The 50,976-nt window shown below is 38.6% G+C and carries 55 protein-coding genes and 2 tRNA genes; 32 read left to right on the top strand and 25 right to left on the bottom strand.

Annotation, left to right across the window (positions count from 1 at the left end; translation table 11 throughout):
* Positions 1–122: 122 nt before the first annotated feature.
* The gene (locus tag CWD91_RS21640) at positions 123–758 is read right to left on the bottom strand and encodes an MOSC domain-containing protein (protein WP_103443064.1); all 636 of its coding nucleotides are present in this window, start codon (positions 756–758) and stop codon (positions 123–125) included.
* A 66-nt stretch (positions 759–824) separates the two neighbouring features.
* On the bottom strand, positions 825–1,181 hold the full coding sequence (locus tag CWD91_RS21635) for a DUF6249 domain-containing protein (protein WP_103443063.1): 357 nt from the start codon (positions 1,179–1,181) through the stop codon (positions 825–827).
* Positions 1,182–1,243: 62 nt separating this feature from the next.
* On the opposite strand from CWD91_RS21635, the gene CWD91_RS21630 reads away from it, so the two are divergent.
* Complete coding sequence (locus tag CWD91_RS21630; RefSeq protein ID WP_317045627.1) at positions 1,244–1,900, top strand: RNA polymerase sigma factor; 657 nt, start codon at positions 1,244–1,246, stop codon at positions 1,898–1,900.
* Positions 1,890–2,303, top strand: a complete 414-nt coding sequence (locus CWD91_RS21625) for a hypothetical protein (protein WP_103443062.1) — start codon at positions 1,890–1,892, stop codon at positions 2,301–2,303. Before CWD91_RS21630 ends, CWD91_RS21625 begins: the two co-directional genes overlap by 11 nt.
* A gap of 9 nt (positions 2,304–2,312) precedes the next feature.
* On the opposite strand, the gene CWD91_RS21620 is transcribed toward CWD91_RS21625, so the two are convergent.
* Together CWD91_RS21620 and htpG are read right to left on the bottom strand one after the other, a co-directional pair.
* A complete protein-coding gene (locus CWD91_RS21620) occupies positions 2,313–2,672 on the bottom strand; it encodes a DoxX family protein (protein WP_103443061.1) in 360 nt (119 codons plus the stop codon).
* Between the two features lie 72 nt (positions 2,673–2,744).
* On the bottom strand, positions 2,745–4,631 hold the full coding sequence (gene htpG, locus CWD91_RS21615) for a molecular chaperone HtpG (protein ID WP_103443068.1): 1,887 nt from the start codon (positions 4,629–4,631) through the stop codon (positions 2,745–2,747).
* 279 nt (positions 4,632–4,910) lie between these two features.
* Between htpG and CWD91_RS21610 the strand changes: the two genes are divergently transcribed.
* The 12 genes from CWD91_RS21610 to CWD91_RS21555 all read left to right on the top strand — a co-directional run bounded on the left by CWD91_RS21610 (position 4,911) and on the right by CWD91_RS21555 (position 15,027).
* On the top strand, positions 4,911–5,921 hold the full coding sequence (locus CWD91_RS21610) for a 3-oxoacyl-ACP synthase III family protein (RefSeq protein ID WP_103443060.1): 1,011 nt from the start codon (positions 4,911–4,913) through the stop codon (positions 5,919–5,921).
* A 908-nt stretch (positions 5,922–6,829) separates the two neighbouring features.
* Positions 6,830–7,447 carry a recombination mediator RecR gene (recR, locus tag CWD91_RS21605; protein WP_103443059.1) on the top strand — a complete coding sequence of 206 codons (618 nt, stop codon included), beginning with the start codon at positions 6,830–6,832 and terminating at the stop codon, positions 7,445–7,447.
* 98 nt (positions 7,448–7,545) lie between these two features.
* Positions 7,546–8,943, top strand: a complete 1,398-nt coding sequence (locus CWD91_RS21600) for a dihydrolipoamide acetyltransferase family protein (RefSeq protein WP_103443058.1) — start codon at positions 7,546–7,548, stop codon at positions 8,941–8,943.
* 275 nt (positions 8,944–9,218) lie between these two features.
* Positions 9,219–9,995: a 3'-5' exonuclease gene (locus CWD91_RS21595; protein ID WP_103443057.1), complete on the top strand. Its 777-nt coding sequence runs from the start codon at positions 9,219–9,221 to the stop codon at positions 9,993–9,995.
* A 104-nt stretch (positions 9,996–10,099) separates the two neighbouring features.
* Positions 10,100–10,711: a fumarylacetoacetate hydrolase family protein gene (locus CWD91_RS21590; RefSeq protein WP_103443056.1), complete on the top strand. Its 612-nt coding sequence runs from the start codon at positions 10,100–10,102 to the stop codon at positions 10,709–10,711.
* The gene (locus CWD91_RS21585) at positions 10,712–11,050 is read left to right on the top strand and encodes an Hpt domain-containing protein (RefSeq protein ID WP_103443055.1); all 339 of its coding nucleotides are present in this window, start codon (positions 10,712–10,714) and stop codon (positions 11,048–11,050) included.
* Positions 11,050–12,297, top strand: a complete 1,248-nt coding sequence (locus CWD91_RS21580; protein ID WP_103443054.1) for a competence/damage-inducible protein A — start codon at positions 11,050–11,052, stop codon at positions 12,295–12,297. The genes CWD91_RS21585 and CWD91_RS21580 overlap by 1 nt, the downstream gene beginning before the upstream one ends.
* 72 nt (positions 12,298–12,369) lie before the next feature.
* Positions 12,370–12,606, top strand: coding sequence for a 50S ribosomal protein L28 (rpmB, locus tag CWD91_RS21575; protein WP_031444792.1), 237 nt, complete (start codon positions 12,370–12,372; stop codon positions 12,604–12,606).
* Positions 12,607–12,627: 21 nt separating this feature from the next.
* A complete protein-coding gene (rpmG, locus tag CWD91_RS21570; protein ID WP_031444791.1) occupies positions 12,628–12,810 on the top strand; it encodes a 50S ribosomal protein L33 in 183 nt (60 codons plus the stop codon).
* Positions 12,811–12,816: 6 nt separating this feature from the next.
* On the top strand, positions 12,817–12,969 hold the full coding sequence (locus CWD91_RS21565) for a DUF4295 domain-containing protein (RefSeq protein WP_103443053.1): 153 nt from the start codon (positions 12,817–12,819) through the stop codon (positions 12,967–12,969).
* A 91-nt stretch (positions 12,970–13,060) separates the two neighbouring features.
* Positions 13,061–14,023, top strand: a complete 963-nt coding sequence (gene ftsY, locus CWD91_RS21560; protein WP_103443052.1) for a signal recognition particle-docking protein FtsY — start codon at positions 13,061–13,063, stop codon at positions 14,021–14,023.
* On the top strand, positions 14,020–15,027 hold the full coding sequence (locus CWD91_RS21555; protein WP_103443051.1) for an alpha/beta hydrolase: 1,008 nt from the start codon (positions 14,020–14,022) through the stop codon (positions 15,025–15,027). The genes ftsY and CWD91_RS21555 overlap by 4 nt, the downstream gene beginning before the upstream one ends.
* Before the next feature lie 50 nt (positions 15,028–15,077).
* On the opposite strand, the gene CWD91_RS21550 is transcribed toward CWD91_RS21555, so the two are convergent.
* Positions 15,078–16,166, bottom strand: coding sequence for a serine hydrolase domain-containing protein (locus tag CWD91_RS21550; RefSeq protein WP_103443050.1), 1,089 nt, complete (start codon positions 16,164–16,166; stop codon positions 15,078–15,080).
* Positions 16,167–16,285: 119 nt separating this feature from the next.
* On the opposite strand from CWD91_RS21550, the gene rimO reads away from it, so the two are divergent.
* The gene (gene rimO / locus CWD91_RS21545; protein WP_103443049.1) at positions 16,286–17,587 is read left to right on the top strand and encodes a 30S ribosomal protein S12 methylthiotransferase RimO; all 1,302 of its coding nucleotides are present in this window, start codon (positions 16,286–16,288) and stop codon (positions 17,585–17,587) included.
* 165 nt (positions 17,588–17,752) lie between these two features.
* Positions 17,753–18,697: a sugar phosphate isomerase/epimerase family protein gene (locus tag CWD91_RS21540; protein WP_103443048.1), complete on the top strand. Its 945-nt coding sequence runs from the start codon at positions 17,753–17,755 to the stop codon at positions 18,695–18,697.
* Here CWD91_RS21540 and CWD91_RS21535 read toward each other — a convergent pair.
* The 4 genes from CWD91_RS21535 to CWD91_RS21520 all read right to left on the bottom strand — a co-directional run bounded on the left by CWD91_RS21535 (position 18,678) and on the right by CWD91_RS21520 (position 21,583).
* Positions 18,678–19,574 carry a DMT family transporter gene (locus tag CWD91_RS21535; protein WP_103443047.1) on the bottom strand — a complete coding sequence of 299 codons (897 nt, stop codon included), beginning with the start codon at positions 19,572–19,574 and terminating at the stop codon, positions 18,678–18,680. The two genes, CWD91_RS21540 and CWD91_RS21535, sit on opposite strands and share 20 nt — an antisense overlap.
* 76 nt (positions 19,575–19,650) lie before the next feature.
* Positions 19,651–20,166 carry an SRPBCC family protein gene (locus CWD91_RS21530; RefSeq protein ID WP_103443046.1) on the bottom strand — a complete coding sequence of 172 codons (516 nt, stop codon included), beginning with the start codon at positions 20,164–20,166 and terminating at the stop codon, positions 19,651–19,653.
* Complete coding sequence (locus tag CWD91_RS21525; protein ID WP_103443045.1) at positions 20,163–21,311, bottom strand: serine hydrolase; 1,149 nt, start codon at positions 21,309–21,311, stop codon at positions 20,163–20,165. Before CWD91_RS21525 ends, CWD91_RS21530 begins: the two co-directional genes overlap by 4 nt.
* Positions 21,312–21,334: 23 nt before the next feature.
* Positions 21,335–21,583 (bottom strand): hypothetical protein, encoded by a 249-nt coding sequence (locus tag CWD91_RS21520; RefSeq protein WP_103443044.1) that lies wholly within the window; start codon positions 21,581–21,583, stop codon positions 21,335–21,337.
* A 117-nt stretch (positions 21,584–21,700) separates the two neighbouring features.
* Here CWD91_RS21520 and CWD91_RS21515 point away from each other — a divergent pair, with 117 nt between their 5' ends.
* From CWD91_RS21515 to CWD91_RS21490, 6 genes are all read left to right on the top strand, one after another.
* Positions 21,701–22,594 (top strand): peptidylprolyl isomerase, encoded by an 894-nt coding sequence (locus CWD91_RS21515; protein ID WP_103443043.1) that lies wholly within the window; start codon positions 21,701–21,703, stop codon positions 22,592–22,594.
* Positions 22,578–24,029 (top strand): peptidylprolyl isomerase, encoded by a 1,452-nt coding sequence (locus tag CWD91_RS21510; protein ID WP_103443067.1) that lies wholly within the window; start codon positions 22,578–22,580, stop codon positions 24,027–24,029. Before CWD91_RS21515 ends, CWD91_RS21510 begins: the two co-directional genes overlap by 17 nt.
* Before the next feature lie 4 nt (positions 24,030–24,033).
* Positions 24,034–24,987: an AAA family ATPase gene (locus CWD91_RS21505; protein WP_103443042.1), complete on the top strand. Its 954-nt coding sequence runs from the start codon at positions 24,034–24,036 to the stop codon at positions 24,985–24,987.
* Positions 24,988–25,190: 203 nt separating this feature from the next.
* The gene (locus tag CWD91_RS21500) at positions 25,191–27,458 is read left to right on the top strand and encodes an aconitate hydratase (RefSeq protein ID WP_103443041.1); all 2,268 of its coding nucleotides are present in this window, start codon (positions 25,191–25,193) and stop codon (positions 27,456–27,458) included.
* Positions 27,459–27,535: 77 nt separating this feature from the next.
* Positions 27,536–28,096, top strand: coding sequence for a TlpA family protein disulfide reductase (locus CWD91_RS21495; RefSeq protein ID WP_103443040.1), 561 nt, complete (start codon positions 27,536–27,538; stop codon positions 28,094–28,096).
* Between the two features lie 10 nt (positions 28,097–28,106).
* Complete coding sequence (locus CWD91_RS21490) at positions 28,107–28,667, top strand: TlpA family protein disulfide reductase (protein ID WP_103443039.1); 561 nt, start codon at positions 28,107–28,109, stop codon at positions 28,665–28,667.
* Between the two features lie 7 nt (positions 28,668–28,674).
* Here CWD91_RS21490 and CWD91_RS21485 read toward each other — a convergent pair whose 3' ends face one another.
* From CWD91_RS21485 to CWD91_RS21465, 5 genes are all read right to left on the bottom strand, one after another.
* Positions 28,675–29,148: a sterol desaturase family protein gene (locus CWD91_RS21485; RefSeq protein WP_103443038.1), complete on the bottom strand. Its 474-nt coding sequence runs from the start codon at positions 29,146–29,148 to the stop codon at positions 28,675–28,677.
* Position 29,149: 1 nt separating this feature from the next.
* Positions 29,150–29,989 carry a phytoene/squalene synthase family protein gene (locus tag CWD91_RS21480; RefSeq protein WP_103443037.1) on the bottom strand — a complete coding sequence of 280 codons (840 nt, stop codon included), beginning with the start codon at positions 29,987–29,989 and terminating at the stop codon, positions 29,150–29,152.
* A 2-nt stretch (positions 29,990–29,991) separates the two neighbouring features.
* The gene (locus CWD91_RS21475) at positions 29,992–31,455 is read right to left on the bottom strand and encodes a phytoene desaturase family protein (protein ID WP_103443036.1); all 1,464 of its coding nucleotides are present in this window, start codon (positions 31,453–31,455) and stop codon (positions 29,992–29,994) included.
* A 183-nt stretch (positions 31,456–31,638) separates the two neighbouring features.
* Positions 31,639–31,725, bottom strand: a tRNA-Leu gene (locus CWD91_RS21470).
* A gap of 109 nt (positions 31,726–31,834) precedes the next feature.
* Positions 31,835–31,907, bottom strand: a tRNA-Lys gene (locus tag CWD91_RS21465).
* A gap of 136 nt (positions 31,908–32,043) precedes the next feature.
* On the opposite strand from CWD91_RS21465, the gene CWD91_RS21460 reads away from it, so the two are divergent.
* Positions 32,044–32,559, top strand: a complete 516-nt coding sequence (locus CWD91_RS21460) for a shikimate kinase (RefSeq protein WP_103443035.1) — start codon at positions 32,044–32,046, stop codon at positions 32,557–32,559.
* Here the strand turns inward: CWD91_RS21460 and CWD91_RS21455 are convergent.
* Genes CWD91_RS21455 through CWD91_RS21445 form a run of 3 tightly spaced genes read right to left on the bottom strand, consistent with a single transcriptional unit; the run spans position 32,548 to position 34,002 of the window.
* Positions 32,548–33,048 (bottom strand): phosphoribosyltransferase family protein, encoded by a 501-nt coding sequence (locus tag CWD91_RS21455; protein ID WP_103443066.1) that lies wholly within the window; start codon positions 33,046–33,048, stop codon positions 32,548–32,550. The genes CWD91_RS21460 and CWD91_RS21455 overlap by 12 nt on opposite strands.
* Positions 33,049–33,056: 8 nt before the next feature.
* Positions 33,057–33,644 carry a methyltransferase domain-containing protein gene (locus tag CWD91_RS21450; protein ID WP_103443034.1) on the bottom strand — a complete coding sequence of 196 codons (588 nt, stop codon included), beginning with the start codon at positions 33,642–33,644 and terminating at the stop codon, positions 33,057–33,059.
* Positions 33,628–34,002: an RNA-binding S4 domain-containing protein gene (locus tag CWD91_RS21445; protein WP_103443033.1), complete on the bottom strand. Its 375-nt coding sequence runs from the start codon at positions 34,000–34,002 to the stop codon at positions 33,628–33,630. Before CWD91_RS21445 ends, CWD91_RS21450 begins: the two co-directional genes overlap by 17 nt.
* A 79-nt stretch (positions 34,003–34,081) precedes the next feature.
* On the opposite strand from CWD91_RS21445, the gene CWD91_RS21440 reads away from it, so the two are divergent.
* Positions 34,082–34,999 (top strand): FKBP-type peptidyl-prolyl cis-trans isomerase, encoded by a 918-nt coding sequence (locus CWD91_RS21440; protein WP_103443032.1) that lies wholly within the window; start codon positions 34,082–34,084, stop codon positions 34,997–34,999.
* A 76-nt stretch (positions 35,000–35,075) separates the two neighbouring features.
* Here the strand turns inward: CWD91_RS21440 and CWD91_RS21435 are convergent, their stop codons facing one another.
* From CWD91_RS21435 to CWD91_RS21425, 3 genes are all read right to left on the bottom strand, one after another.
* Positions 35,076–35,654, bottom strand: coding sequence for an outer membrane beta-barrel protein (locus CWD91_RS21435; RefSeq protein ID WP_103443065.1), 579 nt, complete (start codon positions 35,652–35,654; stop codon positions 35,076–35,078).
* A gap of 235 nt (positions 35,655–35,889) precedes the next feature.
* Positions 35,890–36,843 (bottom strand): transketolase family protein, encoded by a 954-nt coding sequence (locus CWD91_RS21430; protein ID WP_103443031.1) that lies wholly within the window; start codon positions 36,841–36,843, stop codon positions 35,890–35,892.
* Positions 36,844–36,881: 38 nt separating this feature from the next.
* A complete protein-coding gene (locus tag CWD91_RS21425) occupies positions 36,882–37,727 on the bottom strand; it encodes a transketolase (protein ID WP_103443030.1) in 846 nt (281 codons plus the stop codon).
* Between the two features lie 167 nt (positions 37,728–37,894).
* On the opposite strand from CWD91_RS21425, the gene tgt reads away from it, so the two are divergent.
* The 6 genes from tgt (at position 37,895) to CWD91_RS21395 (ending at position 45,148) form a co-directional block, all read left to right on the top strand.
* Entirely contained in the window at positions 37,895–39,025 is a 1,131-nt protein-coding gene (gene tgt / locus CWD91_RS21420) for a tRNA guanosine(34) transglycosylase Tgt (RefSeq protein ID WP_103443029.1), read from the top strand.
* Positions 39,026–40,108 carry an LptF/LptG family permease gene (locus CWD91_RS21415; RefSeq protein WP_103443028.1) on the top strand — a complete coding sequence of 361 codons (1,083 nt, stop codon included), beginning with the start codon at positions 39,026–39,028 and terminating at the stop codon, positions 40,106–40,108.
* Positions 40,095–41,003: a DMT family transporter gene (locus tag CWD91_RS21410; protein ID WP_103443027.1), complete on the top strand. Its 909-nt coding sequence runs from the start codon at positions 40,095–40,097 to the stop codon at positions 41,001–41,003. The genes CWD91_RS21415 and CWD91_RS21410 overlap by 14 nt, the downstream gene beginning before the upstream one ends.
* A gap of 43 nt (positions 41,004–41,046) precedes the next feature.
* Positions 41,047–42,000: an acetyl-CoA carboxylase carboxyltransferase subunit alpha gene (locus CWD91_RS21405; protein WP_103443026.1), complete on the top strand. Its 954-nt coding sequence runs from the start codon at positions 41,047–41,049 to the stop codon at positions 41,998–42,000.
* A 156-nt stretch (positions 42,001–42,156) separates the two neighbouring features.
* The gene (gene dnaB / locus CWD91_RS21400) at positions 42,157–43,704 is read left to right on the top strand and encodes a replicative DNA helicase (protein WP_103443025.1); all 1,548 of its coding nucleotides are present in this window, start codon (positions 42,157–42,159) and stop codon (positions 43,702–43,704) included.
* Positions 43,705–43,882: 178 nt separating this feature from the next.
* Positions 43,883–45,148 carry an asparagine synthetase B gene (locus CWD91_RS21395; RefSeq protein WP_103443024.1) on the top strand — a complete coding sequence of 422 codons (1,266 nt, stop codon included), beginning with the start codon at positions 43,883–43,885 and terminating at the stop codon, positions 45,146–45,148.
* An 84-nt stretch (positions 45,149–45,232) separates the two neighbouring features.
* Here the strand turns inward: CWD91_RS21395 and CWD91_RS21390 are convergent, their stop codons facing one another.
* On the bottom strand, positions 45,233–46,036 hold the full coding sequence (locus CWD91_RS21390; protein WP_103443023.1) for an HAD family hydrolase: 804 nt from the start codon (positions 46,034–46,036) through the stop codon (positions 45,233–45,235).
* A 118-nt stretch (positions 46,037–46,154) separates the two neighbouring features.
* On the opposite strand from CWD91_RS21390, the gene CWD91_RS21385 reads away from it, so the two are divergent.
* Both CWD91_RS21385 and CWD91_RS21380 read left to right on the top strand, forming a co-directional pair.
* The gene (locus CWD91_RS21385) at positions 46,155–46,577 is read left to right on the top strand and encodes a secondary thiamine-phosphate synthase enzyme YjbQ (protein ID WP_103443022.1); all 423 of its coding nucleotides are present in this window, start codon (positions 46,155–46,157) and stop codon (positions 46,575–46,577) included.
* Positions 46,578–46,633: 56 nt separating this feature from the next.
* Positions 46,634–46,906: an EF-hand domain-containing protein gene (locus CWD91_RS21380; RefSeq protein WP_103443021.1), complete on the top strand. Its 273-nt coding sequence runs from the start codon at positions 46,634–46,636 to the stop codon at positions 46,904–46,906.
* Between the two features lie 105 nt (positions 46,907–47,011).
* On the opposite strand, the gene rplT is transcribed toward CWD91_RS21380, so the two are convergent.
* The 4 genes from rplT to thrS form a co-directional block, all read right to left on the bottom strand.
* Complete coding sequence (rplT, locus tag CWD91_RS21375) at positions 47,012–47,356, bottom strand: 50S ribosomal protein L20 (RefSeq protein ID WP_031444752.1); 345 nt, start codon at positions 47,354–47,356, stop codon at positions 47,012–47,014.
* Positions 47,357–47,481: 125 nt separating this feature from the next.
* Positions 47,482–47,679, bottom strand: coding sequence for a 50S ribosomal protein L35 (gene rpmI / locus CWD91_RS21370; protein ID WP_031444751.1), 198 nt, complete (start codon positions 47,677–47,679; stop codon positions 47,482–47,484).
* A gap of 95 nt (positions 47,680–47,774) precedes the next feature.
* Positions 47,775–48,329 (bottom strand): translation initiation factor IF-3, encoded by a 555-nt coding sequence (gene infC / locus CWD91_RS21365; protein ID WP_103443020.1) that lies wholly within the window; start codon positions 48,327–48,329, stop codon positions 47,775–47,777.
* A 30-nt stretch (positions 48,330–48,359) separates the two neighbouring features.
* Positions 48,360–50,300 carry a threonine--tRNA ligase gene (gene thrS / locus CWD91_RS21360; RefSeq protein WP_103443019.1) on the bottom strand — a complete coding sequence of 647 codons (1,941 nt, stop codon included), beginning with the start codon at positions 50,298–50,300 and terminating at the stop codon, positions 48,360–48,362.
* Positions 50,301–50,976 lie beyond the last annotated feature (676 nt).

The following is a 50,976-nucleotide window of genomic DNA, read 5'->3' as shown; positions in this document are numbered from 1 at the left end:
AACAAGTTAAATGCCTGAAAATCAATCAGTTGACCAAAAATTATGGGGATGTAAAAAACAAAAAAAGTCGGAAGAAAAAATCTTCCGACCATGACTGGCCATTTGGCCCCTGTTTTAATTTTCTACCCTACATACTTCCTAAGTCGCTCTCTTTTGTATTCGGGCAAGGAAGGGTTATTTATCGCTTTTTGTAATATGATGGGGTCTTTTTCTTTTGAAAGAATTATTTGAAAGCATTCTCTAACTGTTAGGGTATTTTCAGATCTTTCTGCCAAAATTAATTGGTCCTCTTTTTTTACATAGCCTTCTTCCAAAATACGGACATAGGTGCCAGAATATCCGTAATCTACATATTGTTTTAAAATTTTCGCATTATTAAAACGTACTCCCAGCTTATAACAAGGTTCCCTAGGTTGAGAAACCTGTACCAAGGCGCTTCCAATTCTATAAATATCACCGATTCTCATTTTGGACTCATCCAAACCGTCCACAGTGATGTTTTCGCCAAACATTCCCCAGTCCCATTCCAGTTCCGGATACAATTGTCTCCAATAGGAATAGCGATCGGAGGCAAAAAGATAGCAAGCTTTATTTATTCCTGCATGGTGCTCACGGTCTATAACGGTATCTTTCAGAACCTCTGTTTTACCGAGAAATAGAGCTTCATCGGTTGGGTATTTGAATATTCCAGTTTGCTCTTCCTTTCCATTCCAAAGAAAGGTTGTGGCTGTTCCAATATTGGTGGAGATGACTTTCATAATATAAAAATAAAATAAACCACTATATATTAATACACTGGCCTATTTTATTTTTGAAATGAATATCTAATTATCTTCCTTATCGAGGTTCTTGGTCAATTTAAAGCCAACAAAAAGTGCTGTCCCTGCCAATAGAAAAATACTGCCAGGGAAGGCTATTTGTTCCCGGATATTTAAGGCATCGGATAAAATACCTGCCACAATTATCCCCAATCCGATTCCCATTAGCAATAAGGCTAGGTTAAGAATTAGAATCTTCCAAATAGGCGCAGCTTTTTCTCTTTTCCCTCTTACAAAAATACTTGCGTCCGCCCCCTTTTCTATAAGGGCCAAACGTTCCTTGTTTCGAGTTGAAAAATAAAGGTAGGCAATTCCGAAAATAGCAATAAATAGACTTATAAAAACTGTTCCTGGTCCAATCATTTTTTTAAATTTTAATTGATTAATTTTAATGGGTTCCTATGTAGGACGTAACAATTTTGCGGATGGTTACAATTTTTTTTGATTATTTTTTTAAAGTTTATGTAACCCAAAACAACATAGGTTCGTCATATGTGCAAATGTCCACAAACGACGACCAACAAATTATAGACCGGATTTTAAGTGGTGATTCCAATAGTTTTGCGCTGTTGGTGGATCGCTACAAGGATTTGGTATTTCTATTGGCTTTACGGATGTTGAAAAATAGGGAGGAAGCGGAAGAGGTTGCCCAAGACACATTTGTTAAGATTTTTCAATCCATAAATAAGTTTAGAGGTGACTCCAAGTTTTCCACTTGGATATATAGGATAGGGTATAATACTTGCTTGGATAGATTAAGGAAGAATAGAAAGGAGCAGCCCTTAATGCAGATAGATGAGTTTACGGTACACCAAATAAAAAATTTGGACACTGCTCTGGATAATATGGAAGTGCAGGAGCAAAAGAAGGTCATTCATGAATGTTTGGAGGTATTGCCTAGTGAAGATAGTTTTTTATTGACCTTGTTTTATTTTGATGAAAGGTCAGTATCGGAGATTTCTAAAATAGTTGGGCTTACAGAGGCCAATGTAAAAGTTAAGTTGTTTAGGGGGAGAAAAAAATTGGCGACCATTTTAAAGAAGAATTTGGAACCTGAAATAATAGAGAGCTATGAAAGATGAAGCGCTGGAAAGGGAACTTGATAAATTGGCAGGTAAAGTTTTCCAGGATAAAACCTTGAACGTTACTTCGTTGGATTTTACTTCAAAAGTAATGTCCCAGATCGAAGTTGCCAGAAACCGAAGTATTACTACATATGTACCGCTGATTTCCAGAAAAGTTTGGGGAATCTTGGGTTTAGGCCTTTTATGTGTCTTTTTGTTCTCGTTTTTAATGGAAGATTCCATCGAAGTTGGCATGTGGTACGATAATATTGAATTGCCGGAATTTCAATTTCCTGATATTTTAGATAGGTTGCCCACTATGTTCCTATCGGATACTTTGGTATACGGTATTTTGGCATTTACCTTATTTCTTTACGTTCAAATATTCGTTTTAAAGAAATATTTGGATGAACGGCCATAATACTACTTATTACATTCCGAGATAGGAATACGCCCAGTACATTAGCACAAATTGAAGTGGGATTCTAAAGAGTAAAATCCATTTTGGTATTCCTGCCCCTTCCTTTTTGCCCCTTAACATATAAAAGTGCACCAATAGAAACACGGTCAACATTAATATGATGCCGATAATGGAAATATTCTTGGTTTCTGGGAAGCAAAGTCCTAGGCCCAAAAGAATTTCGGCCAGGCCGCTGAGATTAACCAATAGTTTATGATTTGGCAAGTACCTAGGCATTATTCGCATATATACTTTGGGAACAATAAAATGCATGATACCGGCAAATACATATATTGATCCTAAAAGGTAAAGGTGCCAAGGGTAGTCCATTTGGTAAAGATATAAATAAAAGAGGCTGAATTATCTAAGTAATTCAGCCTCTTAATTGTTTGCTAAAAATGATTATTTGACCATTTCATAACTTCTTTTGATGAACTTGGTAAGTTCCTCGCCTTTTAAAAGTCCTTTGGACAAACGTGCCAAATCTAGGGACTGATTAATAAGTCGCTCCTTCTTTTTGGCGGTCTTTGTGTTTAGGATTTCCGAAACCAATTCGTGGTTTGTATTCACTACCAAATTGTACATTTCCGGCATATTTCCCATACCGAACATTCCACCGCCACCGGATTGCTGCATTTCTTTCATACGGCGCATAAACTCCGGTTCTGTAATAATAAATGGAGAAGAGCTGCTATCCATGGCTTCCAATTGAATGGTGTAGCTTTTATTGTTGATTGCAGTCTCAATATCTGTTTTTAAGGTCTCTTTTTCCTCATCGGATAACTTGGAAATTTGGGTATCCTCTTTTTTAATCAAATTGTCCAAATGGTCTGCATCTACACGTGCAAAGGAAATTTTCTCTTTGGAGGTTTCCAATTTTTGCATTAGGTGCGATACTATAGGGGAATCCAACAATAATACCTCAAAACCTTTTGCCTTGGCTGCTTCAATATAACTGTGTTGCTCCTCCTTGTTGGAGGCATAAAGCAATACCAATTTATCATCCTTGTCGGTTTGATTGGCCTTTAATTTCTCTTGTAGTTCCTCAAAAGTATAATAAGCCCCATCTACTGTAGGGTATAAGGCAAATTTGTCCGCTTTTTCAAAGAATTTGTCTTCTGAAAGCATTCCGTATTCAATAACGATTTTAATGTCGTTCCATTTAGCTTCAAAATCCTCCCTGCTATTTTTAAAAAGGGAGCTTAATTTATCGGCCACCTTACGGGTGATATAGGTCGATATTTTCTTTACCGCGCCATCGGCCTGTAAGTAAGAACGGGAAACATTCAATGGAATGTCCGGAGAATCTATGACCCCTCTAAGCATTGTCAAAAATTCGGGAACAATTCCCTCTACATTATCAGTGACAAAAACTTGATTTTGGTATAATTGAATTCTATCTTTTTGCGTATTTAGATCGTTGGTCAATTTAGGGAAATACAATATTCCGGTTAGATTAAACGGATAATCTACGTTCAAGTGTATATGGAACAAAGGCTCCTCAAATTGCATGGGATAAAGTTCCCTATAGAATCCCTTATAATCCTCATCCGATAATTCTGTTGGCTGTTTTGTCCAAGCGGGATTGGGATTGTTAATTATATTGTCTGCCTCCTTTGTTGGTGCTGGATCTTCTTCCTTTGCGCCTTCCGGTTTGGGAAGGGTCTCGGTTGTAGTTCCGAATTTTATGGGAATAGGCATGAACTTGTTGTACTTTCTAAGCAAATTGCCAATTTTTCCTTCTTCCAAAAACTCTGTGGAGTCATCGGCGATGTGGAGAATTATTTCCGTACCACGAGTTGTTTTTTTAGCCTTTTTAAGGGTAAAATTAGGGGATCCATCACAAGCCCAGTGTGCTGCAGGTTCATCTTTATAACTCTTGGTGATAATCTCTACTTTGGATGCAACCATGAATGCCGAATAGAACCCTAGGCCAAAGTGGCCAATGATACCGGAGTCCTTGGCCGAATCTTTGTATTTGTCCAAGAATTCTTCAGCCCCTGAAAACGCAATTTCGTTGATGTATTTTTGTACTTCCTCCTCGGTCATACCTACACCCTGATCAATAACATGGATTTTCTTTCCTTCCTTATCGATCTTTACTTCAATTAAAGGGTTTCCATAATCAATTTTGGCTTCCCCAATTGTAGTTATGTGTTTAAGCTTTAATGTTGCATCTGTTGCATTCGAAATTAGCTCCCGTAAAAATATTTCATGATCGCTGTATAAGAATTTTTTTATGAGCGGAAATATGTTTTCTACTGAAACATTAATCTTGCCTGTGGCCATACTTCTAATTTTTTTAAGTTTACGACTTATCACTGTCAAAAAAAATACCATTGTTAGTCAAGGTGACAAACTGACATTCTTTAAATGGGATTGCATGGGTTCTTTGTCAGAAGGTAATTTATAATTTAAGGAATAGGCTATATGATTATTATCAGTACGTAACCGTATATTTTTGTCTATATTAGGTGTCACCAAATTTATTTCTCATATTTTAGATTTTATATTAATGTAAAAGGTGTGGGATAACCCACGTCAATTAAAAATTAAATTATCCAACGCATGTTCAATTCAAAAATAACAGGTTTGGGCTTTTATGTGCCTGACAATGTGGTCACCAACGACGATTTATCCAAAAAAATGGATACCAACGATGCCTGGATCCAAGAACGGACTGGCATCAAGGAAAGAAGGCATGTGGTAAAAGGTGATGGGGATACCACGACCACCATGGGGGTGAAAGCGGCCCAAATTGCCATTGATCGGTCAGGGATAGATAAAAATGATATCGATTTTATTGTCTTTGCAACATTAAGTCCCGATTATTATTTCCCTGGTCCAGGGGTTTTGGTACAGCGGGATTTGGGAATAAAAACAGTTGGAGCTTTGGATGTGAGAAATCAGTGTTCCGGTTTTGTATATGCCCTATCGGTCGCAGACCAATACATAAAAACCGGTATGTATAAAAATGTGTTGGTTATAGGGTCCGAACTACATTCCCACGGACTGGATATGACCACAAGGGGTAGGGGGGTTTCGGTGATTTTTGGTGACGGTGCAGGAGCGGCAATCGTCAGCAGGGAGGAAGATACCACCAAAGGAATACTATCCACCCATTTGCATTCCGAAGGTCAACATGCGGAGGAGCTATCATTGATTGCACCTGGGATGGGGAAGCGTTGGGTCAATGACATTTTGGAGGATAATGACCCCAACGATGAATCATATTTTCCATACATGAACGGACAATTTGTTTTTAAAAATGCCGTGGTCCGGTTTAGTGAAGTGATCGTTGAGGGGTTAAAAGCTAATAATTTGGAGGCAAAAGATATAGATATGTTGGTTCCTCATCAGGCCAACCTTAGAATATCCCAATTTATACAAAAGAAGTTTGGTCTAAGTGATGATCAGGTTTTTAATAATATTATGAAATATGGGAATACTACTGCAGCCTCGATACCTATTGCCTTAACAGAAGCTTGGGAGATGGGTAAAATTAAATCGGGAGATTTGATTGTCTTGGCCGCTTTTGGAAGTGGCTTTACTTGGGGCAGTGTCATAATTAGATGGTAAGGTGTTTTTAAATAAGAAAGAGTACAAAAGCAAAACCCGGAACAGATGTTCCGGGTTTCTTTCATTGATAGACTATACTAAACACTAACCATTAACTATAAATATATAGCGTTATCAATGACCAATTTCTTATATTCTTCCCCTTAAAGTACGAATATTCCGTTCCCTACTTACAATGATTAACACACTTTAACATCAAAATGATAATGTGTTAACACCTCGTTTTGGGTGTATATGTACAGAAAACAAAAGCCAATAAATTATAATTGCAATCAGGCTATAGGACTGGGGGAACTATGCCTGTCAACAAATTAAGGACTAATTATTTTATTTTCAAAATATAGGTGCAGTAACTTTATAATTGGTTTTGTTAAAGTGACTTCGTTTTTGCTTAAGATTACTTGTGGGAAATCTGTCGGGTGTTAAAAAAATAGCATCTCCGAATTCCAATTATGTTATGTAATTGATTGTAAATCAGTAATTAATGCTTTTCTTATTCAAAGTGAATTGCAAATAACCATTTACAAAGTTTTGAATTAAAGGGTTAGTTGTAGGTGAGTTTTTTTGTTCGAAAAAAATGCGGACATACTTGTACAACTTACCGCCAAAATGCTATTTGCATCGGTGAATTGTTGACCAACTTTAAGTCGTTTTCTTAGATATCCGGGATTTGATATTGTAGAAGTAAGGAATATTTATTCTTTTTCCAATTGACCAAAAAAATTCTAAGGTATTCATTATATTAATTGAAAATATCAAGGTGCTGTGGCTTTGGCTAAAAGCACATTAATCAATTACGCTGAATAGCTTGAAAAGAGATTTGGAAAAAGGTAGTTTGCTTGTTTTCTAAATTTTTCTTTTAGAAAGAATGCCTTAATTAAATGGTATAAAATTGTAATTTTGTGCTTATGGAATTTTCTTCTAAATTACTCGAAAGTGCGGTATACGAGATGTCCCAATTGCCAGGAATAGGTAAGCGCACGGCATTGAGGTTGGTCTTACACCTCCTAAAACGGCCAAAGGAGCAAACCGCTGGATTGGCGGAAGCCTTGGTCAATTTAAAGGACAATATTAAGTTCTGCAAGAACTGTCATAATATTTCGGATGTAGCCGTTTGTGAGATTTGCTCCAATCCGAGGAGAGACGAAAGTGTTGTCTGTGTAGTTGAAGATATTAGGGATGTAATGGCAATAGAGAATACTGGGCAGTTTCAAGGCTTGTACCATGTTCTTGGGGGTAAAATTTCCCCGATGGAAGGAGTTGGTCCTCAAGACTTAACGATTTTTTCTTTGGTAGACAAAGCAAAACAGGGAAAAATAAAGGAATTGATTTTAGCGTTAAGTTCTACTATGGAGGGAGATACGACCAACTTTTATATTTACAAGCAACTGGACGGGTTGGGTATTAAAACTTCGACCATAGCAAGGGGTATTGCCGTAGGGGACGAATTGGAATACGCCGATGAGGTTACATTGGGTAGAAGTATACTTAATAGGATTCCATTCGAGAATTCATTAAAAGTTTAAATGCCAACAACGAAAAGTATGAATAAAAGTCAATAAAATGGTCTTTTATTTATTATTTTTGCAAATTATTAATCATTATAAGTGCATTAAATAGGGATATGTCAAAATTTGAACTAAAATTACCACAAATGGGCGAAAGTGTTGCAGAGGCGACACTTACCTCCTGGCTGAAGGAAGTTGGCGATGCTATAGAAATGGATGAAGCTGTTTTTGAAATTGCCACCGATAAGGTAGATTCCGAAGTTCCAAGTGAAGTAGATGGCATTTTGGTAGAGAAATTATTTAATATAGACGATGTTGTTAAAGTAGGGCAGACGGTTGCCATTATAGAAATAAACGGCGGTGGTTTTGACGGGAATTATCAAGAGGACAATCATGTTTCGTCAACGCCATTGGAAACGCCTACAAAAGAGGTCGAAGAACTGGAAGTCTCAGTAAATGAAGCCAAAGAAATAGTAACTGCACCGGTACTGGATTACAGTGGCTCTGATAGATTTTATTCCCCTTTGGTTAAAAATATTGCAAAGCAGGAAGGTATAACAATTGCGGAATTGGATACTATTCCGGGTACAGGAAGTGAAGGTAGGGTGACCAAAAATGATATTTTGGACTATATGGCCGCTGGAAAATTAAGCGGCGGGCAACCTTATGGCGAAAAAGGGGAAAAAAGTATGGAAACTCCGATGGCCAAGCTTGAGCAAGAAGAAAAGAAGCCCATTCCCGTTAAGCAAGTAGTAGCAAAACAAGAAGATGTAAAAATAACTTCGGAGAAGGCGGAGCCAAGTAATGGCGATGAGCACATACCTTTAACCCGTATGGGGAAATTAATTGCCCACCATATGACGGCCAGCATCGCCACCTCGGCGCATGTGCAAAGTTTTGTTGAGGTTGATGTTACCAATGTGGTGAATTGGAGAAATAAGGTTAAGGATGCCTTTGAAAAAAGGGAGGGCGAGAAGCTTACTTTTACCCCGATCTTTATGGAGGCCGTGGCCATTGCCCTGAAGAAATACCCTATGATAAATATATCTCTCGAGGGAGATACTGTGATTAAGAAAAAGAATATAAACATTGGTATGGCAGCGGCCTTGGCAGATGGAAATTTAATAGTTCCCGTTATTAAAAATGCCGATCAGTTAAATCTGGTGGGTATGGCAAAAGCTGTAAACGATTTGGCCAAGAGGTCCAGAAATAATGCATTGAAGCCAGATGAGGTTAAGGATGGCACCTATACTGTAACCAATGTTGGAACTTTTGGCAGTGTTTTTGGCACGCCAATCATCAATCAGCCGCAAGTTGGTATTCTGGCCTTGGGCGCTATTCGTAAGATACCTTCCGTTATTGAAACCAAAGAAGGTGATTTTATTGCTATTAGAAGTAAAATGTTTCTTTCCCATAGCTATGACCATAGGGTGGTTAACGGTGCTCTGGGCGGAATGTTCGTAAAAGCGGTGGCCGATTATTTGGAGGCCTGGGATATAAATAGGGAGGTGTAAGTAGCAACTTAAGCCTATTTTTCACTAGTTAAAATGTAAAAACCTTTTGAGATGGACACAGTACAATAGGTTTTGTATTAGGATTTGGTTCTACATCCGCTTCGGCGTTTAACAATACAATCAATACCGGGTTATGATATTCCAATGGTTAACCCGTGACCATAGATCAATATAGTAACAGCTGTTGGCGGGATTGGCGTTGTTTGTCGAATAATGTTGGTTATTCTTTTACGGTACATCTTGTAAAAACTATATTTGCACAAAGAACCTACAGCATGCAATTAAAGCTTACAAGACCAATTTGTTTTTTCGATCTGGAGACTACTGGTACCAATGTGGCCAAGGATAGAATAGTGGAAATAGCTATATTAAAGGTATATCCAAATGGAAATAAGGAGAGCAAGACCTGGTTGGTTAACCCGGAAATGGAAATCCCTGCCGAAGTGGTGGCAATTCATGGCATTTCCAATGAAAAAGTGGCAAATGAACCTACCTTTAAACAGCTCTCCAAAGAAATTCATAAAATGATTAAGGACTGTGATTTGGGAGGTTATAATTCCGATCGCTTTGATATTCCGCTTTTGGCAGAAGAGATGCTTCGGTCCGAAATAGATTTTGATATGAAGAATGCCGTTTCTGTGGATGTGCAGACCATTTTTCATAAAATGGAGAAAAGGACCTTGGAAGCCGCCTATAAATTTTATTGCGATAAAAATTTGGTCGATGCCCATAGTGCCGAGGCTGATACCAATGCAACCTATGAAGTGCTCTTGTCGCAATTGGATAGATATCCCGAATTGGAAAATAACATCAAAAAACTATCGGAATTTACAACTAGAAAACAATCGGTGGATTTCGCTGGATTTATTGTTTTTGATGAAGAAGGGGCGGAGATTTTTTCTTTTGGAAAACATAAGGGAAGAAAAGTGCATGATGTCCTAGAAAAAGAACCAGGTTATTTTGGTTGGATTTTGAATGCCGATTTTCCTTTGTATACTAAAAAAGTTCTGACTCAAATAAAACTAAGCAAATTGAACAACAAACTGGGTTAAAAGTTGGGTGGTTTTGTAAAAATGTTCAATTTTTCAACGGCGTATCCTGGCCTATTCTGCAGGCCGGCTGTAATAATGCCAAATTCTAAAGAACACTTATTATCATGAAAATTATTTGTATTGGCCGTAATTATACGGAGCATATCAAGGAATTGAATAACGAAAGACCCACCGATCCAGTGTTGTTTATTAAGCCGGACTCTGCAGTTTTGCCCAAGGAACAGGATTTTTACATACCTGAATTTTCCCAAGACGTACATTATGAAGTAGAGGTATTGGTGAAAATAAAAAAAGTAGGCAAACATGTAGATGTCCAATTTTCCCATAATTATTATGACGAAATTGGTTTGGGTATCGATTTTACAGCTAGGGACATTCAATCTCTATTAAAGGAAAAGGGATTGCCCTGGGAAAAGGCAAAGGGTTTTGATGGGTCAGCTGTAATCGGCAAATGGCTGCCAAAATCCGATTTTAAGGATTTAAATAATATAAATTTTCAACTTAAAAAGAACGATAAACTGGTTCAGCAAGGCAATACCGGTTTAATGCTGTGGAAGATTGATGAAATAATATCTTATGTCTCGCGTTTTTTTACTTTGAAAAAAGGTGATATTATTTTTACAGGTACACCTGCCGGTGTTGGTAGAATAAGTGCAAATGATTATCTTTCGGGTACCTTGGAGAATGAACAAATGTTCTCATTAAATATAAAATAGATGATTTATAGTCTGGACAAGATAAATGAAATGGCAGATGGTGATGATGAATTCATTAAATCTGTCGTTGCTGTTTTTTTGGAAGAAGTGCCTCAGGATTTGGATGAACTTGAGAAAGCATTAGGGTTGAAAAATTATGATAGTGTTTATAAGTTGGCGCATAAAATTAAACCTAATGTAGATTTGTTGGGCATGGAGCAAACTCGCGATATAGCTTTGCAGATAGAAACTTTGGGAAAAAAGGAGGAGAATACGGCCGAAATTCAGCGACTTGTGCCCTTACTTAAAAAAGATGTTCAGCAAGTGGTTTCAGAATTGAAAAATGACTTTAAGATTTAATGTTTGCTGAAATTATTACTATTGGCGATGAGATTCTCATTGGTCAAATTATAGATACCAATTCTGCTTTTATTGCCCAAGAACTTAATAAGATCGGTGTTTCTGTTTATCAGATTACTTCAGTACAGGATGAAAAACATCATATCCTGAAAGCTCTGAAAGAAGCGGAATCAAGAGCCGACATCATAATAATGACGGGTGGTTTGGGTCCGACCAAAGACGATATCACCAAGCACACATTGTGCGAGTATTTCAATGATACCTTAGTGGAGAGTGCTGAAGTGCTGGCCCATGTTGAGGCTATTTTTCGAAAACACTTAGGGATTCCCTTGTTGGAGGTAAACAGAAATCAAGCGTTGGTACTTTCCAAGTCCGTTGTTCTCCATAATGAATTTGGCACAGCGCCGGGAATGTGGATTAAAAGTGATGGAAAGGTCTTTATCTCGTTGCCGGGTGTTCCCTTCGAGATGAAAAATTTAATTACGGCGAAGGTAATACCTGGAATAATAAAGGATTTTAAACGCCCATATATTGTTCACAAGACGATTATTACCTATGGTATTGGGGAAAGTTCCCTTGCGGATAAGATATCCTCCGTAGAGGATAATCTGCCCAGTTTTGTGAAATTGGCCTACCTGCCAAGTCTAGGCTCTGTAAGGTTGAGGCTTACGGGAAAAGGAAGCGATAGTGAATTGATAAATTCCGCTGTCAAAAGCGAGGCGGAAAAAATTAAAAAGTTGATAGGCGACCTTGTTTTTGGCGAGGAAGGCGATGAGCCCTTGGAATCCGTGATTGCACAAATATTGACAAAAAAAGGAATGACCTTGGGGACCGCGGAAAGTTGTACAGGAGGTAAAATTGCCCAACAGATAACCAGTATGCCGGGTGCATCGGCTTATTTTAAGGGGAGCATTGTAAGTTACGCCACAGAAGCCAAAATAGAGCTGCTTAAGGTATCCAAGACAACCATAGACCAATTTTCAGTGGTAAGTGCAGAGGTGGCCCTTGAAATGGCTGTCAATTTGTGTAAAATACTAAAAACGGATTTTGCTATCGCTACTACGGGGAACGCTGGCCCAACAAAAGGGGATTCCAGTGCAGAGGTAGGAACGGTGTTTATAGCAATCGTTTCTCCCAACACGGAAGTTGTGGAGGAATTTCATATGGGAAGTCAAAGAGAAAGAATTGTGCAAAAGTCTGTAAATAAGGCATTTGAAATGCTTCAAAAAGAAATTTTAAAATTCTGACGAAGAATTTTGTCCGTCCCATAAAATTAATTTAAATTTGCACCCTGTTTATAACAAAATAAAAGTAGAGAGATGTCAAAAGTTTGTGATGTTACTGGAAAGAGAGCCATGTTTGGGAACAATGTGTCCTTCTCGATTAATAAAACCAGAAGAAGATTTGATGTAAATCTTTCTAAAAAGCGTTTCTATATTCCAGAAGAAGATCGTTGGGTAACCTTAAAGGTTTCCGCAAAGGCTTTAAAGAGTATAAATAAAAAAGGAATTTCCGTTGTTTTAAAAGAAGCAAAGGAAAAAGGATTAATAAAATAATCCTGAAATACTAAGATAATAATGGCAAAGAAAGGTAACAGAATTCAGGTTATTTTGGAATGTACAGAGCACAAAGAATCTGGCATGCCAGGTACTTCAAGGTACATAACCACAAAAAACAAAAAGAACACTCCAGATAGGATGGAAATTAAAAAATTTAATCCTATCCTTAAGAGAATGACAGTTCATAAAGAAATTAAATAATACGTCATGGCAAAGAAAACGGTAGCGAGTTTACAAACAAGTTCAAAGAGATTGACCAAGGCCATTAAAATGGTAAGGTCACCTAAAACAGGTGCTTATACTTTTCAGGAGTCTGTTATGAGTCCAGAGATGGTAAACGATTGGTTGAAAAAGAATTAAAAACCTAAATATATTTGGTTATAAAGCTACTTTCCGATGAAAGTAGCTTTTTTATTTTTATATCTTTGATGAAAAGGAATATGCCAAGAATATGAGTTTATTTAAGAAAATTTTTTCCACGCAAAAAAAGGAGTCTTTGGATAAGGGTCTTGAAAAGACCAAGACCAATTTTTTATCCAAACTAAGTAAAGCGGTAGTTGGGAAATCCAAAGTAGATGATGATGTATTGGACAATTTGGAGGAAGTGTTGGTTTCTTCCGATGTTGGTGTAAATACAACCTTAAAGATAATAGACCGTATAGAGGCTAGGGTATCCAAGGATAAATACTTAGGGGTAGATGAGCTTAATGTCATCTTGCGGGAGGAAATAGCGGGATTGTTATCTGAAACCAATTCCGGGGCTGAAACAGAATTTACTGTTCCATTGGTGAGAAAGCCTTATGTAATAATGGTGGTTGGTGTCAATGGTGTAGGTAAAACCACAACTATAGGTAAGTTGGCCTATCAATTTAAGAAACAAGGATTAAAGGTGGTCCTTGGTGCAGCTGATACCTTTAGGGCCGCTGCGATAGACCAATTGCAGGTTTGGGCCGATCGTGTGGATGTACCTCTCATAAAACAAAATATGGGAAGCGATCCGGCTTCCGTGGCTTTCGACACCCTCAGTTCGGCCATTAAACAAAATGCGGATGTGGTGATTATAGATACCGCTGGCAGACTGCACAATAAGGTTAATTTAATGAATGAATTGACCAAAGTGAAGCGAGTAATGCAGAAGGTGGTGGAAGGTACTCCGGATGAAGTCCTTTTGGTATTGGATGGTTCCACAGGTCAGAATGCATTTGAGCAGGCCAAAGAGTTTACCAAAGCTACCGAGGTAACTTCCTTGGCGGTTACAAAATTGGACGGAACCGCAAAGGGGGGTGTGGTCATAGGTATTTCAGATCAATTTCAGATCCCCGTAAAATATATAGGAGTAGGTGAAGGAATTGATGATTTGCAAGTATTTAATAAGGTTGAGTTTGTAGATTCATTTTTTAGCGGCAAGCGATGAGGATATTCCGGAAGGTTTTTAAAGTAGTATTTCTATTGTTTGTCTTGCTGTTAATAGCTTATTTTTTGGGCCCCAAGGTAGAGAAGCCTGTATTGACCATGGATTTGCCAAGAGTGGAAACGAATTTGGATATACTGAACAACAATCTTTTGCAAAGCGAAAAGGCCAATACAAAAATTAAGACCAATAATGAATCCCGTATCATTTGGTACGATTCAATTCCCACTATAACGGAATATTCCATTTTATATCTCCATGGTTGGTCTGCCAGTCATGAAGAGGGAGCTCCTTTGCATACTGAGTTGGGAAGGAGATATGGAGCCAATGTGTATTTACCTAGATTAAAAGGCCATGGGGTACGGGATGATGATGCCTTTTTGGATTTAACGGCAGGGGATTACTTCGATTCCGCCAAGGAGGCTTTCGCTATTGCAAAAAAAATTGGAAGCAAGGTTATTGTTATGGGTACTTCTACCGGAGGCACTTTGGCCCTTTATTTGGCTCATGGGGAGGAGGATATCGCCGGACTTCTTCTATATTCCCCAAACGTGGAAATCTACGATCCAACGGCACCCTTATTGTCCGGGCCTTGGGGATTGCAACTAGTGAAAACTATTATGGATGGGGATTACTATGAGTCCGAGGCAGATTCCTTAAAAAAGGCTTACTGGACCACTAGGTATAGGGTAGAGGCATTGGTGCAACTTCAGACATTGTTGGATGAAACCATGAAGCCAGAGGTTTTTCAGAAAATACATCAACCTACGTTTTTAGGGTACTATTACAAAAATGAGGAAGAACAGGATGAGGTCGTGTCTGTTCCTGCAATGTTGGAAATGTACGATCAACTGGGTGTTAAAGATGGCAAGAAACAAAAAGTGGCTTTCCCCAATGTAGGCAACCATGTAATGACCTCTTATATTACTTCCAAGGATTTGGAATCCGTAAAGCAAGAAACTATTGGATTTTTGGAGGATGTGATTAAAATGCATCCTGTGGAATAATGTTTTTGTGCATCCAATATGCCAAGTGTCGTATTTTGGAGATAATCGCGCTAGTCTATTATATCATTTAGTTTTTTCCATAAATCAGTATCAAAGGAGGTTGGTCCCAATTCTTGCTCATTGGCAGAATCTCCCATGCGTATAACTACCAATCCTTTGCTGGGTACTACATAGAGCTTTTGGTCCAAGGCGCCAAGACCAGCTATGAGGTCGTCCGGAGCATCAGGTATTAATTTTCCAGGGAACAGCTCTTCCGATCCCGGTATTCTAAAGCTGCTTTTTCCATTAAGCCACCAGAGGTAGCCATAAGATTTGTTTAGATCTTGGGATGTACTGGTCATGGCTTCAAAATAGCCGGGATCGTCTAGAATTTTATCCCCGTCCCAATTTCCTTTGTTAAGGTTCAATAGCCCAAAACGGGCCATACTACGGGCATTGCTAAAATATAGATTAAGATAGCCCGTTTTTATCCAAGAACCTTGCATCCCTATTTTGTTGCGCAGCTTCTCATTAAAGTAATCCTTAAAATCTTGCTGTACGGCACCAGTAACAATATTGTCCAAAAGCGTATAGGCTGCATTGTGGTAATACCAAAATGTATTGGGGTCATCTTTGTAAATTAGACATTCCTTATCGGTACAGAAGCTGTTTTCGCCCGTAAAATCCAGCCCGGAAGTCATGGTTAGATGATTTTTAACAGTAATTTGTTGCTCCTGTTCGGGACTAAGGGTAGACCAGCCTGTTCCCATATAATCGGAGGAGGCATTGTTTATAGAAAGCAAACCTTCCTTTTGTGCTATACCTACCGTAAATGCGGTCAAGGTTTTAGCGGCTGAATTCCAAGTGTGGTTTTTAGAAGCGCTAAAGCTTCCAAAATATTTTTCCATAACAATCTTTCCATCTTTCAAAAGAATAAAAGCATCTGTATTATTCGTTTCCAGGAAGGCGTAAAGTGACTGTTCTCCACTGGAGTTCCAGTTTAATTCCTCAAGGGATATGGTTTTCCATTCTTCAGAATTCAATGGAGGAAAAAACATTTTCCCTTCAGTTGGGATCGGTGCTTCATCATCACTGCCCTTAGAGCATCCCATTATGCAACAGGCAGCAAACAAACATGTAATTAAAAAATAGGTTTTCATAGGGCTTTATATCTTAGAGCTCAAATGGTTATAAAGGTTTAACGTTAAAAGAATAAAAAAAGATATAATGGGACTACAATCTTTTTTCAAGTTGTACTTTTGCACTTTATTTGGAAAATATGCGGACTAAGTCACTTAAGAAAAATAGAATCAATGTAGTAACCTTGGGCTGTTCCAAGAATGTTTACGATTCGGAGGTGTTGATGGGGCAATTAAGGGCCAACAACAAGGAGGTTGTTCATGAGGAAGAGGGTAATGTTGTGGTAATAAACACTTGCGGTTTTATTGCCAATGCCAAGGAGGAGAGTGTAAATACCATTTTGGAATACGTTCAGAAAAAGGAAGCTGGTGAGGTTGATAAGGTGTTTGTAACAGGCTGTTTAAGTGAGCGTTATAAGTCAGATCTCCAAAAAGAGATCCCTGATGTTGATGAATATTTTGGTACCAGCGAATTACCTAATCTGTTAAAGGCCTTAGGAGCGGATTACAAGCACGAACTTATTGGGGAGCGTTTAACGACAACCCCTAAAAATTACGCCTATCTAAAAATTGCCGAAGGTTGTGATCGTCCATGTTCCTTTTGTGCCATTCCTATTATGCGGGGTAAACACAGAAGTACTCCCATTGAAGATTTGGTTACCGAAGCCAATAAATTAGCGGCCAAAGGAGTTAAGGAATTAATTCTTATTGCCCAGGACCTTACCTATTACGGACTAGATCTTTATAAGAAACGAAATTTGGCAGAATTGCTAAATGAGTTGGTGAAAGTGGAGGGTATAGAATGGATCAGGTTACATTATGCTTTCCCGACCGGATTTCCTATGGATGTTTTGGAGGTGATGAAACGTGAACCAAAGGTTTGTAATTACTTGGATATTCCGTTACAGCATATTTCAGATTCAATATTGAAGAGTATGCGTAGGGGAACTACCCAAGCAAAAACAACCAAATTGCTGCAAGACTTTAGGGCTGCGGTTCCCGAAATGACGATCAGGACCACTTTGATAGTGGGTTACCCAGGGGAAACAGAGGAGGATTATCAAACTTTGAAGAGTTGGGTGGAAGAGATGCGCTTCGAAAGATTGGGCTGTTTTACATATAGTCATGAGGAGAATACCCATGCTTTTAATCTTATAGACGACGTTTCCGAGGAAGTAAAACAACAAAGGGCATCGGAGATTATGGAACTGCAGTCACAGATTTCTTGGGAGTTGAACCAAGAAAAAGTAGGGAAAATACTGCGCTGTATCATAGACCGTAAGGAAGGCAAATATTTTGTAGGGAGATCGGAGTTCGATTCCCCGGATGTAGATAATGAAGTGTTGGTAGACGCCGCCAAGCATTATGTAAAAGTAGGGGAATTTGTAGATCTAAAGATTTTTGAGGCCGCCGATTTCGATCTTTACGGTGAGCCGGTTTAATTATAGCTGGTTGAGGTTTGGTTAAGTGGTTGTGGTAATCACAAGTTATCCATACTTTTTTTGCAGGTTATTGTTTGGGTTTTAGTCAAGTTCAAGGGTTAATTGCGCTTGAAAAAGATATGCTTCACTTTTTTTCATATTTTTAGTCCGTTAACAGACCAAAATATGAATCGCAGATTATTTATTACAGGTGCAGCCACTGCTGGTGTTGCAACACTCACAATGGCCAACGCCTTGCCACTGGAAACTTCCAAAAAAGAAAAAAGATATCAAAACGGACAGAGTCCATGGCCCATCTGTTTGGATACAGCTACCATAAGGCCGGCCAAGGGTTTGGAGAAAAAAGTGGAGATTGCCATAGCGGCAGGCTATGATGCCATTGAACCTTGGGATAGTGATTTGGAGGAATACGAAAAAAATGGGGGAGACCTTAAAAAGTTGGGAGCCAAAATAAAACAAGCAGGTTTGTTTGTGCCTAGTATGATCGGGCTTTGGGGTTGTATTCCAAAGAATGAGGATGAATTTCAAAAATCTTTGCCAGCCACCAAAAATAGAATGAGGATGGCATCGGAAATAGGTTGTACCTATGTACAGGCAATACCAAATCAGGTCGGAGAAAATTATGACCCTCATTTTGTTGCGTCATGTTATCGAAGATTATTGGAAATTGGTATAAAGGAGTATAATGTAATACCCGCTATGGTATTTGTAAAGATGTTCCCCCTAAAAACCATGGGTCAGGCCACCGCCGTAGCCCTGGATGCAAATCACCCTCAAGCTAAAATAATTCCGGATGTATATCATATGTATATTTCTGAAGGTGGTTTTGATGGCTTAAAACTTCTAAATGGTAATATCTTTGCCATTTTTCAGTTTAACGATGCCCCCAAAGGAATGGAGTTAAAAGATATGCAAGACAAACATCGGGTTTTTCCAGGCGATGGAATATTACCGCTTCCACAGATTTTAAAAGATCTTAAAAGTACAGGGTACAATGGGTGTATTTCCTTGGAATTGTACAATCCGGAATATTACAACATGGACTTATTGGAGGTGGCCAAGACCGGACTTCAAAAGACCCTAAATGTAATCAAAGAGGCGGGAGTTTAATTTTATTTCCGCCCATTTTAAAAAGGTGCTGGTCATAAAAGGTTATTCCAATTCCTAAAAGTAAAATAATACCACCTAGGATCATCTGTAGAGTAATTACCTCATTTAGAAATATCCAGGCCAATAAGGCAGCCAATATGGCTTGGGCCAAAAGACTTAGGGAAACTCTTGTAGCCCGCATATGTTGGGTGGCGTAGCTGATTAGGGTCCAAGCCAATAATTGACAGACCAATCCTTGGATCAAAAGAACAAACCATCCAATATTGGAGAAACCATTAAAAGGTTCGCCTAGCAACCAGGATATGATCCCTAAAGAGAGGGAAGAAGATATGAGGCTCAATGTCATAAAGTTAACAATAGAGATCTTGCCCAACACTTTTTTGCTAATCAGAATGTAGATGGTATAGAATATTCCGGATAGTACTCCAAAACTAAATCCAATATCAAAAGAAAGTTGGCTAAAGAATTGAAACCCTACTAAAGTGATCATCCCCAATAACGCAATGGCGGTACCTATCCAAAAGTTTCTTGAAGGCTTGGGTTTTAAAAATAAAAATGTTCCAATCCCAACCCATACAGGTGATAAGTTAGTTAATAATGATGCCTGAGTTGCCGTGGATTTTTGAATTGCAATATTCCATACAGCAACATCGGAACCAAAACATATTCCGCATAGTAGGGCCAGGGCAAATGTACTGCCTTTTGGGATTTCCAATTGATTAGTAAACAGGGCGTATGGTAGAATTATGGCCAGGGCTATGGCCATTCTATAGAAGGCGGAAATAAGCCCGGGAGTGTAGTTTAATTTCACCAAAATTGGAAAAATGGAAATACAGATAATTCCAATGATAAGGGCAATCCGAGGTTTTGTTATCATTATGAAAAAAAGGATAAAAATAGAGAATGGAAAGAGTAGTTAGTGTATATAAAAGCAAATAAAAAATTCCAGCAATTTACATGTTCACAAATTCAAATCCAGCAAGAGGTATGGCCCTTAGGTCAAATTCCGTCTCATTCAGTAGGATGCCATGTTCCAAATAAGCTTTTAGATTGGCCAGCCAGAATGTCCAGCCATTGCTACACCCATAATGTATATTTAATTTGCTATTGTCATCGGTGGGTATGTTGTATTGTCTTAGGGTAAGTAGTATATACTTTCCCTGCACTTCCATGGAAATAGAGACATGACATAGACCGGCGAAAGTAATTTCCAAAAAATCTTTACCGTTGGCCTGTATTACTTTCCCTTTCTCTTGACCGTCCCAATTATGCCATTCCCAGATATAACTATCCCCTTCGGCAATTTCATCCGTCCCTGATTTTAGACGTCCACCGCTGGAAGTGTAGGAGGCATTACTTAAAAACCAGGAGGTAATCCCATCCGCAGTACACCAGGACCAATAAATTTTTTCCAAATTGGTTTTAATGTATATTTTTTTGGTAAAGGAATCAAAACTAAGTGTGCTCATTTTAGTTGCTTTTGTACTATTTCCAGATTATATATTTCACGTCCCAATTGTGCTAGAAAAGGAAGTCCAATTGTCTCATATTCGTATTTATTGTCGTTGAAAATTCCATCCTTGTTTACCAAAAGTGTGGCAGTTAGGATGAATTCAATATTGTTTTTACTATCTATTATATAGGCGCAATCCGTAATGGTACCATAGGCATTACCAACTTTATTGTATATTTTAAGGTATTCGGGAATAGTGTCTTTCGTATCCCCGAACATAAAAAACTTACCATAGCCATCGTAATAATCCATTTCATCATAGCCAATATTTTTAGGCAAGTCGGACATAGCCTTTAAGAGGAACTCATATTGTTCCTGACTTAGGTTAAATTGTTCATTTTTTGTGAATTGCCCAGGAAAGATGATTCTTTTCAACACTTCGTTTTGGGTGCTTAGAGGGAAATAATTTTTTAGACTAAAATCAAATGGTCCGTTCGTTAAGGTGTTCTCTTCGTAGTAGCCCACACCTTTTTTTATTCCTTTTATTAATAAAGGTTTGGCTGGCTTATTAGTACTTGGTTCCAACAAAGTTACGGTAGTATCGTTTAGGTAAATAATCAGTGGTCTTGTGGTTACTTCAAAGGCATTTTCCGTTGAAAGTCGGTGTGAGATTCGTACTGGGGCTATACCCCTGTCCTTTAAACTTTTATTTATACGGTCCTGACCTAAAAATTCGAATAATCGGTTGTTGGCCTCATTGTCGCTTACGGCGAAAATCTTGGAAATCTCATTGGCAAATGTAGTTTCCAAGGAGTCGCCCTCAACATAAAACTTGGTGTAAAGGTCCAAGGAATCCATTTCGTTCAGTTTTTCCAGACTCAGCAATGCTGTTAATATTTTAACCGTACTTGCGGGGTAGAAATAATTGCTGTCGTTGACCTGATAATTGTAATCGGTAAAAACAATACTGTCCTTTATCCTTTGAATTTTAGTGTACCTTATTTGCAGCTCATATTGCGCTACACTGTCCATCACTCTTTTTATTTTTGGATTGGTGGAGGATAGGGCCAATTCCAAAAAATTTGGCTGTTCAATTTGGGGGCTACATGAAAAAAGCAAAGACATTAATACGATAAGGGAAAAAACATATCTTTTGCCCATAGGTTTGGTTTAGGTATTATTAATTATTCCTTTGCAGTGTAAACTTCTCCTCGGTGAGGTTTTAGGGCGTCCCTAACAGCAATCATTTCAGATTCGGTTACAACTAGATATGCAATGGCGTGCATGTCATTTAGGGTCAAATTTCCAGTGATGTTCAACTTTAAATTTTGGGCCAAAACATATTCCTCAAGATGTATTTTATGGTGCTGGGCCGTATTCTGTGCTGATTCACCCCTAAAATCCCAAATTAGTTTTATTTGTCTGTCTTCCATTGAATAAAATTAACAATAAAAGGAATAACTTATGCTGTAAAGAATAGGTTAAATGCAGCCCAGTTTTATTAAAAACAGAGAACTTGCATAATGCGTCTTAATTGCTAAATTTGCGGAATGGATTTTTGTAAAATAAAGCGGGTGAATATTTCAAGATTATTAGTGAGCGCATTATTGCTATGTACTTGTATATCTTGTGATTCTCTTTTTAATAGGAAGGTAGACAAAATTCCTGTAGCTAGGGTAGGGGAAAATTACTTGTATAAAGAGGATTTGAAAGCACTGCTTTTGGCCAATATGTCCAAGGCAGATAGTACCTCGTTGGTCAATAATTATATTAATAATTGGGCTTATAAACAATTGTTACTGTCCAAGGCCAAAATAAATCTGCCCGAGGATAAGCTGGAACATTATGAACAATTGGTTTCCAATTACAGAACGGATTTGTATACAGGGGCTTATAAGGAAGCATTGGTCTTAAAATCCCATGATACTGCCATAAGTAAGGCTCAACTTACCGAATTTTACGAGCGTGAAAAGGAAAATTTCAAATTGAAGGAAAGGATAATGCAATTGCGGTTTGTTGAATTGCCAATACAATATTTGGACAAGGATTTGGTAGCCAAGAAATTAAAAGACTTTAAAGAGGAGGATAAGCGATATTTAGATTCCATAAGTGTTCAGTTCAGAAAAGTGAATTTTAACGATTCCATTTGGGTAAGTGTATTTAGGGTAATGGAAGAAATTACTCCCTTATCCCCTGAAAATCAGGATAAGTACTTAAAAAAATCACAATTTTTTGAATTACAGGACTCTTTAGGGGTATATTTGGCAAAGGTAAACGATTTGTTGGAAATCAACGATATTGCTCCCCTTCCTTATATCGAACCGACCATTAAGCAACTGCTTTTAAATAGAAGGAAGTTGGATTATATGAAAAAATTGGAAGTAGAGTTAATGGATGAAGCTATTAAAGAAAAAGAATTTGAAGTTTATGAACAAGGTAATTAAAACAAGTTTTTCCCTGTCTATATTATTGTTGTCAGGGATTGTAAGCGCGCAAGAAAGTGAAAAACTTCCAGATACCCAGGTAGAACCTCAGGAGGTAACTGTTGAGGAGTCGATGATAACCAAAAATGATTCGGTGAACAATTTTGAAAGGATAAAATTGGACGGAATTGCTGCGGTAGTTGGCGACTATGTTATTTTGGAATCGGATATTGAGAAAACTTTGATAGATCTGAAAAGTCAGGGTGCCTCCACTGCCGATGTAACAAGATGTGGTCTTTTGGGTAAATTGATGGAGGATCGTTTATATGCCCATCAGGCGGTTCAGGATAGTATTTTGGTCTCGGATGACGAGGTAAATTCACAAGGGGATCGACAATTGCAGCAATTGGTGTCTCAGATCGGTTCTATGGAAAAGGTGTTGAAATACTATAAAAAAGACGATGAAGCCAGTTTTCGTGAAGATCTTTACAAGATAAACAAGTTGAGAATGTTATCCGAAAAAATGCAAAATAAAATTGTTTCGGAAATAGAGATTACTCCTGAGGAGGTTAGGCAATTCTTTAACAAAATCCCAGTAGATGAAAGACCCGTTTTTGGAGCGGAATTGGAGATTGCACAGATTGTAAAGGAACCTAAAGCCACCGATGAAGAAAAGCAAAAGGTAATAGATAAATTAAATGGCATTAAGGCAGATATTGAGGAAAACGATGCCAGTTTTAGCGTGAAGGCCATTTTGTATTCCCAAGATCCGGGGTCAAAATCCAAAGGTGGGTACTATAGTATGACCCGTGAAACTCCATTTGTTAAGGAATTTAAGGATGTGGCCTTTAGTTTAAGGGAAGGTGAGATTTCCGATCCTTTTGAAACTCCTTTTGGCTATCATATCATTTTTGTCGAAAAAATAAGGGGTCAAGAACTGGATCTAAGGCATATACTTATATCACCGGAGATATCCCAAAAGGAATTGGACAATGCGCGTACAGAATTGGATAGTATAAAAAAAGGTGTTTTGGACGGTAAATTTACCTTTGCCGCTGCGGCCTTGAATTTTTCGGATGAAAAGGAAACCAAATTTGATGGAGGTTTGTTAAGAAATCCACAGGATTATAGCTCACGTTTTGAGCTTACTAAAATGGAGCCTTCCCTTTACAACCAGGTTAGGGACATTAAGGACAATGAAATTTCCATGCCTATTCTGGAGAACGATCCCAGAGGTGGTAGTCCAAAGTACAAAATCATGAAAATTACCAACCGCTATGACGAGCATGTTGCGGATTTTGCCAAGGATTACATAAAAATTCAGGAATTGGCCCTAAGGGAAAAGCAGTATAATGCCATTAAGAAATGGATGGATGACCATATTGAAGACACCTATGTAAGTGTTAATGCAGGAAACAAAGACTGTGATTTTGCAAATAATTGGATAAAGGATTAAATGCATGTCTGATGTACTGGCAATTAAGAATTTAGTTGAGAAAAATAAGGCATTAAAACAAGAAATAGCCAAGATTATTATTGGTCAAGAAGAGGTGGTGGATCAAGTACTGCTTTCTATTTACACAGGGGGGCACTCCCTACTGATCGGAGTTCCTGGTTTGGCCAAGACCCTTATGGTCAATACTATTGCTTCTGCCTTGGGATTGGGCTTTAAAAGAATACAGTTTACACCTGATTTAATGCCGAGTGACATCCTAGGGAGCGAAGTATTGGATCAAAATAGAAATTTCAAATTTATAAAAGGGCCTATTTTTTCCAATATAATTTTGGCAGATGAAATTAACCGTACTCCTCCCAAAACCCAGGCAGCTTTGTTGGAAGCTATGCAGGAAAGGGCGGTAACCATAGCGGGAAATCAATATAAGTTGGATTTGCCATATTTTGTTTTGGCAACCCAAAATCCGATAGAACAGGAGGGCACTTACCCCTTGCCCGAAGCGCAACTGGATCGCTTTATGTTTGCCATAGAACTGAAGTACCCTTCCATAGAGGAGGAAATCAAGGTGGTAAAGGAAACAACTTCCGATTTTCAACCAGAAATTGTACCCTTGTTTACACCTAAAGAAATATTGGATATACAACATTTGGTCCGCAGGATACCTGTGCCGGATAAGGTGGTGGAATATGCTGTGAAATTGGTGAACAGCACAAGGCCTAATCAGGAAGGTGCCTCGGAATTTGTTAAACAATTCGTAGATTGGGGCGCTGGACCCAGAGCATCCCAGAATTTAATATTGGGAGCAAAGGCCCATTCTGCCGTGAATGGAAAGTTTTCACCGGACATCGAAGATGTCAAAGCTGTGTCCATGGGTATCTTAAGACATCGTATTATTAAAAATTATAAGGCCGAGGCCGAAGGAATTTCCGAAGAGGATATTATCCGCAAGCTTTTATAGCTAAGCTAAGCAGGCTAGAAATTTTTTCTATTTCAAAGGCATGAAAAATTGTATTTTATTGCATTTCCATTCCAATTAGGGCATTCTTTTTTACAATTACATAAATTTGGCGTATTCTTGGGGTATTCTTGGTATAAAAGTTTTATAAACGTAAGGTATTTTCTTAATTTTGAGGAATTACTTAAACTAAAATTTTATAGATAATGGCATTCGATATTGATATGATTAAAAAGGTGTATGCTAACATGTCTGAGCGTGTGGATAAGGCACGTGAAGTTGTAGGCAAACCTTTGACCCTTTCAGAGAAAATTTTGTACTCCCACCTATGGGAAGGCAGTCCTACTAAGGCTTTTAGAAGAGGTAAGGACTATGTTGATTTCGCACCGGATCGAATCGCCTGTCAAGATGCTACGGCACAAATGGCATTATTGCAATTTATGCAAGCAGGTAAACCCAAAGTAGCTGTACCGACCACTGTTCATTGTGATCACCTGATTCAGGCAAAAAGTGGCGCTGTGGCAGATTTGAAAGTTGCCAACACTTCGAGTGCCGAAGTTTTTAATTTTTTGGAATCGGTATCCAATAAGTACGGAATCGGTTTTTGGAAGCCAGGTGCAGGTATAATTCACCAAGTGGTCCTTGAAAATTATGCATTTCCTGGAGGAATGATGATAGGTACCGACTCCCACACGGTAAACGCTGGTGGCCTTGGGATGGTTGCTATTGGTGTTGGTGGTGCAGATGCTGTTGATGTTATGGCCGGAATGGCTTGGGAATTGAAGTTTCCCAAATTGATAGGTGTAAAATTAACGGGTAATATCTCTGGTTGGACATCCGCCAAGGATGTAATCTTAAAGGTGGCCGGTATCCTTACTGTAAAAGGAGGTACGGGAGCTATTATAGAATATTTCGGTGAAGGGGCTATAAATCTTTCATGTACTGGAAAAGGTACCATCTGTAACATGGGTGCAGAAGTAGGTGCTACAACCTCTACCTTTGGTTACGATGCCTCTATGGAAAGGTATTTAAGGGCTACGGATAGAAATGATGTTGCAGATGCGGCAAATGCAGTTAAGGATTATTTAACAGCCGACCCTGAGGTATATGCCAATCCTGAAAAATATTTTGATGAAATTATAGAAATTGACCTGAACACGCTTAGACCTCATCTTAATGGTCCGTTTACACCGGATTTAGCCACACCTGTTGGGCAGTTGGGAGAAAAGGCAAAAGCCAATGGATGGCCCTTAAAAGTGGATTGGGGCTTAATAGGGTCCTGTACCAATTCTTCTTATGAGGATTTAACCAGGGCTGCTTCTATAGCACAACAAGCTGTTGATAAAAAGATAAAGGCAAAATCTGATTTCGGTATTAACCCAGGATCTGAGCAAATTCGATTTACAGCGCAACGTGATGGATTATTGCAGATATTCGAAAATTTAGGGGCAACCATATTTACTAACGCATGCGGACCTTGTATTGGTCAATGGGATCGCAGTGATCTTAAAGGTGATGAAAAGAATACTATAGTCCATTCCTTTAACCGTAACTTTTCCAAAAGGGCGGATGGAAATCCCAATACCCATGCTTTTGTTGGTTCACCGGAAATGGTGGCTGCCATAGCAATTTCGGGTAGATTGGATTTTGATCCAATGAACGATACTTTGATCAATGAAGATGGGCAAGAAGTGAAATTTGATGAGCCAATGGGAATTGAATTGCCTCCAAAAGGGTTTGAAGTTGAAGATGCAGGCTATTTGGCGCCTATGGAAGATGGTTCAGGTGTTCAAGTAAAAGTAGATCTCAAATCTGAACGTTTGCAATTGCTTGATCCCTTTATGCCAATTAAGCCAGAAAGCTTACAGGGGGCCAAATTATTGATCAAGGCCTTTGGAAAATGTACTACTGATCATATCTCTATGGCAGGTCCTTGGTTGCGTTTTAGGGGGCATTTGGATAATATAGCCAACAATACCCTAATTGGAGCGGTAAATGCCTTTAATAAGAAAACAAATTTTGTAAAGAATCAGCTCACTGGAGAATATGTAGGTGTGCCTGATGCACAAAGGGCGTACAAAGCGGCCGGTATAAAAACCGTTGTTGTGGGAGATCACAACTACGGCGAAGGATCTTCACGTGAACATGCTGCTATGCAGCCAAGACATTTGGGAGTTGCTGTCGTAATTGTTAAGTCTTTTGCCAGGATTCATGAAACCAACCTTAAGAAGCAGGGTATGCTGGGTCTAACATTTGCCAAAGAAAGCGATTATGACTTAATACAGGAAGATGATACTTTTAACTTTGTGGATATAAAGGATTTTGCTCCTGACAAACAAATTACCTTGGAATTGATACATAAGGACGGCAGTAAGGACACTATTAAACTAAACCATACATACAATCAATCACAGATAGAATGGTTTAATGTAGGCTCTGCCCTTAACGTTATCAAGAGAGAGAACGCGGCCTAAATTAATGCTGTAAATACTTTATAAAAACTCCTGATATTCATCAGGAGTTTTTTAGTTTTGACAAAAGGATAAATTAAATGAAAATTCGTAAAAAAACAGTTTTGAACATTGCCGTAATGGCTTTAATTCTATCTTTTTTTGTAACGCCTTTAGGCGATTATAGTAAGGTGTTATTAAATAAATGGTTTTCTTTTTCCCCCGAGGTGACGAATGAAATTAACAGGGGACAGATTACTAATTACAATTGGAAATTAAAGGATGCCAATTGGAACTTTTTCAATTTTAATAGATCCAAGGGACGTGTTGTGTTCATTAATTTTTGGAGGTCCTGGAATATTCCCAGTGAGGCAGAAGTTGAAAGTATTCAAAAATTATATGACGATTACAAGGATAAGATAGATTTTTATATCATAACCAATGAAGAAAGGGAGCCCGTAGAGAAATTTATGAAGGATCATGGCTTTACTTTCCCTGTTACCTACTCCATAGTTGGTGACCCCATGCCCGTAGACGGGTCCAAACCACCGCGATCCTATTTATTGGATAAGGACGGAAGGATTGTAATAAGCAAGGAGGGGGTAGCAGATTGGGATAATGATAAGGTGAAGGCGATTTTGAACGACCTTATAAGCAAATAGAAAAAAGCATATGGTGCCTACAAAGAAGTGGATTGTCAATGGTATTTTTATTTTGGGGATCCTAATTCTGTTGTTTACTCCTATAGGTTTTAAGGTGAAGGTTATTGCCAGTAGATTGCTGTCCTCCAGTGCGGCCAAGGTGAAAGAGGGAATGCAGGTGCCATTGGACACTTACCAGTGGAAATTAACGGATCTGGAAAATGGAACATTCAATTTTGAAGATCAAAAGGAAAAAATAATCCTTGTAAATTTTTGGGCCACCTGGTGTCCTCCATGTGTAGCGGAAATGCCCAGTTTTCAGGAGCTCTATAACGATTATAACAATAAGGTTGTCTTTATGTTCGTAACTTCTGAGGATCGCCAAAAGGTGGTAAGCTTTTTAGAAAGGAAGGATTTGGATCTACCTATTTACTTTCCATCCTTCGAGCCTCCGAAAATGCTTCGCTCCAAACTGCTACCCACTACATATATTATTGATAGGGAGGGAAAAATAATTGTGGCAGAGACCGGTGCTGCAGATTGGAATAGTAGTAAAACAAGGGCGCTTATTGATGACTTGTTGAAAGAGTAGTACTTACTTAAATGTCCTTTTGTAGTTTTTCTTTTTTCTGGAAATACTTGAAGGGCACAAATAACATTCCAAAGCATTCCCCCTCTTCTTTCCCCAAATGTTTGTGATGCATCTTATGTGCTCTCCTAACGCCTTTGGCATACCAATTATTGGCGTTTCTGAAAATTTTGAACCTTTGGTGTATAAAAATATCATGAACAAGGAAGTAGGCAATTCCATAGGCCAATATACCAAAACCTAATGGCCATCCGTACCAGAATTCGGTTTGGGAACCAAGCCAAAAAGAAGTAATGCTTACGGCGGCATAGAATACGAAAAAGGCATCATTTCTTTCAAACCAAGAATCGTGGTCCTTTTTATGGTGATCTTTGTGCAAGGACCATAAGAAACCGTGCATAATGTATTTATGGGTAAACCAGGCCATAAATTCCATAAAGGAAAAAGTCGCAAAGAAAATTAAAATCCAAATTGTCATTTTCATTCTATACCAGCTTTAATTTATAATTAATATACGCTTTTACCAACAAACTAAATTTTTGTGGATTGGATACACGTATTCTGGTATCCTTGATCTTTGTAGAATGGGTTAGCTGAAGTTTTTTCAATAATTTATAGTAATATCTGTAGGCGGTATAAACTCCAAACTTGGCTTCATTGGGCAGGTTTATTATCCCTGAATATCCCAATCTAAAATCGGCTTTTATTTCGGTTACAATTTCGTTTTTGGCCTCCTCGGTAAAATCGTTCAGGTTGGTATTTGGAAAATAGGTTCTATTCAAATCCTCAAAATCTGTTTTTAAATCCCTTAAGAAATTCACCTTCTGAAAGGCAGACCCCAAGGCTATTGCTGAGGGTTTTAGTTTCTCGTAGGCTTCTTTATCTCCCTTAACAAAGACCGTTAAACACATTAATCCAATTGCGTCGGCGGAGCCATAAATATATTGTTGATACTGGTTTTCGGTAAGGCGAACGGTTTTTTCAAGATCCATCCGCATACTCTTCATAAATGAGGTAACTAGATGTAGTGGTAAGTCATATTTATGGAAAGTATGTTGAAACGAATTTAGAATGGGGTTTAGGCTTATTTTTTTATCTAAGGCATCCTTCAAATCCGTTTCAAATTTATCCAACAAGTACATTTTATCGTAGTTGTGAAAACTGTCCACAATTTCATCGGCAAACCTTACAAAGCCATAAATGTTATAAATATCGCCTCTTATGGACGGGGCAAGCATTTTTGTGGCAAAGGAAAAGGAGGTACTGTAATGTTCGGTGACGAGCTTACTGCATTCCAGGGAAACGGTATCATAAATTGACTTCATATTTAAGATTTCTGATATTTTACGATAAGTTCGGATACCAATTTACCGGAAATTAGAGCTGGCGGCACGCCGGGACCTGGGACCGTAAGCTGGCCGGTAAAAAAGAGATTTTCTACTTTTTTGCTTTGTAACTTAGGTCTAAGAAAGGCGGTTTGCATTAGCGTATTGGCCATGCCGTAGGCATTTCCCTTATAGGAATTGTATTGCTCTATAAAATCATTGACACAAAAGTCCTCCTTAAAAAGAATATTATTCCCTACTTTCTGCCCGGTAAGATTCTGAAACCGGTCCAAAATAATATCAAAGTACTTATTTCGCAATTGTTGGTTATCCTCTAAATCAGGGGCAATGGGAATTAAAAAAAAGCCTGTTTCGCAACCTTCGGGTGCCATGCTGGCATCTGTAATCGAGGGAAAATTGGCATAGAAGAGGGGGGCTTCGGGCCATTTGGGGTCATCATATATTTCGATGGCGTGTTGTTCAAAGCTTGTATCGAAAAATAGGTTATGGTGCGAAACGTTTTGTAGTTTTTTATCAAACCCCACATAGAATAATAACGACGATGGAGCGAAGGTCTTTTTGTTCCAATAGGCTTCGGAATATTGGCGAAATTGCGGTTCCAGAAGCGTTTCGGAATGATGATAATCGGCACCGCTTAACACAACATCTGCATTCATATTGATTCCCTCTATTCCAATTCCCGTGGCTTTACCCTTGGTTACTTCGATTTTTGTTACTGCTTGTTCCGTGTAAATTTTGACTCCCAATTCCAATGCCAAAAGTTCCATGGCTCTAATTACCTGATACATACCACCTTTGGGGTGCCAAGTGCCCAGCCCAAAATCCGCAAAATTCATAAAACTATAAAAAGAAGGGGTTTTATTGGGTTTGGCCCCTAAGAACAAAACTGGAAATTCCAGTGTGGATATCAGTTTTGGATTCTTAAATCTTTTGCGTACATCATGACTGATTGATTTAAAAAACTGATCTAATCGCAGTACCGTATCCTTGCTCACCAATTCCAAAGGGGAAAGGCCTGGGCGCAGCACAATTTTATGAATGGCGATTTCATAATTGTCCTGGGCTTTTTTAATAAACTTGCGTAAAGGTTTTGCACTCCCTTTTTCTATACGTTCAAATTCATCACAGATTTTGTCCATACTATCGCCAATGGTAATAATATCGTCTGAAAAGAAAATTTTATAGGCAGGATCTAACTTGTCCAATTGATAGAAGTCGGAGGTCTTTTTTCCGAAATCTTTGAAAAAGCTGTCAAATATATCGGGCATCCAATACCAGCTGGGGCCCATATCAAAAGTAAACCCATCACGGACAAACTGCCTTGCCCTGCCGCCAACGGTCTTATTTTTCTCATAAATGGACACCTCATAACCCTGGTTTGCTAAATAGCAAGATGCTGAAAGTGATGAAAACCCCGATCCAATTATGATAACTTTTTTACCCATAGGTGGTTGTGTAAATTAATTGATATGATTTTTTGTAAAGATGGCCGATTATGAAAATAAGGTTTATTTTCAAGATAAGTAATGTGAATCTTTTTTTAGTTGAGGATTTAAGGGTTGGCCGGTCTAATGCAAAGTTTATGAAAATAAAAAAACCGTTGACTTTCAATAGGATGTCAACGGTTTTGGTGCCCACGACTAGATTCGAACTAGCACGTCCTTGCGAACACCACCCCCTCAAGGTGGCGTGTCTACCAATTTCACCACGTGGGCTAAAAAATCTAGTTAAAAGACTTTTAAGCAATTGTAAATAGTCTCTAAATTTAGGTAATTCGAAACTATTTTAAACAAAAAAAGTTAAGTACGAGACTTAACTTTTTTGTGACCGGGCTGGGGCTCGAACCCAGGACCCTCTCCTTAAAAGGGAGATGCTCTACCAACTGAGCTACCAGGTCATAATTAGAGGCAAACTATTGCTGTTTGCGGGTGCAAATATAAGATCATTTGTTTGTTTTACAAGTCCTTTTTGAGATTTTTTTTTTTTTTTTTGAATTACCACCAAATTAGCCCAATTTTACAAAAAATTAGGACGTGAAAATAGTATTGGTTGGGTATATGGGTAGTGGTAAGACCACTATTGGTAAATTATTGGCTAAGGAATTGGTAATAAGTTTTTTAGACCTGGACGAAGTTATTGAGGAAGGAGTTGGCGACAGCATTTCGAATATTTTTAAGGGGAAAGGAGAGATCTTTTTTAGGAACATGGAGCATGAATATTTAAATAATGTTTTGTCCCAAAAAAACAATATTATTCTGTCTACTGGAGGTGGTACACCCTGTTATTCTGGAAATATGGAAACCATGTTGGCCTTGGCAGACCATGTTTTTTATTTAAAAATTTCCATTCCCGGTCTCGTGAAAAGATTAATCAAGGAAAAAGACCATAGACCCTTGATCAAAAATATTGATGATGGTGACCTACCGGAATTTATTGGAAAGCATTTATTTGAGCGAAATAACTACTATCTTAAAGCCACGCATATTATTGAATGCGATAATAAGTTCCCTGAGACATTAGTTGCCGAAATACAACAATTACTCGGTTAAATAAACCGAATCGTTTTTAGCCTTGAATTCAACATTTATGTGTTCCTGGAGTGATGTGGAAAGGGATATTCCTTTATAATCCGCTTTAACCGGATATTTCTTGTGATTTCTATTGACCAATACAGCTGTTTTAAGCTGTTTTAAAGGGACGCGTAAAAAATGATGGACACCATATATTAAAGTTGTCCCCGAATTGAGCACATCGTCTACCAGGACAACTGATTTATTGGCATATTCCGATTCTGGTATGGAGGTCTTGACACCACTGGCCAACGGGTTGGATTTGTCCATGATTACTTTGCATAAAATAATGTTGGCCTCTGTTATTTTTTGGAGTACGGCCTGAATTTTTTTGGCGAAATTTAATCCCCCACCCTCAATACCGGCAATAATTATTTCCGGTTCATCCACATTGGCCTCATAAATCTGATAGGCAATGCGTTTAATCTTATGCTGTATCTGGTCATGGGACAATATTCTATTGGACATATTCATTTCTATTTAGATTCAAATATAAAAAAGAGTTCCTTATCCGCTCTCGGTTTTATGGAATTGTGTGCAGTTTCCAAAATCTTGATTCTGAAATGCTTTTTAAAAAGCGACTTGTATTCGGCTGGGTTACCCCCAAAAGGCGGTCCTGCTTCCGATAAGGGAAAATTAAAAAACAGCCCTATCAATTTGCCATTGGGTTTAAGGAGTTGCTGGATCTTGTGAACATAATCCGTCCTCCTCCTTGGATCAAGGGCGCAAAAAAAAGTCTGTTCTAGGATTAAATCAAAATTATTCAATTCCAAATCAAAGAAATCCCCTTCCAGGAGTTGATCGTCAGGAAAATCGGGAATCCTTCTTTTTATGTATTCCAATGGCTGCTTGGCGATGTCGATAACATACACATTGGAAAAACCATTTTCTACCAGATAAAACAGTTCATGGGCATTTCCGACTCCAGGGATTAGGATTTTTAAATTTTCATCCTTCAATTGGTCTATGTATTCTTTTAGTGGAGTTGAAATGTAACCTATGTCCCAACCCGTATCTCCTAAATCATACTTACGTTCCCAATAGTCCTTATTCAGTTTCGTCATCCAAGTAACCGTCTATATCCCTTCTGTCTTTTTTTGTAGGTCTTCCAGCTCCCTTTTTTCTATAATAATCTTTGGAGAACTGTAACAACTCATTGTGTTCAAAAGCTTCCTTGGGAGTGGTATCCTTGCGGTAAATGTCCACAAGTTTGGCGCCAACCCTACTTTCTGGAACATCCAACACCGTAAATTCGTAATTAATTTGATTTTTTCTAACAACCACCTTATCCAAGGGATATACATCCCTTGATGGTTTTACCACTTGATCGTTGATTCTAATATGCCCCTTTTTACAGGCCTCCGTAGCTATATTTCGCGTTTTAAAATAGCGGGTGCTCCATAGGTATTTGTCAATTCGCATAAACTATTGAAAATCTTTGTTAACGTCTTCTACAAAAATAGTTGAAAATTGTATCTTGCGCCCTTTAAATAAGAAATCAATGACTATAAAGAGAATTCTTTTACTTACTTTAATTTTTGTTACTATCTGGTCTTGTAAGAAAGACGATGGCAATGACATTGAAGTAGTGCCCCCCAGATTGCTAAGTGAAGTTGCAGTTGAAAACGATGCTGAAATTCAAGCTTATTTAAAAACACATTTTTATAACTATGATGATTTTGCGGAACCGATCGATGAAGGTTTTGACCTAAGAATAAAGATAGATACTATTGCCGGTGCCAATGCCGACAAAAAATCCTTGTTTGAAGATGCCAAGACTCAGGTGATAAAGATATCGTCCAGTGATTTGGGATTGGATGCAGGGGAAGTGGATATTGAACATACCTTGTATTATGTTGTGGCAAGAGAGGGTGCTGGCGAAAATCCTACACCTGTAGATTCTGTCTACCTAAAATATCAAGGTATGCGCTTGGATGGAACAATTTTCGACAGTAGACTCGGAACACCTGTGTGGTTTGATATGCAAGGGTCTGGAGTTTCCGGCAATTCCGGAGTAATAAAAGGGTTTAAGGAAGGAATGCCCAAATTTAAATCCGGTGGTGATATAATTGAAAATGGGGATGGAACTTTTACCGTAACCGGAAGTGGTGTAGGCCTAATTTTTATGCCTTCAGGAATTGCCTATTTCAGCGGAAGTGCTCCTGGAGTATCCTATGCACCTTTAATGTTTGAAGTAAACTTATTGGCAACCAATACAACAGATCATGATCGCGATGGCATAAATACGATCCTGGAAGATTTAAATAAAGACGGAAATCTTTTTAACGATGATACCGACGAGGACGGCATTCCAAATTATTTGGATACAGATGATGATGGGGACGGTATTCTTACCGAAGATGAAATTAAGGATGCCAATAACGATGGTGTTCCTGATTATTTGGATAAAAATATCTAAGGTTGAATTTATACTGGTGTAAATAAAAAATGCCCTCGTGTTAGCGAGGGCATTTTTATTATTACGACGTTTTTATTTAAAGTTTCAAGGCCACACTCAAGATTAATTGGTCTGGTCTAGTGTCTATACGGTCATTGGAAAATGGTCCATCTACTACTGTTACCTCATTTTCGCTAAAACCTCGTTCATATCTTAGGTCTATTCCAAACTTGCCAAAGGACAGTCCGGCACCTATATTTAGTCCCACTGTAAAATCATTTTCTACATCCCCAATCGTAATTCCATCATAGTCCGTGTCCAAAATATATTGGAATGCAGGCCCTGCAAATAGGTTTAATGGTCCAATTAAGTTAACACCTAACAAGATTGGAGCATCCAATTTACTCATTGCCAGACTATTGTTTTCATAATCGGATTTTGTTTTGGTGTACACCAATTCTGGTCTTAGATAAATTTTGTCCCCTACTTTACCAAAGATTCCAATATGGTATCCTACATTGCTCTTGGGGTCCTTGTAGGCTTGTTCGGTAGATTCAAAATAATCACCATTGGCGCCATAGTTAAGGCCTCCCTTGATTCCAAATCCTGAACCATTCTGCGCATTTGCACTAAAGCCTATTAAGGCGATAGCAGCTAATAAAACTGTTTTCTTGATCATAGTGTGTTCTTTTAAAATTAGAATACATTGTGCAATTATAGGCACAACATTTTTAATTGTTTAACTTAAAAAGAATATATCTTGACACGATTAGGTGGGATTGTGGCACAAAAAAACCGCTAAATAAAAGTACTATTTCTAGCTCGTAAGTTTAGCAGTTTAATTGAGTTCTGTTCCACAGTTTTCGCCGTTTTCCATGTTAAGAATCTTCATCTCCCTTAAGGGATTTGAATTATTTTCTTTTCAACACATTGACAACGGCGTTCACTATAGCTTTATTGTTTAATCCGTATTTATCCATTAATTGCTCTGGAGTGCCACTTTCGCCAAATGTATCTTTGGTGGCTACAAATTCTTGTGGGGTAGGGTGCGTGGTAGCAAGGAATCCGGAGATACTTTCACCAAGACCACCTAAATAATTATGTTCTTCCGCAGTAACGATACAACCTGTTTTTTTAACAGATTTTAACACTGCTTCCCCGTCAAGTGGCTTAATAGTGTGTATGTTTATTACTTCGGCAGATATGCCTTGTTTTTCCAAATTTTCGGCTGCTATCAATGCCTCCCAAACCAAGTGTCCGGTTGCAACAATAGTGACATCCGATCCCTCATTGAGGACAACTGCTTTGCCAATTTCAAATTTTTGGTCTACCGGAGTAAAATTGGCCACTTTAGGACGTCCGAATCTTAGGTAAACTGGACCGTGATGTTCTGCAATGGCAATGGTTGCCGCTTTGGTCTGATTGTAGTCACAGGTGTTTATTACCGTCATTCCGGGCAACATTTTCATCAATCCCAAATCTTCCAATATTTGATGTGTTGCACCATCTTCGCCAAGGGTAACCCCAGCGTGTGAAGCACAAATTTTTACATTTTTATCGGAATATGCAATAGACTGTCTTATTTGATCATATACCCTCCCAGTGGAAAAGTTGGCAAAAGTTCCGGTAAAAGGAATTTTCCCTCCAATGGTAAGTCCGGCAGCAATACCCATCATATTTGCCTCAGCAATACCTATTTGGAAAAAACGCTCAGGATTTTCCTCTATAAATTTCTCCATCTTTAGGGAACCTACCAAATCGGCACATAATGCAACTACATTAGGATTGGTTCTACCCAACTCGGCCAGTCCTGCACCAAATCCACTTCTTGTATCATTTTTACCTTGATCTATATATTTTTTCATCTGTACTTGCTTTAATTTTTGTTAGAAAAGGATAGGGTTTAGTAGTCTCCTAAAGTTGCGGGGTTCTGTCCCAATGCGGTTGCCAATTGCTCGTCGTTGGGAGCCTTGCCATGCCAAGCGTGGGTGTACATCATAAAATCTACCCCATGACCCATAATAGTGTGCAATAGAACGCAAACTGGCCTTCCTTTTCCAGTTCTACTCTTGGCTTCTTTCATCCCTTTAATGACGGCTTCCAAATCATTTCCTTCCTTGATGTCCACAACATCCCATCCGAAAGCCTCAAATTTCTTCCTTAGGTCGCCCATAGGAAGTACGTCGTTGGTGGCACCATCAATCTGCTGTCCATTAAAATCAATGGTGGCAATCAAATTGTCCACTTTCTTTCCTGCGGCATACATGATGGCTTCCCAATTCTGTCCTTCCTGTAACTCGCCATCACCGTGAAGGGTGTAGACTATATTGGAATCCTTGTTCAGTTTTTTGGCCTGAGCAGCACCTAAGGCTACAGACATACCTTGACCCAATGATCCCGAGGCAATACGCACTCCTGGTAAACCTTCGTGGGTGGTAGGATGACCTTGCAAACGCGAATCAATTAACCTAAACGTATTTAGTTCGTCAACTGGAAAGTATCCTTTTCTTGCCAAAACACTATAAAAAACTGGAGATATATGACCGTTGGATAAAAAGAAAAGATCCTCATCTTTACCATCCATATCAAATCCATCCTTAAGCTCCATAATTTCATTGTACAGGGCAACTATAAATTCAGTACAGCCCAAAGAACCTCCTGGATGCCCGGAGTTTACCTTATGAACCATTCTTAGAATGTCTCTGCGCACTTGAACGGTCAAATCTTGTAATTCTTGAAGTTTTGGCATTTTATCTTTATTTTTTAAACTCTTCAAAAGTAATGGCAATCTTTTGGGTACACAAGCGGGAGTTATAATATTTTATCAACTATCATAGCCCATAACAGAACTTTATTTTTTTGTTAAGGATTTAATGGCTTTGAGTTGATTATATTTGCGGCCTTAAATAGATTTTTTTGAAATTTACTTTACAACATTCAGACATAAGGACCAAGGCCAGGGCAGCTGAGCTGATTACGGATCACGGCAAGATAGAAACTCCCATTTTTATGCCTGTAGGCACGGTAGCTTCCGTAAAAGGGGTACACCAAAAGGAATTGAGGGAAGAAATAAACCCTGATGTTATTTTAGGGAATACCTATCATTTATATTTAAGGCCAAAAACGGAAATTTTGAAACAAGCTGGTGGACTTCATAAGTTCATGAACTGGGACCGTAACATTTTAACGGATAGTGGCGGATACCAGGTGTATTCCTTGTCGGATAACAGGAAGATAAAGGAAGAAGGGGTTAAGTTCAAGTCTCACATTGATGGTTCTTATCATGTGTTTACCCCGGAGAATGTAATGGAAATCCAGCGCGTGATAGGTGCGGACATTATTATGGCTTTTGATGAATGTACTCCTTATCCATGTGATTATAAATATGCAAAGAGATCTATGCATATGACGCATAGGTGGTTGGACCGCTGTATTGCACATTTGGAGAAAACTCCCTTTGAATATGATTACGAGCAAACTTTTTTTCCAATTGTACAAGGGTCTACCTATAAAGACCTTAGAAGACAATCGGCAGAATATATTGCCGGAGTGGGAGCTGAGGGTAACGCAATTGGTGGCCTTTCAGTTGGTGAGCCTGCAGAGGAAATGTATGCCATGACAGAGGTTGTCTGTGAAATTCTTCCAGAGGACAAACCCAGATATTTAATGGGAGTGGGTACTCCTATCAATATATTGGAGAATATTGCATTGGGGATAGATATGTTTGATTGTGTGATGCCTACCAGAAATGCTAGAAATGGTATGCTTTTTACTGCACATGGGACAATCAATATAAAAAATAAGAAGTGGGAAGATGATTTTTCCCCATTGGACGAAATGGGCACTACATTTGTAGACCATGAGTATTCCAAGGCCTATCTAAGGCATTTGTTCGCTGCCAATGAGTATTTGGGTAAACAAATCGCTACCATTCATAATTTAGGATTTTATATGTGGTTGGTTCGTGAGGCAAGAAAACATATTTTAGCAGGGGATTTCCATGAATGGAAATCAGTAATGGTAAAACAAATGGATAAACGACTATAGGTGTTAACCATAATAGACAAATATATACTTAAGCGTTACTTGGCAACTTTTTTTGTCATGCTTTTGCTATTTGTGCCCATTGGAATTATGGCGAATTTGGCAGAGCAAGTTGGAAAAATGATCGATAATGAGGTCCCTTTTCCTGAAATAGCCATGTATTATCTGAATTTCACCTTGGTAATCGGGAATCTATTGTTTCCGGTTTTCCTTTTCCTTTCTGTCATTTTCTTTACCTCCAAATTGGCCAACAATACCGAAATTGTAGCCATTCTTAGTTCAGGAGTATCTTATGGCCGATTTCTACGTCCTTATTTAATAGGTGCTTCCATCATTGCAATCATCATGTTTTTTATGGGGATGTTTATTGTACCCAACGCAAGTGTTGGTTACAATGAGTTTATTTTTAAATATTTAAAAAAGGGTAAACAGGATAGGGTAACTACAAATATATTCAATCAATTAAATGAAAACGATTATATCTATGTGAGTAGTTTTGATCCGGCAAGACAGATAGGGTACAACTTCACTATGGAGCGGTTTAACGAGGAGAACACTCTGGATTTTAAGATATCTGCAGCCAACATTCGGTGGATAGAAAAGGATACTGTTTATAGACTTACTTCCTACGAAAAAAGAAAATTGGTCAACGATCTGGAAATTGTGGAAACCAAACGAAGGTTGGATACCATTTTCGATTTTAAGATTGATGACCTTACTCCTGTATCTTATATAGCTGAGACCAAGAATATGTTTGAGCTGAATAAATTTATTGCGACCCAAAAAAGAAAAGGTGCTTCCAATATAAACAGTTATATATTGGTGAAATACAAGCGTTGGGCATTGCCCATAGCGGCATTTATCCTTACCATTATTGCTGTGGCGGTTTCATCTGTTAAGAGACGCGGAGGTATGGGGGTAAATTTAGCATTTGGAATTGGAGTGGCCTTTATATATATCTTTTTCGATAAGGTATTTGGGACACTGGCAGAACAATCAGGATTTTCGCCTTTATGGGCGGTAATCATACCCAATGTTATGTTCGGCGCCATAGCCTTTTATTTGCTGCAGAATGCCAAACGTTAAGCTCAAGAATTATCTGCACTTACATTTTATAGTTTTTATTTGGGGGTTTACGGCGGTCCTGGGCAAGTTGATAACTATAGATGCATTACCATTGGTATGGTATCGTATGCTAATGGCCTCCCTAATTATTATCGCCTATATACTTATCAGGAAATTTCCTTTGAAGGTGGCTCCGAAAATGTTGTTGATATTGGTTATTGGAGGAATTGTTGTTGCCCTACATTGGGTAACCTTTTTTATGGCTATAAAGGTTTCCAATGTGTCAATAGCTTTGGCCACCATGTCTACTGGAGCATTTTTTACCGCTTTATTGGAACCGCTTTGGTATGGCAGGAAAATGGTAGGTTACGAAGTGGTTTTCGGAATACTTGTTATGCTGGGCCTTTATATAATGTTTAGGGTGGAGACAGCTTATTTACTAGGAATACTATTGGCCTTGGTTTCTTCCTTGTTAGCTGCCATTTTTTCGTTGATCAATGGTAAAATAACGCAGCAGCAAAGACCCTCGATAATTTCATTTTATGAATTGGGAAGCGGGGTATTGTTTCTAACCATTTATTTGGCGGTTAGCGGTAGTTTTGACCAAAAGTTCTTTGAACTTCCCTTAAACGATTGGATCTTTATTTTTATCCTTGCCTCAATATGCACCGCTTATGCCTTTATTGCCTCGGTTAAGATACTGAAATATATTTCTCCTTACACCGTAATGTTGACCATCAACTTGGAGCCGGTCTATGGGATAATATTGGCATTTTTAATTCTTGGTGATAGTGAAAAAATGAATCCACTTTTCTATGTTGGAGCACTCATAATATTAACTACCGTTGTTGCGAACGGGGTTTTGAAAAATAGAAATAAATTAAAAAAAAAGACTAATGGGTTACCTTCCCATTAAAGTTTTATATTTGCCTGTTGAAAAGAACTAAACCTATAAACCTATGGAGTATTTAGATTTTGAACTTCCAATTAAAGAGCTAGAAGAGCAATTGGATAAGTGCATGATTATCGGTGAAGAAAGTGAAGTTGATGTTTCTGAGACTTGTAAACAGATTGAGAAAAAACTGGCTGAAACCCGTAAGGACATATATAAAAATCTTACCGCTTGGCAAAGGGTACAGTTGTCGCGTCACCCGAATAGACCCTATACATTGGATTATATTAGGGCCATTTGTGGAGAAACCTTTTTGGAACTACATGGCGATCGCAATGTAAAAGACGATAAGGCCATGATTGGTGGACTTGGAAAAATTGGCGATCAGAGTTATATGTTCGTTGGTCAGCAGAAAGGCTATAATACCAAAACCAGGCAGTTGCGGAATTTTGGAATGGCAAACCCAGAAGGATATAGAAAGGCATTGCGTTTAATGAAGTCCGCCGAAAAGTTTGGAATCCCCGTAGTGTGCTTAATAGATACTCCAGGTGCATATCCAGGGATTGAGGCTGAGGAAAGGGGACAAGGAGAGGCAATAGCAAGGAATATTTTGGAAATGACCCGTTTAAAGGTCCCCATTATTGTGGTTATTATTGGAGAAGGTGCTTCAGGAGGAGCATTGGGTATTGGTGTAGGGGATAAGGTATTGATGCTGGAAAATACTTGGTACTCCGTTATTTCACCGGAATCCTGTTCGTCCATTTTATGGAGAAGCTGGGAGTTCAAGGAAATTGCGGCAGAGGCCTTGAAATTAACCGCTACGGACATGAAAAAAATGAAGTTGATAGACGAAATCGTTCGTGAGCCCGCAGGTGGTGCACATGCTAATAGGGATAAGACATTTGAAATCGTAAAAAATAAAATTTCTTCGCATTATGAGGAATTAAAAAAGTTATCACCAAAAGAATTGGTGAAAAACCGAATGGATAAATATGCCAATATGGGTGTATTTAATGGATAATATCCCTTTTTGTCAAGGTGAAAAAATCTGGAGCGGAAATTCTCCAGTTTTTTTTTGCTTATAAACAAATTTCGTAACTTATCAACAGGCAAATTGTTGAACAACTGTTAATATCCCAAAACTCATTTTAATTCTTATTTGTATAATTTAGCACTCATGGAAAAAACGAACCCTGTTATTGGTCATCGAATAGACAAGTCGACCATCATTAGCTTGGAAAAGGGAAAAATCCCCCCTCAAGCTACTGATTTAGAGGAGGTTGTGCTTGGTGCAATGATGATTGACAAGAAGGGGGTCGATGAAGTAATAGATATCCTACATCCTGAAGTCTTTTATAAGGACGCCCATAGATATATCTATGAAGCCATTTTTAAGTTGTTTGAAAACTCTGAGCCGGTGGATTTATTAACCGTTTCGTCCCAATTGAAAAAGGATGGACGTTTAGAGAATGCCGGTGGCGATTTTTATCTCATAAAATTGACCCAAAAAGTAGCTTCTTCTGCGCATATAGAGTTTCATGCCCGTATTATCCTTCAAAAATTCATACAACGGAGTCTGATCAAGATTTCAAATGAAATTATCGAAGAGGCCTATGAGGATTCTACCGATGTGTTCGACTTGTTGGACACGGCAGAATCCAAGCTATACGATGTTACCCAGGGCAACTTGAAGCGTTCCGCCGAAACTGCCCAGAATTTGGTGATACAGGCAAAAAAGAGAATTGAAGAAATTGCCGGTAAGGAGGGACTAAGTGGAATACCGTCTGGTTTTGACAAATTGGACAAGTTAACCTCTGGTTGGCAACCCAGTGATTTGGTGATTGTGGCTGCACGTCCTGGTATGGGTAAAACGGCTCTAACCTTGTCCATGGCCAGAAATATTGCAGTAAACTCAAATATTGGGGTGGCTTTCTTTTCCTTGGAAATGTCTTCTGTACAGTTAATTACGAGGTTGATTTCCTCGGAGACAGGATTGTCTTCCGAAAAGTTGAGGACAGGAAGATTGGAGAAACATGAATGGGAACAGTTGAACGTTAAGGTAAAAGCCTTGGAGACGGCACCCTTGTTTATTGATGATACCCCTTCCTTATCTATTTTCGACCTTAGGGCCAAAGCAAGGCGTTTGGCTTCGCAACACAATATAAAAATGATCATTATTGATTATCTGCAGTTGATGACGGCCGGAGGAAGTCAAAAGGGAGGAAACCGTGAACAAGAAATATCAACTATATCCAGGAACTTAAAGGCTCTGGCCAAAGAATTGAACGTGCCGGTAATAGCCCTATCACAGCTTTCCCGTGCCGTAGAGACCAGAGGAGGTAGTAAGCGTCCAATTCTGTCGGATTTGCGTGAATCAGGAGCTATTGAGCAGGATGCCGATATTGTTTCCTTTATCTATAGACCGGAATACTATAAGATTGATGAATGGGACGATGAAGAGCGCTCTCCCACAGCTGGACAAGCCGAATTTATTGTAGCAAAGCATAGAAATGGTGGTTTGGAGAATATTCGTCTTAAATTCGTTGGGCATCTAGGTAAATTTGACAATTTGGATGATTTTGATTCTCCGTTTGAATTTCAATCCAAAATGAACGCTGAAGATGAAAATCCTTTCATTACTAAAAATCTTCCCAATGCCAATGAAGCTTTTGGTAGTTCTATGAACGATGATTCCATGCAGGATGATAATGATGTGCCTTTTTAACGGTTTTATATTTTAGGTCATCCTATAGCTTGCTCTTAAACTTTGTTACATAAACTTGTAAAATGTTTATGTTACGATTGCTAAACTAATAGGAGATTGGTCAAATTTTAACCCCATTTCAAAGCCGAAACCTCAATTTTCAAGTATCTTTGGGAAGATTCCTAATAGATATCAGTACATGCAAAAGTGTCTTTTCTCTCTTTTTTTAATTCTTTTTTCTTCAATAGAAATTTCCGCGTCATCCATTCTTATTCCCATGGACGCTGAAAGTCAAATAAACCATTTAAAGGCTTATGGAATCACCTACTGGGTTTTGACCAAGCAACAAAAAGTACAGTGGTTGCTCAATTATAGGGGGGGGTCATTTTTGTTGCCAGATGGGGAAACCATTCGTAAGGAATGCCAGATAAGGGGAGTTTCCTTTGAAATCATATCCGATTCCGAGACCCAAGCCATTCTGGATGAAATTGCAAGTCCTTCCAAAAATCAGGAAGCGGTTATATTGGAGAAAGCTCCTAAAATTGCCGTATATACCCCAAAGGATAATTCCCCTTGGGACGATGCGGTTACCATGGTTCTTTCATATGCTGAAATTCCCTATGATCAATTGTATGATGAGGAAGTAATGGAAGACAAATTGGTACTTTATGACTGGTTGCATTTACATCATGAAGACTTTACAGGACAATATGGTAAATTTTACGGGGCCTATAGATCGGCACCCTGGTACATAGAGGGAAAACAGAATGCGGAAGCCTTGGCCCAAAAATTAGGATTCAATAAAGTTTCTGAGGAAAAGCGGGAGGTAGCTTTAAAAATCAGAAATTATGTTATTGGCGGAGGATTTATGTTTGCTATGTGCTCCGCCACGGATAGTTTTGATATTGCCTTGGCTGCGGACGGTGTGGATATATGTGAGCCTATGTTTGACGGGGACCCATCCGATGCCAATTACCAAGGAAAACTGGACTATCGAAAAACCTTTGCCTTTACCAATTTTACATTGGAGCGTAATCCGCTGCGCTATGAATTTTCTTCCATAGACATTACCAATTTAAGGGGGAATGTGGACAGGGAAACGGATTATTTCTCTTTGATGGATTTTTCTGCTAAATGGGATCCGGTTCCTACTATGCTATGCCAAAACCACACTGCTTTGGTCAAAGGGTTTATGGGACAGACAACTGCTTTTTCCAGGCAGGAAATTAAACCCACTGTATTGGTATTGGGGGAAAATAAAATTAATGGAGAGGCACGCTATATCCATGGAATTAAAGGAAAGGGCTTCTTTACATTTTACGGGGGTCACGATCCTGAAGACTATCAGCATAGGGTAGGGGACCCAAAGACCGAATTGGAACTTCATCCCAACTCTCCGGGTTATCGCCTCATTTTAAACAATGTGCTTTTTCCCGCTGCACAGAAAAAGAAGCAGAAGACATAATATTTATTGGGATTTATATGAATTCCTATCTATCACTTTTGGATATTGATACTTTAAAATATAAGGCTGAGCGCTAATTGCAACTTAATATCTGTGGCTCAATAATTGCTCCAAAACAAGTTCCACACCGTTTTCGTCATTGCTCTTGGTCTTAAAATTGGCGACCGCCGTTACATTGGGGTGGGCGTTGGCCATAGCAAAACTAAAATCGGCCATGGACAACATTTCCAAGTCATTATTATAATCGCCAAAAACCATGGTTTCATGTCTGCTTATGCCGTACTTTTCCTGTATATGCTGCAAGGCGTAACCCTTATTGGCGTTCATATGGGAAATATCCAGCCAGTTCTCCCCTGAAACTTTCACTTTTAATTCCGATTCCAAATGTTTTACCCAAGGGTAAATAAACTTTTCGGAACTTTCAAAATGGTAAATAGCTATTTTTAATACTTCGCCATCAAAAGATGAAATGTCGTTTAAAACGCTAAACTCGGAATAATACTCTCTTAGTTTATTTAGAAAAGCATCTGAATTTCCATTTGTATAGGCATTATTTTTACCGCACAAAACTGGATGTATGCCCTCTACATTCTTTAATAGATTTATGGTTTGCTTAATGGTAAGTTGGTCCAAAGGCGTCGCTAGTAATTCTTGGTCCTGTTTTTTTACAAAAGCCCCATTTTCTGCCACAACAATTATATCATCCTTAATGGCATCCAATTTATCTATTATGCTGTTGTACTGCCTTCCACTTGCCGCAACAAATTTGATATCCCTCTTGCGTAATTCTTCGAATAATAGGAAGAATTTTGAGCTTACCTCATGCTGGGAATTTAATAGGGTGCCATCCATGTCAGTGACCACCATTTTTACTTTTGATAAATCCATTAAAATAATTTAAGCTGCAAAGGTATTTGTTATCATCTTAATTTCTTGTCTTGTTATGTAAAGTTTTGGAATTATTAATATTTGTCGAAATTTGAATAAATTTTAGATATTCATTAATATGCTGTTTTACCAAGAGGAATTACGTTTAAAGGCTTACAGGAGAGGTTTTCATTTAATTACGCACACTATTCTTGAACACCTACCACATTTACAAAGGATACAAACAGGTATGTTGCAGGTATTTATAAAACATACCTCGGCAAGCTTAACTATAAATGAAAATGCGGATGCTACTGTCAGAGCGGATTTTGAAAGTCACATGAATGTAATGGTTCCTGAAAATGCGCCATATTACCTCCATGATTATGAAGGCTCGGACGACATGCCCGCACATATCAAATCTTCTTTAATGGGGACCTCTGTCCAAATACCCATTAGTAGCGGTAAATTGAATTTGGGAATTTGGCAGGGTATCTATTTGTGCGAACATAGAAATAATGCAAGTGGGAGGCATTTGGTATTAAGCTACTTTGGGGTGTAGTCAAATATTTGTTTTATTTAGTAAATTAGGGTATTATGGATTTTAAAAATTAAGGCATGGCAACAAAAGAAATGATATTGGACAAAATACAGATCCTGATCACCAATAAATTTAAAACGCCGGAGGAGGCATATAACTTTTTTGATGAGGATGGGGATGGTAAACTTAAAAAAAGTGAAATTGTGGAAATGTTGAAGAAGGCCGAAATAAGTGGATTTTTGAGAGGAATTGTGTCCTCTAAGCTAATTGAGGGTTATGACAAATCTGGCGATGAGTTCATTGACTGGGAAGAATTTAAAGAGGCAGTGGGCAAGATAAAGACAACTTAAAATTGTTTAGATGTGTTTTAAATTTGCCTTAAGAATTTGAATAAGGCACAAAAAAAACCTGTTCCATTAGGAACAGGTTTTTATAAGCGAGATAAGTTTATTAATTTATTTTACTTTGTTTACAATAGCCTTGAAAGCCTCTGGGTGGTTCATGGCCAAATCCGCCAATACCTTACGGTTTAGCTCTATATTGTTGGCTTTTACCTTGCCCATAAACTGGGAATAGGACATTCCGTGCAATCTGGCACCAGCATTAATACGGGTAATCCATAGGGAACGGAAATTTCTTTTCTTGTTTCTACGATCTCTGTAAGCATATAACATTGCTTTTTCAACCGCATTTTTGGCTACTGTCCAAACGTTTTTACGTCTTCCAAAGTAACCTTTGGCCTGCTTCATTACCTTTTTTCTTCTGGCTCTGGAAGCAACTGAATTTACTGATCTTGGCATAATTTAAATTGTTTTTTTGTAGTAGGCGGTCGATAATCGACACTTTTTTATTTATTTAAATCGTAAATCTACAATTGTACATAAATAGGCCCAACTCCAGGGTTAATAATTACCGATTAAAACGATTACTTTAAACGTAATTGTTCTTTAATACTGTTAACATCCGCTTCGTGAACTAATCCAGAGTGGGTTAACGCTAGCTTACGCTTTTTAGACTTCTTCGTAAGAATGTGGCTCTTAAAAGCGTGCTTTCTTTTAATTTTACCACTACCGGTAAGCTTAAATCGCTTTTTGGCACTGGATTTTGTTTTCTGTTTAGGCATTTTCTTCCTATTTATTAATTTATCTCGCTTACTATCTTAATGCTAATGTTAATTCAGCATCTTATTTTATAAAAACAGGGCAATGAAGCCCAAGTTTATTTTTTGGTTTTAGGGGCAAGGAACATGGTCATACGCTTACCTTCAAGCTTTGGCATTTGTTCCACTTTACCTAAATCTTCCAATTCGGAGGCTAATTTAAGTAATAGAATTTCACCTTGATCCTTGTAAACAATGGACCGTCCTTTGAAGAAAACATAAGCTTTTAGTTTTGCACCATCCTTTAAGAATTTCTCTGCGTGCTTCTTCTTAAACTCGTAATCATGGTCATCCGTTTGTGGACCAAATCTTATTTCTTTTACGATTACCTTGGTGGCTTTGGCCTTCATGACCTTTTCCCTTTTCTTTTGTTCGTAAAGAAATTTTTTGTAATCAATTATTTTACAAACAGGGGGATCGGCCTTAGGAGAAATTTCTACTAAATCCAATTCCAGTTCCTCTGCTTTCGCCAAGGCTTCGCGGGTGTTGTATACACCTACTTCTATATTGTCGCCAACCAACCTAACTGTGGGCGATGAAATACTTTCATTGATATTGTGCGGGTTTTTGTTTTCCCTCCTAGGTTGGGGCCTAAATCTTTTTCTAATTGCTATGACGTAATCTTTTTAGTTAAACTTTTTTTTTTAAAACGACTTTAAGGTACTGTTTATTTCATTTAATACCAAGTCGGAAAATGCTTTTACGGAGATGGCACCTAAATCTTCGCCACCGTGTCTCCTTATAGAAATGGTTTCCTCTTTTTCCTCATTCTCCCCTACAATCAGCATAAATGGTATTTTATTCATCTCTGCTTCACGTATTTTCTTGCCTACCGTTTCGTTTCGGTTATCAATGAGGGCGCGAATGTCGTTATTTTCCAAGGAATTTAAAACTTTTTGGGCATATATTTCATGTTTTTCGCTGACAGGGAGAATAATAGCCTGCTCCGGCATCAGCCAAAGTGGGAAATTACCGCCTGTATGTTCCAGCAATAATGCTATGAAACGTTCCATGCTTCCAAAAGGAGCTCTGTGGATCATTACCGGTCTATGTAACTCATTGTCACTACCTTTGTAAGTAAGGTCAAAGCGCTCCGGCAAGTTGTAGTCCACTTGAATCGTCCCTAATTGCCAGTTCCTGCCAAGGGCATCCTTCACCATAAAATCCAACTTGGGACCGTAGAAAGCGGCCTCACCACTTTCTATAACAAAGTTAAGGCCTTTTTCTTTAGCTGCATTGATAATGGCATTTTCTGCCTTTTCCCAGTTTTCTACAGATCCTATGTATTTTTCCGGCTTGTCCAAATCCCGTACGGATACTTGTGCCGTAAAATTACCAAAGCCCAAAGATCCCAATACATATAATGTAAGGTCTATTACGTTCTTAAACTCTTCAGCCAATTGGTCAGGAGTACAGAAAATATGGGCGTCATCCTGGGTAAAGCCACGCACTCGTGTAAGTCCGTGCAATTCTCCACTTTGCTCATATCGGTAGACAGTTCCAAATTCGGCATATCTTTTTGGGAGCTCCCTATAACTAAATGGTTTGGTATTGTAAATTTCACAGTGATGTGGACAGTTCATGGGCTTTAACAAGAACTCCTCATCTTCTTTTGGAGTCTTGATCGGTTGAAAACTGTCGGCTCCGTACTTTTCATAATGACCGGAGGTAACATAAAGTTCCTTTTGTCCTATATGTGGGGTGATCACCATCTCATATCCGGCCTTCTTCTGTGCCTTCTTTAGAAAATTCTCCAAACGTTCCCTTAAAGCTGCCCCTTTTGGAAGCCATAAAGGAAGTCCTTGTCCTACTTTTTGTGAAAAAGTGAACAGTTCCAATTCCTTGCCTAGTTTTCTATGGTCTCTTTTTTTGGCTTCTTCCAGAAGTTCAAGGTATTCGGTGAGTTCTTTTTGTTTAGGAAATGAAATGCCATATACTCTGGTCAACTGATTGTTTTTTTCATTTCCCCTCCAATAGGCACCGGCAACGCTCAATATTTTAATGGCCTTTATGATACCGGTATTAGGAATGTGTCCGCCCCTACATAGATCTGTAAAGGTGTCATGGTCACAGAAGGTAATGGTGCCGTCTTCCAGATTCTCTATAAGCTCTACCTTGTATTGGTTGCCTTGGGATTTGTATAGTTCCAATGCCTCTGCCTTGGTAGCGGAACGCATCTTAAAATCGTGTTTTCCCCTGGCAATTTCCAAGGCTTTCTTTTCAATTTCTGGAAAGTCCTTTTCTGAAATAGTACCCTCGGCCAGATCCACATCATAATAAAATCCGTTATCAATGGCTGGTCCTATGGTCAATTTTACCCCTGGGTACAATTCTTCCAATGCTTGGGCCACAACGTGGGAGGTGGAATGCCAGAAAGCAGTTTTGCCCTCTTTGTCGTTCCAACTATATAGGATAAGGGATCCATCTTCCTGTAATGGTGTTACGTTTTCAACGGTTATGCCATTGAATTTTACGGAAATAATATTTCGAGCCAAACCTTCGCTTATGCTTTTGGCCACCTCCAAAGGTGTTGTTCCTTCAGCATATTCTCTAATGCTCCCGTCCGGTAAAGTTATTTTGATCATACTTTTTTTGTCGTAATAAGTGTGCAAAGATAACATCTAACATTTATGTTGGCAATATATATAGGAACGTTTTTATACATATATAAATAGGATAGTTGTTTGGCGTTCCCTCCCTATGTCGGTCCGGGTGCTCTGCTTTGTCCCTTTCGCTGGTTGGGGGAAGCCTCTCCGCCCCTGCCTGCCCTCGGGCAGGCCTAACGCGCCCCCGGGGCATTTTTAACGGTCGGCCGTTTTGCGGTCCGGGAAAAAAGCGTTAAATTGTTTTCCCTTTTTGTGCCGGGTTTCGGTGCGCAAAATGCTTGTTGACAGCGGGTTGTGCGCGGCGGTTCGAAAAAGGCGAAAAAAGTTTTGAAAAATCCTTGTGGATTTAAAAAAGGGTGGTAGATTTGCACCCCGCTAACGAAGCAAAGTCGGAGTCCGCGGGAATGGTGTTTGGAGCGCCACGTTCATATGTTTTTTGTTTCCCTGGCCGCCCTGAAGAAAGAAAGATGATTTTTTTCGAAAAAAGCTTGGCGGATTAAAAAAAGGCTGTACATTTGCAGCCGCTTTGGGAGACAGGGCGAACGAACAGAGAGAATTAAGTTCATTGATATATTGTAAAGACAGCGCGCCATATTTTTGGGAACAGGGATATGGTGCAGAAAAAGAAATCGAAAGAACGGGCCGGGAAGATATC

Source organism: Arenibacter hampyeongensis (genome assembly GCF_002909255.1).
Lineage (GTDB): Bacteria > Bacteroidota > Bacteroidia > Flavobacteriales > Flavobacteriaceae > Arenibacter > Arenibacter hampyeongensis.
The sequence above is the reverse complement of the archived record's forward strand: the minus strand, read 5'-3'. Positions and strand labels throughout refer to the sequence as shown.

Bases quoted from the DNA above. Each gene is read 5' to 3' on its own strand.
- CWD91_RS21640 (WP_103443064.1), bottom strand. From the start codon at position 758: ATGAAAGTCATCTCCACCAATATTGGAACAGCCACAACCTTTCTTTGG.
- CWD91_RS21635 (WP_103443063.1), bottom strand. From the start codon at position 1,181: ATGATTGGACCAGGAACAGTTTTTATAAGTCTATTTATTGCTATTTTC.
- CWD91_RS21630 (WP_317045627.1), top strand. From the start codon at position 1,244: ATGGTTACAATTTTTTTTGATTATTTTTTTAAAGTTTATGTAACCCAA.
- CWD91_RS21625 (WP_103443062.1), top strand. From the start codon at position 1,890: ATGAAAGATGAAGCGCTGGAAAGGGAACTTGATAAATTGGCAGGTAAA.
- CWD91_RS21620 (WP_103443061.1), bottom strand. From the start codon at position 2,672: ATGGACTACCCTTGGCACCTTTACCTTTTAGGATCAATATATGTATTT.
- htpG (WP_103443068.1), bottom strand. From the start codon at position 4,631: ATGGCCACAGGCAAGATTAATGTTTCAGTAGAAAACATATTTCCGCTC.
- CWD91_RS21610 (WP_103443060.1), top strand. From the start codon at position 4,911: ATGTTCAATTCAAAAATAACAGGTTTGGGCTTTTATGTGCCTGACAAT.
- recR (WP_103443059.1), top strand. From the start codon at position 6,830: ATGGAATTTTCTTCTAAATTACTCGAAAGTGCGGTATACGAGATGTCC.
- CWD91_RS21600 (WP_103443058.1), top strand. From the start codon at position 7,546: ATGTCAAAATTTGAACTAAAATTACCACAAATGGGCGAAAGTGTTGCA.
- CWD91_RS21595 (WP_103443057.1), top strand. From the start codon at position 9,219: ATGCAATTAAAGCTTACAAGACCAATTTGTTTTTTCGATCTGGAGACT.
- CWD91_RS21590 (WP_103443056.1), top strand. From the start codon at position 10,100: ATGAAAATTATTTGTATTGGCCGTAATTATACGGAGCATATCAAGGAA.
- CWD91_RS21585 (WP_103443055.1), top strand. From the start codon at position 10,712: ATGATTTATAGTCTGGACAAGATAAATGAAATGGCAGATGGTGATGAT.
- CWD91_RS21580 (WP_103443054.1), top strand. From the start codon at position 11,050: ATGTTTGCTGAAATTATTACTATTGGCGATGAGATTCTCATTGGTCAA.
- rpmB (WP_031444792.1), top strand. From the start codon at position 12,370: ATGTCAAAAGTTTGTGATGTTACTGGAAAGAGAGCCATGTTTGGGAAC.
- rpmG (WP_031444791.1), top strand. From the start codon at position 12,628: ATGGCAAAGAAAGGTAACAGAATTCAGGTTATTTTGGAATGTACAGAG.
- CWD91_RS21565 (WP_103443053.1), top strand. From the start codon at position 12,817: ATGGCAAAGAAAACGGTAGCGAGTTTACAAACAAGTTCAAAGAGATTG.
- ftsY (WP_103443052.1), top strand. From the start codon at position 13,061: ATGAGTTTATTTAAGAAAATTTTTTCCACGCAAAAAAAGGAGTCTTTG.
- CWD91_RS21555 (WP_103443051.1), top strand. From the start codon at position 14,020: ATGAGGATATTCCGGAAGGTTTTTAAAGTAGTATTTCTATTGTTTGTC.
- CWD91_RS21550 (WP_103443050.1), bottom strand. From the start codon at position 16,166: ATGAAAACCTATTTTTTAATTACATGTTTGTTTGCTGCCTGTTGCATA.
- rimO (WP_103443049.1), top strand. From the start codon at position 16,286: ATGCGGACTAAGTCACTTAAGAAAAATAGAATCAATGTAGTAACCTTG.
- CWD91_RS21540 (WP_103443048.1), top strand. From the start codon at position 17,753: ATGAATCGCAGATTATTTATTACAGGTGCAGCCACTGCTGGTGTTGCA.
- CWD91_RS21535 (WP_103443047.1), bottom strand. From the start codon at position 19,574: ATGATAACAAAACCTCGGATTGCCCTTATCATTGGAATTATCTGTATT.
- CWD91_RS21530 (WP_103443046.1), bottom strand. From the start codon at position 20,166: ATGAGCACACTTAGTTTTGATTCCTTTACCAAAAAAATATACATTAAA.
- CWD91_RS21525 (WP_103443045.1), bottom strand. From the start codon at position 21,311: ATGGGCAAAAGATATGTTTTTTCCCTTATCGTATTAATGTCTTTGCTT.
- CWD91_RS21520 (WP_103443044.1), bottom strand. From the start codon at position 21,583: ATGGAAGACAGACAAATAAAACTAATTTGGGATTTTAGGGGTGAATCA.
- CWD91_RS21515 (WP_103443043.1), top strand. From the start codon at position 21,701: ATGGATTTTTGTAAAATAAAGCGGGTGAATATTTCAAGATTATTAGTG.
- CWD91_RS21510 (WP_103443067.1), top strand. From the start codon at position 22,578: ATGAACAAGGTAATTAAAACAAGTTTTTCCCTGTCTATATTATTGTTG.
- CWD91_RS21505 (WP_103443042.1), top strand. From the start codon at position 24,034: ATGTCTGATGTACTGGCAATTAAGAATTTAGTTGAGAAAAATAAGGCA.
- CWD91_RS21500 (WP_103443041.1), top strand. From the start codon at position 25,191: ATGGCATTCGATATTGATATGATTAAAAAGGTGTATGCTAACATGTCT.
- CWD91_RS21495 (WP_103443040.1), top strand. From the start codon at position 27,536: ATGAAAATTCGTAAAAAAACAGTTTTGAACATTGCCGTAATGGCTTTA.
- CWD91_RS21490 (WP_103443039.1), top strand. From the start codon at position 28,107: ATGGTGCCTACAAAGAAGTGGATTGTCAATGGTATTTTTATTTTGGGG.
- CWD91_RS21485 (WP_103443038.1), bottom strand. From the start codon at position 29,148: ATGAAAATGACAATTTGGATTTTAATTTTCTTTGCGACTTTTTCCTTT.
- CWD91_RS21480 (WP_103443037.1), bottom strand. From the start codon at position 29,989: ATGAAGTCAATTTATGATACCGTTTCCCTGGAATGCAGTAAGCTCGTC.
- CWD91_RS21475 (WP_103443036.1), bottom strand. From the start codon at position 31,455: ATGGGTAAAAAAGTTATCATAATTGGATCGGGGTTTTCATCACTTTCA.
- CWD91_RS21455 (WP_103443066.1), bottom strand. From the start codon at position 33,048: ATGTCCAATAGAATATTGTCCCATGACCAGATACAGCATAAGATTAAA.
- CWD91_RS21450 (WP_103443034.1), bottom strand. From the start codon at position 33,644: ATGACGAAACTGAATAAGGACTATTGGGAACGTAAGTATGATTTAGGA.
- CWD91_RS21445 (WP_103443033.1), bottom strand. From the start codon at position 34,002: ATGCGAATTGACAAATACCTATGGAGCACCCGCTATTTTAAAACGCGA.
- CWD91_RS21440 (WP_103443032.1), top strand. From the start codon at position 34,082: ATGACTATAAAGAGAATTCTTTTACTTACTTTAATTTTTGTTACTATC.
- CWD91_RS21430 (WP_103443031.1), bottom strand. From the start codon at position 36,843: ATGAAAAAATATATAGATCAAGGTAAAAATGATACAAGAAGTGGATTT.
- CWD91_RS21425 (WP_103443030.1), bottom strand. From the start codon at position 37,727: ATGCCAAAACTTCAAGAATTACAAGATTTGACCGTTCAAGTGCGCAGA.
- CWD91_RS21410 (WP_103443027.1), top strand. From the start codon at position 40,095: ATGCCAAACGTTAAGCTCAAGAATTATCTGCACTTACATTTTATAGTT.
- CWD91_RS21405 (WP_103443026.1), top strand. From the start codon at position 41,047: ATGGAGTATTTAGATTTTGAACTTCCAATTAAAGAGCTAGAAGAGCAA.
- dnaB (WP_103443025.1), top strand. From the start codon at position 42,157: ATGGAAAAAACGAACCCTGTTATTGGTCATCGAATAGACAAGTCGACC.
- CWD91_RS21395 (WP_103443024.1), top strand. From the start codon at position 43,883: ATGCAAAAGTGTCTTTTCTCTCTTTTTTTAATTCTTTTTTCTTCAATA.
- CWD91_RS21390 (WP_103443023.1), bottom strand. From the start codon at position 46,036: ATGGATTTATCAAAAGTAAAAATGGTGGTCACTGACATGGATGGCACC.
- CWD91_RS21385 (WP_103443022.1), top strand. From the start codon at position 46,155: ATGCTGTTTTACCAAGAGGAATTACGTTTAAAGGCTTACAGGAGAGGT.
- CWD91_RS21380 (WP_103443021.1), top strand. From the start codon at position 46,634: ATGGCAACAAAAGAAATGATATTGGACAAAATACAGATCCTGATCACC.
- rplT (WP_031444752.1), bottom strand. From the start codon at position 47,356: ATGCCAAGATCAGTAAATTCAGTTGCTTCCAGAGCCAGAAGAAAAAAG.
- rpmI (WP_031444751.1), bottom strand. From the start codon at position 47,679: ATGCCTAAACAGAAAACAAAATCCAGTGCCAAAAAGCGATTTAAGCTT.
- thrS (WP_103443019.1), bottom strand. From the start codon at position 50,300: ATGATCAAAATAACTTTACCGGACGGGAGCATTAGAGAATATGCTGAA.